56 protein-coding genes, 2 pseudogenes and 1 riboswitch (2 of these 59 running past the window's edge) are annotated in these 56,101 nt (G+C 71.8%); of the genes and pseudogenes, 35 read left to right on the top strand and 23 right to left on the bottom strand.

Going from position 1 to position 56,101, the window contains the following annotated elements:
• The 3 genes from RCR19_RS26075 to RCR19_RS26065 all read left to right on the top strand — a co-directional run.
• On the top strand, positions 1-788 hold the 3' portion of the coding sequence (locus RCR19_RS26075; RefSeq protein WP_331267326.1) for an N-acetylmuramoyl-L-alanine amidase. It extends 157 nt beyond the left edge of the window; the window shows 788 of its 945 coding nt (coding positions 158-945); its start codon lies off the left edge, out of view; its stop codon occupies positions 786-788.
• A gap of 191 nt (positions 789-979) precedes the next feature.
• The gene (locus RCR19_RS26070; protein ID WP_331267325.1) at positions 980-1,708 is read left to right on the top strand and encodes a hypothetical protein; all 729 of its coding nucleotides are present in this window, start codon (positions 980-982) and stop codon (positions 1,706-1,708) included.
• Positions 1,709-1,821: 113 nt separating this feature from the next.
• Complete coding sequence (locus RCR19_RS26065) at positions 1,822-2,832, top strand: LLM class F420-dependent oxidoreductase (RefSeq protein WP_331267324.1); 1,011 nt, start codon at positions 1,822-1,824, stop codon at positions 2,830-2,832.
• Between the two features lie 26 nt (positions 2,833-2,858).
• Here the strand turns inward: RCR19_RS26065 and RCR19_RS26060 are convergent, their stop codons facing one another.
• Positions 2,859-3,413, bottom strand: a complete 555-nt coding sequence (locus RCR19_RS26060) for a hypothetical protein (RefSeq protein ID WP_331267323.1) — start codon at positions 3,411-3,413, stop codon at positions 2,859-2,861.
• Positions 3,414-3,600: 187 nt separating this feature from the next.
• Here RCR19_RS26060 and RCR19_RS26055 point away from each other — a divergent pair, with 187 nt between their 5' ends.
• Positions 3,601-3,894 carry a hypothetical protein gene (locus RCR19_RS26055; RefSeq protein ID WP_331267322.1) on the top strand — a complete coding sequence of 98 codons (294 nt, stop codon included), beginning with the start codon at positions 3,601-3,603 and terminating at the stop codon, positions 3,892-3,894.
• A gap of 88 nt (positions 3,895-3,982) precedes the next feature.
• Here RCR19_RS26055 and RCR19_RS26050 read toward each other — a convergent pair whose 3' ends face one another.
• Genes RCR19_RS26050 through RCR19_RS26040 form a run of 3 tightly spaced genes read right to left on the bottom strand, consistent with a single transcriptional unit; the run spans position 3,983 to position 7,235 of the window.
• Positions 3,983-5,053, bottom strand: a complete 1,071-nt coding sequence (locus RCR19_RS26050) for a prenyltransferase (RefSeq protein WP_331267321.1) — start codon at positions 5,051-5,053, stop codon at positions 3,983-3,985.
• Positions 5,050-5,802: a class I SAM-dependent methyltransferase gene (locus RCR19_RS26045; protein WP_331267320.1), complete on the bottom strand. Its 753-nt coding sequence runs from the start codon at positions 5,800-5,802 to the stop codon at positions 5,050-5,052. The genes RCR19_RS26050 and RCR19_RS26045 overlap by 4 nt, the downstream gene beginning before the upstream one ends.
• Positions 5,796-7,235, bottom strand: coding sequence for a glycosyltransferase family 4 protein (locus RCR19_RS26040; protein WP_331267319.1), 1,440 nt, complete (start codon positions 7,233-7,235; stop codon positions 5,796-5,798). The genes RCR19_RS26045 and RCR19_RS26040 overlap by 7 nt, the downstream gene beginning before the upstream one ends.
• Positions 7,236-7,440: 205 nt before the next feature.
• Here RCR19_RS26040 and RCR19_RS26035 point away from each other — a divergent pair, with 205 nt between their 5' ends.
• Positions 7,441-8,157 carry a TetR family transcriptional regulator gene (locus RCR19_RS26035; RefSeq protein ID WP_331267318.1) on the top strand — a complete coding sequence of 239 codons (717 nt, stop codon included), beginning with the start codon at positions 7,441-7,443 and terminating at the stop codon, positions 8,155-8,157.
• A 204-nt stretch (positions 8,158-8,361) separates the two neighbouring features.
• Here the strand turns inward: RCR19_RS26035 and RCR19_RS26030 are convergent, their stop codons facing one another.
• Complete coding sequence (locus RCR19_RS26030; protein ID WP_331267317.1) at positions 8,362-8,595, bottom strand: ferredoxin; 234 nt, start codon at positions 8,593-8,595, stop codon at positions 8,362-8,364.
• A gap of 3 nt (positions 8,596-8,598) precedes the next feature.
• Entirely contained in the window at positions 8,599-10,059 is a 1,461-nt protein-coding gene (locus tag RCR19_RS26025; RefSeq protein ID WP_331267316.1) for an aldehyde dehydrogenase, read from the bottom strand.
• A gap of 169 nt (positions 10,060-10,228) precedes the next feature.
• Here RCR19_RS26025 and RCR19_RS26020 point away from each other — a divergent pair, with 169 nt between their 5' ends.
• Positions 10,229-11,257 carry an MBL fold metallo-hydrolase gene (locus RCR19_RS26020; protein ID WP_331267315.1) on the top strand — a complete coding sequence of 343 codons (1,029 nt, stop codon included), beginning with the start codon at positions 10,229-10,231 and terminating at the stop codon, positions 11,255-11,257.
• Positions 11,258-11,298: 41 nt separating this feature from the next.
• Positions 11,299-11,745 carry a nuclear transport factor 2 family protein gene (locus tag RCR19_RS26015; RefSeq protein WP_331267314.1) on the top strand — a complete coding sequence of 149 codons (447 nt, stop codon included), beginning with the start codon at positions 11,299-11,301 and terminating at the stop codon, positions 11,743-11,745.
• 67 nt (positions 11,746-11,812) lie between these two features.
• Here the strand turns inward: RCR19_RS26015 and RCR19_RS26010 are convergent, their stop codons facing one another.
• Complete coding sequence (locus tag RCR19_RS26010; protein WP_331267313.1) at positions 11,813-12,055, bottom strand: hypothetical protein; 243 nt, start codon at positions 12,053-12,055, stop codon at positions 11,813-11,815.
• A 2-nt stretch (positions 12,056-12,057) separates the two neighbouring features.
• The gene (locus RCR19_RS26005) at positions 12,058-12,447 is read right to left on the bottom strand and encodes a hypothetical protein (RefSeq protein ID WP_331267312.1); all 390 of its coding nucleotides are present in this window, start codon (positions 12,445-12,447) and stop codon (positions 12,058-12,060) included.
• A 48-nt stretch (positions 12,448-12,495) separates the two neighbouring features.
• Positions 12,496-12,623, top strand: a riboswitch (cobalamin riboswitch).
• Between the two features lie 104 nt (positions 12,624-12,727).
• Between RCR19_RS26005 and RCR19_RS26000 the strand changes: the two genes are divergently transcribed.
• The 6 genes from RCR19_RS26000 to RCR19_RS25975 all read left to right on the top strand — a co-directional run bounded on the left by RCR19_RS26000 (position 12,728) and on the right by RCR19_RS25975 (position 19,114).
• Positions 12,728-13,969, top strand: coding sequence for a prenyltransferase/squalene oxidase repeat-containing protein (locus RCR19_RS26000; RefSeq protein ID WP_331267311.1), 1,242 nt, complete (start codon positions 12,728-12,730; stop codon positions 13,967-13,969).
• Positions 13,966-14,595, top strand: a complete 630-nt coding sequence (locus RCR19_RS25995; RefSeq protein WP_348541438.1) for an SCO2322 family protein — start codon at positions 13,966-13,968, stop codon at positions 14,593-14,595. The genes RCR19_RS26000 and RCR19_RS25995 overlap by 4 nt, the downstream gene beginning before the upstream one ends.
• A gap of 2 nt (positions 14,596-14,597) precedes the next feature.
• The gene (locus RCR19_RS25990) at positions 14,598-15,686 is read left to right on the top strand and encodes a CbiQ family ECF transporter T component (protein ID WP_331267310.1); all 1,089 of its coding nucleotides are present in this window, start codon (positions 14,598-14,600) and stop codon (positions 15,684-15,686) included.
• Entirely contained in the window at positions 15,683-17,371 is a 1,689-nt protein-coding gene (locus RCR19_RS25985; RefSeq protein WP_331267309.1) for an ATP-binding cassette domain-containing protein, read from the top strand. Before RCR19_RS25990 ends, RCR19_RS25985 begins: the two co-directional genes overlap by 4 nt.
• Positions 17,368-18,204 carry an ECF transporter S component gene (locus RCR19_RS25980; protein WP_331267308.1) on the top strand — a complete coding sequence of 279 codons (837 nt, stop codon included), beginning with the start codon at positions 17,368-17,370 and terminating at the stop codon, positions 18,202-18,204. The genes RCR19_RS25985 and RCR19_RS25980 overlap by 4 nt, the downstream gene beginning before the upstream one ends.
• 496 nt (positions 18,205-18,700) lie before the next feature.
• On the top strand, positions 18,701-19,114 hold the full coding sequence (locus RCR19_RS25975; protein ID WP_059125912.1) for a transglycosylase SLT domain-containing protein: 414 nt from the start codon (positions 18,701-18,703) through the stop codon (positions 19,112-19,114).
• 101 nt (positions 19,115-19,215) lie between these two features.
• Here the strand turns inward: RCR19_RS25975 and RCR19_RS25970 are convergent, their stop codons facing one another.
• Positions 19,216-19,581, bottom strand: a complete 366-nt coding sequence (locus RCR19_RS25970; RefSeq protein WP_331269559.1) for an ATP-binding protein — start codon at positions 19,579-19,581, stop codon at positions 19,216-19,218.
• 146 nt (positions 19,582-19,727) lie between these two features.
• Between RCR19_RS25970 and RCR19_RS25965 the strand changes: the two genes are divergently transcribed.
• Both RCR19_RS25965 and RCR19_RS25960 read left to right on the top strand, forming a co-directional pair.
• A complete protein-coding gene (locus RCR19_RS25965) occupies positions 19,728-20,576 on the top strand; it encodes a helix-turn-helix transcriptional regulator (RefSeq protein ID WP_331267307.1) in 849 nt (282 codons plus the stop codon).
• Positions 20,536-20,742: a DUF397 domain-containing protein gene (locus RCR19_RS25960; protein ID WP_331267306.1), complete on the top strand. Its 207-nt coding sequence runs from the start codon at positions 20,536-20,538 to the stop codon at positions 20,740-20,742. Before RCR19_RS25965 ends, RCR19_RS25960 begins: the two co-directional genes overlap by 41 nt.
• On the opposite strand, the gene RCR19_RS25955 is transcribed toward RCR19_RS25960, so the two are convergent.
• Positions 20,726-21,895 carry a steroid 3-ketoacyl-CoA thiolase gene (locus RCR19_RS25955; RefSeq protein WP_331267305.1) on the bottom strand — a complete coding sequence of 390 codons (1,170 nt, stop codon included), beginning with the start codon at positions 21,893-21,895 and terminating at the stop codon, positions 20,726-20,728. The two genes, RCR19_RS25960 and RCR19_RS25955, sit on opposite strands and share 17 nt — an antisense overlap.
• Positions 21,896-22,154: 259 nt before the next feature.
• Here RCR19_RS25955 and RCR19_RS25950 point away from each other — a divergent pair.
• Together RCR19_RS25950 and RCR19_RS25945 are read left to right on the top strand one after the other, a co-directional pair.
• Positions 22,155-23,421, top strand: a pseudogene (locus RCR19_RS25950) (cytochrome P450).
• Between the two features lie 201 nt (positions 23,422-23,622).
• Positions 23,623-25,251, top strand: coding sequence for a hypothetical protein (locus tag RCR19_RS25945; protein ID WP_331267304.1), 1,629 nt, complete (start codon positions 23,623-23,625; stop codon positions 25,249-25,251).
• Here the strand turns inward: RCR19_RS25945 and RCR19_RS25940 are convergent.
• Positions 25,208-27,250, bottom strand: coding sequence for a bifunctional glycosyltransferase 87/phosphatase PAP2 family protein (locus RCR19_RS25940; protein ID WP_331267303.1), 2,043 nt, complete (start codon positions 27,248-27,250; stop codon positions 25,208-25,210). The genes RCR19_RS25945 and RCR19_RS25940 overlap by 44 nt on opposite strands.
• A 411-nt stretch (positions 27,251-27,661) precedes the next feature.
• On the opposite strand from RCR19_RS25940, the gene proP reads away from it, so the two are divergent.
• Positions 27,662-29,032, top strand: coding sequence for a glycine betaine/L-proline transporter ProP (proP, locus tag RCR19_RS25935; RefSeq protein WP_331269558.1), 1,371 nt, complete (start codon positions 27,662-27,664; stop codon positions 29,030-29,032).
• Positions 29,033-29,192: 160 nt separating this feature from the next.
• Positions 29,193-29,867, top strand: coding sequence for an O-methyltransferase (locus tag RCR19_RS25930; protein WP_331267302.1), 675 nt, complete (start codon positions 29,193-29,195; stop codon positions 29,865-29,867).
• A 15-nt stretch (positions 29,868-29,882) separates the two neighbouring features.
• On the opposite strand, the gene RCR19_RS25925 is transcribed toward RCR19_RS25930, so the two are convergent.
• Entirely contained in the window at positions 29,883-30,278 is a 396-nt protein-coding gene (locus RCR19_RS25925; RefSeq protein WP_331267301.1) for a hypothetical protein, read from the bottom strand.
• A 118-nt stretch (positions 30,279-30,396) separates the two neighbouring features.
• Here RCR19_RS25925 and RCR19_RS25920 point away from each other — a divergent pair, with 118 nt between their 5' ends.
• Positions 30,397-30,816 carry a DUF1992 domain-containing protein gene (locus RCR19_RS25920; protein ID WP_331267300.1) on the top strand — a complete coding sequence of 140 codons (420 nt, stop codon included), beginning with the start codon at positions 30,397-30,399 and terminating at the stop codon, positions 30,814-30,816.
• A 70-nt stretch (positions 30,817-30,886) separates the two neighbouring features.
• On the opposite strand, the gene RCR19_RS25915 is transcribed toward RCR19_RS25920, so the two are convergent.
• The gene (locus RCR19_RS25915; protein ID WP_331267299.1) at positions 30,887-31,549 is read right to left on the bottom strand and encodes a hypothetical protein; all 663 of its coding nucleotides are present in this window, start codon (positions 31,547-31,549) and stop codon (positions 30,887-30,889) included.
• A 5-nt stretch (positions 31,550-31,554) separates the two neighbouring features.
• The gene (locus tag RCR19_RS25910) at positions 31,555-32,232 is read right to left on the bottom strand and encodes a hypothetical protein (RefSeq protein WP_331267298.1); all 678 of its coding nucleotides are present in this window, start codon (positions 32,230-32,232) and stop codon (positions 31,555-31,557) included.
• Positions 32,233-32,434: 202 nt separating this feature from the next.
• On the opposite strand from RCR19_RS25910, the gene RCR19_RS25905 reads away from it, so the two are divergent.
• Positions 32,435-32,926: a GNAT family N-acetyltransferase gene (locus RCR19_RS25905; RefSeq protein ID WP_331267297.1), complete on the top strand. Its 492-nt coding sequence runs from the start codon at positions 32,435-32,437 to the stop codon at positions 32,924-32,926.
• Here RCR19_RS25905 and RCR19_RS25900 read toward each other — a convergent pair.
• Complete coding sequence (locus RCR19_RS25900) at positions 32,923-34,920, bottom strand: MFS transporter (protein ID WP_331269557.1); 1,998 nt, start codon at positions 34,918-34,920, stop codon at positions 32,923-32,925. The two genes, RCR19_RS25905 and RCR19_RS25900, sit on opposite strands and share 4 nt — an antisense overlap.
• Positions 34,921-35,250: 330 nt before the next feature.
• Here RCR19_RS25900 and RCR19_RS25895 point away from each other — a divergent pair, with 330 nt between their 5' ends.
• Positions 35,251-36,348 carry a peptidoglycan-binding protein gene (locus RCR19_RS25895; protein ID WP_331267296.1) on the top strand — a complete coding sequence of 366 codons (1,098 nt, stop codon included), beginning with the start codon at positions 35,251-35,253 and terminating at the stop codon, positions 36,346-36,348.
• A gap of 23 nt (positions 36,349-36,371) precedes the next feature.
• Here the strand turns inward: RCR19_RS25895 and RCR19_RS25890 are convergent, their stop codons facing one another.
• The gene (locus RCR19_RS25890; protein WP_059125899.1) at positions 36,372-37,037 is read right to left on the bottom strand and encodes an HAD-IA family hydrolase; all 666 of its coding nucleotides are present in this window, start codon (positions 37,035-37,037) and stop codon (positions 36,372-36,374) included.
• A 276-nt stretch (positions 37,038-37,313) separates the two neighbouring features.
• The gene (locus tag RCR19_RS25885; protein WP_059125898.1) at positions 37,314-37,895 is read right to left on the bottom strand and encodes a TMEM165/GDT1 family protein; all 582 of its coding nucleotides are present in this window, start codon (positions 37,893-37,895) and stop codon (positions 37,314-37,316) included.
• Between the two features lie 396 nt (positions 37,896-38,291).
• Here RCR19_RS25885 and RCR19_RS25880 point away from each other — a divergent pair, with 396 nt between their 5' ends.
• The 5 genes from RCR19_RS25880 to RCR19_RS25860 all read left to right on the top strand — a co-directional run bounded on the left by RCR19_RS25880 (position 38,292) and on the right by RCR19_RS25860 (position 43,827).
• Positions 38,292-38,936, top strand: a complete 645-nt coding sequence (locus tag RCR19_RS25880; protein WP_331267295.1) for an HNH endonuclease family protein — start codon at positions 38,292-38,294, stop codon at positions 38,934-38,936.
• Positions 38,937-39,003: 67 nt separating this feature from the next.
• The gene (locus tag RCR19_RS25875) at positions 39,004-40,641 is read left to right on the top strand and encodes an alkaline phosphatase D family protein (protein WP_331267294.1); all 1,638 of its coding nucleotides are present in this window, start codon (positions 39,004-39,006) and stop codon (positions 40,639-40,641) included.
• Positions 40,642-40,794: 153 nt separating this feature from the next.
• Entirely contained in the window at positions 40,795-42,729 is a 1,935-nt protein-coding gene (locus RCR19_RS25870; RefSeq protein ID WP_331267293.1) for an FAD/NAD(P)-binding protein, read from the top strand.
• 54 nt (positions 42,730-42,783) lie between these two features.
• Positions 42,784-42,924, top strand: a complete 141-nt coding sequence (locus tag RCR19_RS25865) for a transposase (RefSeq protein WP_331267292.1) — start codon at positions 42,784-42,786, stop codon at positions 42,922-42,924.
• Between the two features lie 303 nt (positions 42,925-43,227).
• Entirely contained in the window at positions 43,228-43,827 is a 600-nt protein-coding gene (locus RCR19_RS25860) for a VTT domain-containing protein (protein WP_059125894.1), read from the top strand.
• On the opposite strand, the gene RCR19_RS25855 is transcribed toward RCR19_RS25860, so the two are convergent.
• Positions 43,799-44,047, bottom strand: a complete 249-nt coding sequence (locus tag RCR19_RS25855; protein WP_059125893.1) for a DUF2277 domain-containing protein — start codon at positions 44,045-44,047, stop codon at positions 43,799-43,801. The two genes, RCR19_RS25860 and RCR19_RS25855, sit on opposite strands and share 29 nt — an antisense overlap.
• Before the next feature lie 99 nt (positions 44,048-44,146).
• Here RCR19_RS25855 and RCR19_RS25850 point away from each other — a divergent pair, with 99 nt between their 5' ends.
• Positions 44,147-44,908 carry an MBL fold metallo-hydrolase gene (locus RCR19_RS25850; protein ID WP_331269556.1) on the top strand — a complete coding sequence of 254 codons (762 nt, stop codon included), beginning with the start codon at positions 44,147-44,149 and terminating at the stop codon, positions 44,906-44,908.
• 126 nt (positions 44,909-45,034) lie between these two features.
• On the top strand, positions 45,035-45,946 hold the full coding sequence (locus tag RCR19_RS25845; protein WP_331267291.1) for a 2-dehydropantoate 2-reductase: 912 nt from the start codon (positions 45,035-45,037) through the stop codon (positions 45,944-45,946).
• Positions 45,947-46,014: 68 nt separating this feature from the next.
• Here the strand turns inward: RCR19_RS25845 and RCR19_RS25840 are convergent, their stop codons facing one another.
• From RCR19_RS25840 to RCR19_RS25830, 3 genes are all read right to left on the bottom strand, one after another.
• Positions 46,015-46,908, bottom strand: a complete 894-nt coding sequence (locus tag RCR19_RS25840) for a LysR family transcriptional regulator (RefSeq protein WP_331267290.1) — start codon at positions 46,906-46,908, stop codon at positions 46,015-46,017.
• Positions 46,909-46,961: 53 nt separating this feature from the next.
• Positions 46,962-47,549: a hydrolase gene (locus RCR19_RS25835; RefSeq protein WP_331269555.1), complete on the bottom strand. Its 588-nt coding sequence runs from the start codon at positions 47,547-47,549 to the stop codon at positions 46,962-46,964.
• 320 nt (positions 47,550-47,869) lie between these two features.
• Positions 47,870-48,319 (bottom strand): MarR family transcriptional regulator, encoded by a 450-nt coding sequence (locus RCR19_RS25830; protein WP_220294267.1) that lies wholly within the window; start codon positions 48,317-48,319, stop codon positions 47,870-47,872.
• A 215-nt stretch (positions 48,320-48,534) separates the two neighbouring features.
• Here RCR19_RS25830 and RCR19_RS25825 point away from each other — a divergent pair, with 215 nt between their 5' ends.
• The 4 genes and pseudogenes from RCR19_RS25825 (at position 48,535) to RCR19_RS25810 (ending at position 51,199) form a co-directional block, all read left to right on the top strand.
• Positions 48,535-48,876: a hypothetical protein gene (locus tag RCR19_RS25825; protein WP_331267289.1), complete on the top strand. Its 342-nt coding sequence runs from the start codon at positions 48,535-48,537 to the stop codon at positions 48,874-48,876.
• Positions 48,877-48,948: 72 nt separating this feature from the next.
• Positions 48,949-49,128: pseudogene (locus tag RCR19_RS25820) on the top strand (helix-turn-helix domain-containing protein); the annotation flags it as partial.
• A gap of 193 nt (positions 49,129-49,321) precedes the next feature.
• Positions 49,322-50,293 carry an alpha/beta hydrolase gene (locus RCR19_RS25815; RefSeq protein WP_331267288.1) on the top strand — a complete coding sequence of 324 codons (972 nt, stop codon included), beginning with the start codon at positions 49,322-49,324 and terminating at the stop codon, positions 50,291-50,293.
• Positions 50,294-50,653: 360 nt separating this feature from the next.
• Positions 50,654-51,199 carry a hypothetical protein gene (locus RCR19_RS25810; RefSeq protein ID WP_331267287.1) on the top strand — a complete coding sequence of 182 codons (546 nt, stop codon included), beginning with the start codon at positions 50,654-50,656 and terminating at the stop codon, positions 51,197-51,199.
• A 987-nt stretch (positions 51,200-52,186) separates the two neighbouring features.
• On the opposite strand, the gene RCR19_RS25805 is transcribed toward RCR19_RS25810, so the two are convergent.
• On the bottom strand, positions 52,187-52,762 hold the full coding sequence (locus RCR19_RS25805; RefSeq protein WP_331267286.1) for a TetR family transcriptional regulator: 576 nt from the start codon (positions 52,760-52,762) through the stop codon (positions 52,187-52,189).
• Positions 52,763-53,090: 328 nt separating this feature from the next.
• Here RCR19_RS25805 and RCR19_RS25800 point away from each other — a divergent pair, with 328 nt between their 5' ends.
• A complete protein-coding gene (locus tag RCR19_RS25800; RefSeq protein WP_331267285.1) occupies positions 53,091-54,482 on the top strand; it encodes a carboxypeptidase regulatory-like domain-containing protein in 1,392 nt (463 codons plus the stop codon).
• 191 nt (positions 54,483-54,673) lie between these two features.
• Here the strand turns inward: RCR19_RS25800 and RCR19_RS25795 are convergent, their stop codons facing one another.
• Positions 54,674-55,273 (bottom strand): TetR/AcrR family transcriptional regulator, encoded by a 600-nt coding sequence (locus RCR19_RS25795; RefSeq protein WP_331267284.1) that lies wholly within the window; start codon positions 55,271-55,273, stop codon positions 54,674-54,676.
• Positions 55,274-55,416: 143 nt separating this feature from the next.
• Here RCR19_RS25795 and RCR19_RS25790 point away from each other — a divergent pair, with 143 nt between their 5' ends.
• On the top strand, positions 55,417-56,101 hold the 5' portion of the coding sequence (locus RCR19_RS25790) for a YbfB/YjiJ family MFS transporter (protein WP_331267283.1). The gene runs 560 nt beyond the window's last position; only the first 685 of its 1,245 coding nucleotides appear in the window; the start codon lies at positions 55,417-55,419; the stop codon falls past the right edge of the window.

Raw genomic sequence — 56,101 nt, 5'->3', positions numbered from 1 at the left:
TGCCCGTGACGGCGTCCTCGGCCACCGGGTCCGCCTCGGCGTCCGCACCGGAGGACGGCAAGCAGAGCGCCGTACCGCCCGGCCGGACTCCGGCCACCGCACGGGCGGGCTCCGGTCCCCTCGCGGGCAAGGTCGTCGTCATCGACCCGGGACACAACCCCAGCAACTTCCGGCACACCTCCGAGATCAACCGCCAGGTGAACATCGGGACGAACCGGAAGGAGTGCGACACCACGGGCACATCCACCAATTCCGGTTACGCGGAGGCCCGGTTCACCCTGGACGTGGCGCGGAGGATGCGCACACTCCTCGAGAAGCAGGGCGCCACGGTGAAGTTCACCCAGGACGGCGACCGTCCCTGGGGTCCGTGTGTGGACGAGCGGGCGCGCATCGGCAACCAGGCGCACGCCGACGCCGCGATCTCCATCCACGCGGACGGCGCACCGGTCGGCGACCGCGGCTTCCACGTCATCGTTCCGGCCGCGGTGCACGCGGGCTCGGCCGACACCCGCAAGATCGCCGCCCCCTCGCGGGACCTCGGCGAGCGCGTCGCGGGCAGTTTCGTCCGCGTCACCGGAAGCGCTCCGTCCAACTACGTCGGCAACGGCACGGGCCTCGTCGTACGGAGCGACCTCGGCGGTCTCAATCTGTCAACGGTTCCCAAGGTGTTCATCGAGTGCGGCAACATGCGCGACAGCAAGGACGCGGCATCGTTGACCAGCGGCGCGTGGAGGCAGAAGGCGGCGCAGGGGATCTCTGAGGGAATCATGAGTTTTCTGCGCGGGTAGTGATCACCGATCCGATCCCGGCGGACACACAGATCGGGCGGACGATAGTGTCATCCCTACGATGAGGGGCCAGCCCTGCGCTTTTCACCGCGGCCCGAGGGCGACAAGGTGACAGCGACGCCTCCACCGACGACGAGACGACAGACGAAGGACCCGAAGTGAATATCCGCTCCCTCACTAGAGGCGACGGCGTGGTGATCGGAGCAGCGGTATTGCTGTTCATCGCGTCGTTTCTCGACTTCTACTCGGCCGCGGGCTTCAGCGGCGCCCCGAACGCCTGGGACTCCCTCGGTGAAGGCCTCGGCCTCTACATGGGCGGGGTCGTCGGCGCCGCTCTGATCGTCATCAACCGCTGCCTGCCCCAGCCCCGCAAGATCGTCGGTCTGGAACTCACCGCGGTCGGCCAGGCGTTCACCATCCTCACCGCATGGATCCTGTTCTGGTTCCTGGTGGACGTCCCGAGCGGGATCGACGCCGGCACCGGCCTGGTCCTCGGCTTCATCGCCGCCCTGCTGCTGGCGGCCGCCGCCGTCGCCACTCCCGTGGTACCGGCGCTGCAGGCCGCTCTCGTCCCCGCTCCCAAGCCGGTCGCGCCCCAGCCCTACGGCGGGCAGCCACAGGGCGGTTACGGCTACCCGGGCGCCCAGCAGCAGTCGTTCGGCGGGCAGCCCCAGCAGGGCCAGCCGTTCGGCGGGCAGCCGCAGCAGCAGGCTCCGGCCGGGGACTTCTCGCCGTTCTGGTTCGCCGTGCCGGTGCCCCGTCCGCTGTACGCGGAGGACGGCTCGCCCACGCCGATCGCCGAACTCGCCCCCGGCACCTGGTACTTGGCGGTCGAGCAGCGCGGCCCCGGCCTGGTCGCCCAGACGCAGGACGGCCGCCGTGGTGTGCTGCAGGACACCAGCGGCATCCAGCGCGGCTGACCCCCTCATCGGCATACGGCCCCTCGCCCTTCCGGGCGGGGGGCCGTTGTCGTACAGTCGCAGCCCTGCGTCACCTTCTGATGACTCGTCAGCTCAGCATGTACGGAGGCGACATGCGGCTCGGACTCGCGCTCGGCTACTGGGGCCGAGGCCCGGCGGCGGACCACGTCTCGCGGGCGCTGGAGGCCGAGCGGCTCGGTTACCACTCGGTGTGGACCGCCGAGTCCTGGGGATCGGACGCCTTCACCCCGCTGACCTGGATCGCCGCGCGGACCTCGAGGATCGGCCTGGGCACGGCCGTCGCCCAGATGGCGGCCCGCTCCCCGACCACGACAGCGATGCACGCACTCACCCTGGACCATCTTTCCGGCGGACGTTTGATGCTCGGCCTCGGGCTGTCGGGGCCCCAGGTCGTCGAGGGCTGGTACGGGCGGCCGTTCCCCGCCTCCCCGCTGACCGCCACCCGGGAGTACGTCGACGTCGTACGCCAGGTCCTGCGGCGCGAGGCCCCGGTCGCACTGGACGGACGCTTCCACCCCCTGCCCTACCCCGGGCCGGACGGCACCGGGCTCGGCAAGACGCTGAAACCGATCACCCACCCCCTGCGCGCCGACCTGCCGATCCTGCTCGGCGCCGAGGGGCCGAAGAACGTGGCGCAGACGACCCGGATCGCCGACGGCTGGCTGCCGCTGTACTGGGCGCCGACCCGTCCCGAGGTCTACGGACCCGCCCTGGCCGAGGTGTCCGAAGGCTTCCTCGTCGCCCCCATGGCACAGGTGCGCGTCTGCGACGACGTCCCGCAGGGGCTGCTGCCGGTCAAGGCCATGCTGGGCTTCTACATCGGCGGCATGGGGCACACGGCACGGAACTTCCACGCCGACCTCATGGCGCGCATGGGGTACGAGGAGGAGGCGCGGCGCATCCAGCGGCTGTTCCTGGAGGGACGCCGGGAGGAGGCGGTGCGGGCCGTGCCCGACGCCTTCGCCGACGAGATCTCGCTCGTCGGTCCGCGCGAACGGATCGCGGAGCGACTGGAGTTGTGGCGCAAGAGCCCGGTGACCGATCTGCTGGCCCTGGACCCCGACCCGCACACGCTGCGGGTGCTGGCCGAACTCAACGCATAGCGCGCACCGCCCCGCGACGTTCCGTCTCAGTCCACCGTGAGCTGTCTGGCCGTCGGGTACTGGTTCCTGACCGAGGCGCCCGCGCTGCGGCTCGCGCTCTTCACCTTGCTGACCACGTCGGCGAAGGAACTCACCGCCGACTCGTCGCCGTTGCTCAGCCGCGTCGGCAGGGTCCTGAGCCCGTCGATGCCCGCGGCGAGCGGCGCGAGGGCCCTGGCGAGCGCCGGATCACCCTGGGCGCTGCGCTGGGCCGCCCTGAGCCGGTTGTACGCGAAGGTACCCGCGAGACCGGCCTTCACCAGGGCCTCCTGCCGCCCCCGTGCGCCGTTCTTGAACCCGCCGGCCTTCCACGGCTTCACGATCCACTGGTACGTGGCCCCGGCCGCGAGCCCCGCGTTCGCCAGGAAGCGGGTCCTGGCCAGCTTCTGCCGCTCGGCCGGGGTGCTCGGCGCGGGCGAGGCGACCACGATGTAGTTGCCGGCGACCTGCTGCACGGCGGTACGACCACCGCAGGCGGTCCCGGCGAACAGGGTGGAGCACGTCGCGAGGGTCACCGCGAGGGCGCGTATCGGTCGGGACACGGGATCCTCCGGCCTTGGCGAGGAACGGTACGTCTCCCGGCCGGGAGACACGGCTCTCAAGGCAGCGTCACACGCCGCGGCCGGGGGCGCCGACCGGGCCGGGCCGATCGGGTGACTCCCTTGTCCCACAAGGGATGTGCGGCGGTCGCGTGCGTTTCAAGCGGGGTCGACGGGCAATCCGAAGGACATGTCTCCTCGATATCGCAACGGTACGAACCAGGCCGGCACGGTCATCGCGATCGTCGCCGACGTCATGGCCTTCATCCTGGGCCTGTGGATCCTGATGTACCTGCTGGACGCCAACCGCGCCAACGACCTGGTGCAGTTCGTCCACAACGCGGCGAACTGGCTCGCGGGCTGGTCGCACGACCTGTTCACCTTCGACGAGGCCTGGGCGCGCGTGGTCGCCGGCTACGGACTGGCCGCCGTGGTCTACCTCTTCGTGGGCCACGCCATCGCCCACCGCATCCACCGGCACTGAGCTGCGCCCGGGGTCCGTCGTTCGGATCAGGTCGGCCGGGAGCGACCGCGCCTTTCGGCCGACGCCGGGATGATCCGGACGACGGGCCCTACGCGCAGCAGTCGGCCTCCAGGCCCCGTGGCAGGCGCTCGCCCCCGAAGACCGCGCACGTCGGCTCGTCCCCGCCGAGCGCGGCCACGGCCAGAAGCAGTGAACCGGCCGTCCAGGTGGTGAGCTCCCTCGGCCAGATCGTGCGGTCCTCGAAGACGTAGCCCGTCCAGTACAGGCCCGTCTCCGGGTCCCGCAGGTGCTGGATCGACTGAAGGATCTCGAGCGCGCGGTCGGACTCGCCCACGGCCCACAGGGCCAGGGCGAGCTCGGCCGACTCGCCGCCGGTCACCCACGGGTTGGGGACGACGCAGCGCACACCGAGGCCGGGCACGACGAAGCGGTGCCAGTCCGCCTCGAGGCGCTCCTTCGCCTCGACGCCCGTCAGTGCGCCCCCCAGGACCGGGTAGTACCAGTCCATCGAGTAGCGGTCCTTGTCGAGGAAGCGCTCGGGGTGCCTGCGTATCGCGTGCCGCAGCGCGCCCACCGCCAACTCCCAGTCGGGCTGGGGCTCTTCACGCTGTTCCGCGATCGCGAGAGCGCACCGCAGCGCATGGTGGATCGAGGAGCAGCCGGTGAGCAGCGCGTCCGTCACGGCCGTTCCGTCGTCCTCGCGCTTCCATCCGATCTGCCCGCCGGGCAGTTGGAGACGCAGCACGAACTCCACGGCCGCGTACACGGTGGGCCACATCCGGTCCAGGAACGTGTCGTCCCCGGTCGCGAGGTAGTGGTGCCACACCCCCACGGCCACATAGGCGACGAAGTTCGTCTCCCGGCCGCGGTCCGTCACGTCCTGCGGGTCCCCGTCGGCGTACGCCGCGTACCAGGAGCCGTCCTCGTTCTGGTGCCGGGCCAGCCACTCGTAGGCGCGTTCGGCCGCCTCGTTCTCGTCGGCCGCGTCCAGTGCCATGGCCGCCTCGACGTGGTCCCACGGGTCGAGATGGTGCCCCCGGTACCACGGGATGGCTCCGTCCTCCCGCTGCACGGCGAGGAGTCCGCCGACGGTCGCGGCGGCCTCCTCGGCGGTGAGGACCCCGGGCAGGACGAGGTGTTCTGTCCGGGGGGTCGTCACTGGCCGGCCGCCTCGGAGGTCCCGGAGAGCCGGGGCAGATGCGGCTTTGTCGCATAGGCGACGAAGCTCTTGCCGATCAGCGGGTTCAGCGCCTGTTCGGCGACCCGGGTGGCGACGGGTTTCTTCATGATGTCCCAGACCAGGAGCTTGTGGTACGCGCGCACCGGCAGCGCCTTGTCGTTGTCGACGCCGAAGGCGCACTTGAGCCACCAGTACGGCGAGTGCAGCGCGTGCGCGTGGTGCGTGCCGTACGGCTTGAGCCCGGCCTGCCGGATCTTCGCGAGGAGCTCGTCCGCGCGGTAGATGCGGATATGACCGCCCTCGACCTCGTGATAGGCGTCGGACAGGGTCCAGCAGACCTTCTCGGGGCCGTAGCGCGGCACGGTGATCGCGATACGTCCGCCCGGCTTGAGCACCCGGACCATCTCGGCGAGCACGCCCTTGTCGTCCGGGATGTGCTCCATGACCTCGGAGATGATCACGACGTCGAAGGACTCGTCGGGGAAGGGGAGCGCAAGGGCGTCCCCCTCCATCGCGGTCGCGGTGGCGCCCTCGGGGGCCTCGCCGGCCTCCTTCATCGCCGCGAACCACTTGGCGACCTCGCGGATCTCCTCGCCGTTGCGGTCGACGGCCACGACCTGGGCTCCGCGCCGGTAGCACTCGAACGCGTGCCGTCCGGCACCGCAGCCGAGGTCCAGGACGCGGTCTCCCGGGGCGAGCGGGAACCGGGAGAAGTCGACGGTCAGCACGTGGCCCTGCTTTCGCGATTGGGTACGACGATCTCTTCGGCGGCGGCCGGTTTCTCGGCCGCGACCGCTTCTTCGGCCGCGCGCGCGGCCCGTGTCGGGGCCGGGGAGCGCCGGGTGTCCGGCCGGACGGAGGCGGCGACGGCCTCGCGGTACCGCGCCACCGTGCCCTCGGCGGCCTTGGCCCAGGTGAAGTGGCGCAGCACGCGCCGGCGTCCGGCCGCTCCCAGCCGTGCCCGCAGCTCCGGGTCCCCGAGCAGCCTGCCGATCGCGGTGGCCAGCGCGCCGGCGTCGGCCGGGGGCACCGCGAGACAGGTCTCGCCGTCCGCTCCCGCGACCTCGGGCACGGCACCACCGGTGGTGGCCACCAGCGGCGTACCCGTCGCCATGGCCTCGGCGGCCGGCAGCGAGAAGCCCTCGTACAGCGAGGGCACGCAGGCCACCTCGGCCGATCGCACCAGATCGACCAGTTCCGCGTCCGAGATGCCCTTGACGAAGTCGACGGCGCCCTCGAGCCCGTACCGCTCGATGGCCTGGGCGACCGGTCCGTCCTGCGCCCGCTTGCCGACCACGACCAGATGCGCCCGCGGATGCTCGGTCCGCAGCTTCGCGAGCGCCTCGATCAGGAAGACCAGGCCCTTGAGCGGCACGTCCGCGCTGGAGGTGGTGACGATCCGGCCGGGCACCTGCGGCACCGAGGGATCCGGCGAGAACAGGTCCGTGTCGGCACCGATGTGCACGACGCGGATGCGGTCCCGGGAGACACCGAGGTGGTCGACGATCTCCTGGCGGGAGGTGCCGGAGACGGTGAGCACCGAGGGCAGCCGGCGGGCCACCCGCCTCTGCATCCGCGCGAACGCGTACCAGCGCCGTACGGAGAGTCTGCGCTGCCAGCCCTCGGCCGCGTCCAGCTCCAACCGGCGGTCCACGGTGATGGGGTGATGGATGGTGGTCACCAGCGGCGCCCCCACCTCACCCAACAGGCCGTAACCGAGTGTCTGGTTGTCGTGCACGACGTCGAAGTCGCCGCGCCGGGCACGCAGATGGCGGCGGGCGCGCAGCGAGAAGGTCAGCGGCTCCGGGAAGCCGCCGGTCCACATCGTCGCCACCTCGAGGCCGTCGATCCAGTCCCGGTACTCCTCGCGCCGCGGGGTACGGAAGGGGTCGGGCTGCCGGTACAGGTCGAGGCTGGGCAGTTCGGTGAGGGTCAGGCCCTGAAGGTCCTCGCCCTCGTCGAGCACGGGGTACGGCTGGGCACCGATCACCTCGACCCGGTGGCCGAGCCGGACCAGTTCGCGCGAGAGGTGCCGCACATAGACACCCTGACCGCCGCAGAACGGGTTTCCCTTGTAGGTGAGGAGCGCGATGCGCAACGGGCTGTCCCCGTCCGCGGCCATGCCCTCCTTGGGACCCGCCTCCCTGGCCTCAGCGGTCACTCTCGGCCCCTTCTCCCTGCCATTTTCCCGCGAGATTACGCCGGGACGGTAATCTAGAACAAGTTTCAGACTTGATCGTAGGGGCTCTGAATCTACCGGCAGGTAGCGCCGCTGTGAGTGGTGGCCCGGGTGATTCGCGCCACGACCGGCACCCTGCCATGCTGTCTGATCGCCCGCCCTCACCGACTGTCACGGAACGGGACCCATGCCTGCGGAAGCCAAGGTGCCAGCCAGTACCGCGCGACCGGCGGTCCAGCCGGCCTCACCGCCGCTCACCGAGCGGCAGGAGGCGCGCCGCCGCAGGATCCTGCACGCGAGCGCGCAGCTGGCCAGCCGGGGCGGTTTCGACGCGGTGCAGATGCGTGAGGTCGCGGAGTCCTCGCAGGTCGCCCTGGGCACGCTCTACCGCTACTTCCCCTCGAAGGTGCATCTGCTCGTCGCCACCATGCAGGACCAGTTGGAGCACATGCACGGCACCCTGCGCAAGAAGCCGCCGTCCGGGGAGACGGCCGCCGAGCGGGTGGCGCAGACCCTGATGCGCGCCTTCCGCGCCCTGCAGCGCGAGCCCCATCTCGCCGACGCCATGGTGCGCGCACTGACCTTCGCGGACCGCAGCGTCTCCCCGGAGGTGGACCAGGTCTCCCGTCAGACGACGGCGATCATCCTGGACGCGATGGGGCTGGACGACCCGACCCCGGAACAGCTCTCCGCGGTCCGGGTGATCGAACACACCTGGCACTCGGCTCTGATCACCTGGCTCTCGGGCCGCGCCTCCATCGCCCAGGTCAAGATCGACATCGAGACGGTGTGCCGGCTCATCGACCTCACCGGCCCTCGCGAGCCGCACTGGGCTCCGGGGCGGGAGGGACCCCACCCATCCGGTCCGCGGGCACGGAAAAACCTACGAGACGGGTCCGGATGACTTTCCGGTCTTTCGACCTTCCAGCCCCTCGGCCGACCGATGTCGGCCCCAGCGGAAACCGAAACCTCACGCCGAAGTCGGCAGCTTCCGGTCGAGTTTCCTCGCTCGCCTCGTAGGCACTTTTCAGCTTAACACCGGCACACCCTGACGGAACCCCCTAAACAATATTTTTCGGGCAATCCGGACTGGCATCCGGTGATCCGCTCATTCCTCCGGACGGAACACCGGCTCCCCGCTCTCCACCAGGGTGATCACGATCGCCTCCACCGGGCAGTTCTCCGCCGCGTCCAGGATCTGCTCGCCCGCGTCGGCGTCCGGATCCACGGGGTGGGACTGCCGTGCGCCGTCGAGGCGGAAGGCGTCGGCCGCGCGGTGGACGCACTGCGCGGACCCGATGCAGACCGAGCGGTCCACCTCGATGTGCCAGCGGTCTCCCATGCGCTACGCCTCCCCGTACCCGGCCGGCAGATGGATCATCTTGTGCTCCAGGAACTCGCCGTACCCCTCGGGCCCGAACTCCCGCCCAAGACCCGAGTTCTTGTAGCCGCCGAATGGACCCAGCATGTCGAGACTGAAGGTGTTCACCGAGTACGTGCCGGTACGCACCTGCCGGGCGACGTCGATACCGCGCTCGACGTCCGCCGTCCAGACGCTGCCGCTGAGGCCGTAGTCGGAGTCGTTCGCGATCTTCACGGCCTCGTCCTCGTCACCGTACGGGAGCAGGCAGACGACCGGCCCGAAGATCTCCTCGCGGGCGATCCGCATGGAGTTGTCGACGTCGCCGAACAGGGTCGGCTCCACGTACCAGCCGCGGGTGAGGCCCGCGGGGCGCCCGCCGCCCGTGAGCACCTTGGCACCCTCCTCCTGGCCGATCCCGATGTAGTCGAGGTTGCGCCGCTGCTGGCGGGCGGCCACCAGCGGACCGACCTGGGTCGCCGGGTCCAGCGGATCGCCCACCACGAGTGCCCCCGCCGCGGCCGCGAGGGCCTCGGCGAACTCGTCGTAGCGTGAGCGCGGCACCAAGATGCGGGTCTGCGCCACACAGGCCTGCCCATTGTTCATCCAGGCGGCCGGGACGATCCCCGCCACCGTCGTGGAGAGGTCCGCGTCCGGCAGCACCACGGCCGCCGACTTCCCGCCGAGCTCCAGGGTCACCCGGGTGAGACGGCGCGAGGCGACCTCCATCACCCGCTTGCCGGCCGCGACCGAACGGGTGAAGGACACCTTGTCGATGCCGGGGTGCCCGACGAGGTATTCGCTGACCTCGCGGTCCGCGGGCAGGATCGACAGCACACCCTCGGGCAGCCCGGCCTCGCGCGCGATCTCACCGAGGATGTACGCGTCCAGCGGCGACTCGGGCGACGGCTTGAGGACGGCGGTGCACCCGGCCAGCAGGGCGGGCGCGAGCTTGGCGGCGGCCACGAACTGCGGCACGTTCCAGGGCACCACGGCCGCCACGACCCCGGCCGGCTCACGGCGCACAAGGATCTTCCCGAGGACACCGTCGCGCCGCTCCTCGTGGGTGAAGTCCCGTGCGACCGTGATCGCCGCGTCCCACACCATCATCGCGCCGAGCGCCTGGGCGAGGACGCTCCACGAGTACGGGGAGCCGTTCTCGCAGGAGATGACCCGGGCGATCTCCTCGTGCCGTACGGCGATCGCATCCTTGATCCTGGACACGGCCGCGATCCGCTCGTCGAGCGTCATCCGCGGCCAGGGCCCCTCGTCGAAGGCCCGGCGGGCGGCGGCGACGGCCCGGTCCACGTCCTCCCGCGAGGCGTGCGGTACGCGCCCGACGACCTTCTCGGTGTGCGGCGAGACCACCTCGATGACGTCCTTGCCCAGGGGATCGGTCAACTCCCCGCCGATGAACAGCTGTCCGTGTTCCACGAGCTCGGTCATGGCCGACTGCCTCCCCGGGAGCATCTTCTGACGATGCATCAGATATCGAACTGATACCAGTTCCGGTCGGCGTAGTCCACGGTCGGGACACCGGGGCCGGAAGGTGACCGCGGCTACCTTCGAAACGTGTTCTAGTTATAGTGGCCGGAAGGCGGCGATTGGGGAATCCATGGCTCGGACGGCCGATCACGGCGGGGGCGTACGGTCGATCAGGGTCCCGATCCCTGACAACCCCCTCGGCCACACGCTGGTGTACGTCGTCGACACCGACGGCGGTCCGGTCCTGGTCGACACGGGCTGGGACGATCCGGACTCCTGGGACGCCCTCGTCGAAGGGCTGACGGCCTGCGGCACATCGATCACGGAGATCACGGGAGTGTTGGTCACCCATCACCACCCCGACCACCACGGTCTGTGCGGGCGGGTCCGCGAGGCGTCGGGGGCGTGGATCGCGATGCACGCGGCGGACTCCGCGATCGTCCGCAGGACCCGCGATACCCGCCCTGAGCGCTGGTTCGTCTATATGGAGGGCAAGCTGGCGGCGGCCGGCGCCCCCGAGGAGCATCTGGCACCTCTGCGCGCCGCGCGAGCCCGCGGCAGCCTGCCCGGCTTCTCCCCCGCGCTCCCCGACCGCGAGATCGTCCCCGGCGACCTCCTCGACCTCCCCGGCCGCCGGCTGCGCGCGATCTGGACCCCGGGACACACACCCGGTCATGTGTGCCTGCACCTGGAGGAGGAGCATCCCGCAGGCCTGCCCGGCCACGGCCGCCTGTTCTCCGGAGACCATCTGCTCCCCGGGATCACCCCGCACATCGGCCTCTACGAGGACCCGGACGACGCCACGTTGACCGACCCCCTCGGCGACTACCTCGACTCCCTCGAACGCATCGGCCGCCTCGCACCCGCCGAGGTGCTCCCGGCCCACCAGCACACCTTCCCGGACGCGCCCGTCCGCGTCCGGGAGTTGCTGGCCCACCACGAGGAGCGGCTGGGCGACCTCCTCGCGCTCCTCGGCACCCCGCTGACCCCCTGGCAGCTCGCCGAGCGCATGGAGTGGAACCGCCCCTGGGAGGAGATCCCCTACGGTTCACGGCACATCGCGGTCTCCGAGGCCGAGGCGCACTTGCGCCGGCTGGTGAAGACGGGCCGCGCGGAGGCGGTGACGGCGAGCGATCCGGTGACGTACGTGGCGGTGTGAAAGCACTCGCACCCCGTGTCCCGCCGCTGATACCAAGCAGTATGGATCCCTGGGAGCGACTCCTCGCCGAACGCGCCTGCGAGCGCCTCGTCCTCGACTTCGTGCACCGGCTCGACCTCGGGGAACCCGCCTCCGTGGCCGAGCTGTTCACGGAGGACGGCGTCTGGCGGTGGCCGGCGGGCGACAGGACCGTGCGGGGCCGGGACGCGCTGCGCCGCTACTTCGGCGGGCGTCCCGCCGACCGGCTCTCACGCCGCCTGATGTCCAACGTCCTCGTCACGGTGACGTCCCCGGACGCGGCCGCCGCCACGTCGTACTTCACGACGTACCGCGTCGACGGGTACGAGGGCGGCCTGGTCCCGGCGGGTCCCCCGACCCAAGTGGGCCACTACCAGGACACCTTCGGCAGGGCGGACTGCATCTGGCTGCTCACCTCCCGCACCGTGCACCTGCCCTTCGGCGGCCCCACGCGCCGGCTCCCCCGCTAGGCGGTCCCCGACGCCGTGCGTCGGATCAACGCCTCGGCCCCGCCGAGAAGTTCGACCTCGCGCTCGCTCATGGGCGGGTTCTCCGCCGGCGGCGCGGAGCCTCCGTCAGGCCCTCCCCGGTCAGAGCCGAGGTGCCCCGGTGCCCCGCCGGCATCGCGGCCGGCAACGCGCGCACGCCGTCCACCCGGGGTTCGCCGACCACGGCCACCTGCGCGAGGACCACCGCGGGCCTGCCCCGGTCGAGCCCCGGGGCGCCCTCCTCGGCGGTCGCCCGGTCGACGACCTTCGAGCCTTCGGCGGTCGTGATCATGTTCAGTGTGTGCAGGTCGAGGTGGAGGACGCGGACGGCCGGGTCCGACGAGTCGCGGGCGGGCAGCGCATGCAGGTCGCGCAGCGGCCGGGCGGCAACTCCCCGGCCTCCTGCGGGCCGAGGCGCCCGTGGGGCATCGCCTCCGGCCTCGCCGGCCCGGACAGTTTCTCCATCACGAGGTCGCCGCGGGTCGCCGTCCGTACGCCGGGCGCGGGGCAAACGCGGCCACGGACGTGGTCCATCACCACGGCCTCGGCCGCCGCGTCGCCCCAGCCGTCCCGGTAGCGCCTCGGCACCCATGCGCCGTCGATCTCGTACACGTCCGCCGTGCGCCCGGAGCCGGGCAGACTCCCCGTCTGCGTGAACGGCCCCCGTCCGGGGCCGGCCCGCACGGTCCCCGCGCCCGCTCCCCTCGCGGGGGGCCCTCGGCTCCCCTCCTACCGGCGGGTACAGTAGCCGGGTCGTTCTCGCACCCGTACGGGGGGAAGCCGGTGGAATTCCGGCGCTGACCCGCAACCGTGAGCCACCCACGTGGCGAGCCGGATCGCCCCGCACGGTTCGTGACCGGCTCACGCACACCCGCGGCCCGCCGGTGTGCGGCACCGTCGAGGTCTACGGAGCCGAGCCGCCCGGAGTGTTCCGTGCTGCCCGGCTCCCCGCAGGGAGAGGCACATGAACCTCCGCCGCAGCGCCGCGGCTCTGGCAGCGGTCGCCGTGATCGGCACGGCCACGCCCGCCGTCGCCGCCGGACCGTCCCCGTCCGCGTCGCCGTCCCCGGTGATACCCGACGGTCTGTACGGCCGCACGGACCCGACGTACGACGGCGTCTGGCGCCAGTCGCTGACCCTCCTCGCCCAGGACACCGTGGGCGTCAAGCCCGCGATCGCGGCGGTGGACTGGCTGACCGGACAGCAGTGCGCGAACGGCGCGTTCGCGGCCTTCCGCGCCGACACAGCCGAGCCCTGCGGCGCCGGACTCGTGGTCGACACCAACAGCACGGCCGCCGCCGTCCAGGCGCTCGCCGCACTCGGCGGCCACGACGCCGCCACCGGCAAGGCGGTCACCTGGCTGAAGTCCGTGCAGAACGCGGACGGCGGCTGGGGGTACACGCCGGGCGGTGCCAGCGACGCGAACTCCACGTCCGTGGTCATCGGCGCCCTCGCCGCCGCGGGCGGGGACCCGAAGGACGTTCGCAAGGGGGGCAGGTCCCCTTATGACGCGCTTCTGAAGCTGGCACTGCCCTGCGACGGCGACGGGGCGGGTGCCTTCGCCTACCAGCCGGACAAGAAGGGCAGGTTGACGGCCAACGCGGACGCGACGGCGGCAGCGGTGCTCGGCGCGCTCGGCAAGGGGCTGGCCGGCGACGACGCCAGGCCCGACGCCGCACCCCCGGCCTGCGGGAGAGCCGACGGTCCCGGACAGGCCGCACACAACGGCGCCGCCTACCTCCGCACGGCCCTGGCCAAGGACAAGCACCTCACCCAGGAGCTGCCCGGCGCCAAGCCGCAACCCGACTACGGCAACACGGCGGACGCGGTCGTCGCGCTCGCCACCGTCGGCCAGGGCGACCGGGCCGCCGATTCGCTGCGCTGGCTGGAGACCCACTACGAGCAGTGGGCGAAGCAGAGCGGACCGGCCGCGTACGCCCAGCTGATCCTCGCCGCGAACGCGGAGGGCTCCGACCCGCGCCACTTCGGCGGCCAGGACCTGGTCCGGCTCATGGACGCGACCGGACCGGCCCCCGCCTCGGTGCCCGACGCCAAGGGCTCCGAGCCGCACGGCTCCGAGGACGCGGCGAAGTCCGACAAGGACGAGGGTCCCCTCCGTGTCGCTTGGATCGTCGGTGCCTGTCTCCTCGCCCTGACCGCCGGCGGCATCCTGTACACCTCCCGGGGCGGGAGGCGTCAGCCGTGAGCCGCCGCGTCTGCGCCCTGCTCCTGGCCCCTCTGCTCCTGCTGCTGGGGGCCGCCGGGCAGGCGCAGGCCGCCGGGTACCGCTACTGGTCCTTCTGGGAGCGCGACGGCGGCCACTGGACGTACGCAACCCAGGGCCCCTCGACCGCCCGCCCGGCCGACGGTGACGTCCAGGGCTTCCGCTTCGCCGTCAGCGAGGACTCCGCGGACGCCACCACACCGCGTGGGGCCGCGGACTTCGGCGCCGTCTGCGACGGGACGCCCGCACGGCCGGGCCAGAAGCGGGTGGCGCTGGTCATCGACTTCGGTACGCCCTCGGACGCCGCCTCGGGCGAGACCCCGCCCGCCGCGCGCACCGCCTGCGCCCGCATACCCGGGGACGCGACGACGGCGGACGCGCTCGCCGCGGTCGCGGGGCCCCTCCGCTACGACACGAACGCCCTGCTGTGCGGGATAGCGGGCTATCCGCGGCAGGGGTGCGGGGAGCAGGTGACCGCGCAGAAGCACGCCGCGCCAGCCGATGACGAGCCGCACCACGGCCCGTCGGTGGGCGTGTTCGCGGGCGTCGCCGCCGTGGTCGTCCTGGGCGGGGCGGCGCTGTGGCAGGCGCGCCGCCGCAGGAGCTGACGATGGCGCCCCCGACCGGCCGCGGCCGACCGGCCGTCCACCCGGGCGCCTGGTGGCTGTGGTCACTGGGGCTCGCCGTCGCGGCCACCCGTACCACCAACCCGCTCGTGCTGGCCCTCCTCGTCGCCGTGTCCGCGTACGTCGTAGCGGCCCGCCGCACACAGGATCCGTGGTCCCGCTCCTACGCGGCCTTCGCCAGACTCGCCCTCGCGGTCCTCGTCATCCGCCTGGTCTTCGCCGTGGTCCTCGGCTCGCCCGTCCCCGGTACCCACACCGTCCTGACCTTGCCCGAAGTCCCCCTGCCGCACTGGGCCCAGGGCATCCGCATCGGTGGCCGGGTCACCGCCGAGGGCCTTGTCTTCGCCCTGTACGACGGCCTCAAACTGGCCACCCTGCTCATCTGCGTCGGTGCCGCCAACGCGCTGGCGAATCCGGCAAGGCTGCTCAAGGCACTCCCGGGTGCCCTGTACGAGACGGGTGTGGCGGTCGTCGTGGCGCTCACCTTCGCCCCGCACCTCGTCGCCGACGTCCGGCGCCTGCGCGCGGCACGCCGGCTGCGCGGCCGGCCCGACCGGGGCCTGCGCGGGCTGCTCCAGGTAGGACTGCCTGTCCTGGAAGGCGCGCTGGAACGCTCCGTCGCCCTCGCCGCCGCCATGGACGCGCGCGGCTTCGGCCGCACCGCCGACGTACCCCCCGCCGTCCGGCGCACCACCGCCGCCCTCACCCTGGGCGGCCTCCTCGGCGTCTGCGCGGGGACGTACGGACTGCTGACGGCCGAAGGGGGCGTCTACGGTCTGCCCGTCCTGCTCGTGGGCCTCGCCGCCGCCCTCGCGGGCCTCCGGCTCGGCGGCCGGCGCTCGCCGCGCACGCGCTACCGGCCGGACGTCTGGGGCGCACGGGCGTGGCTGGTCGCCGGTTCCGGGATCGTGGCGGCGGCGGTGCTGGCCGTCGCCGCCGCCCTGGACCCCTCCGCGCTGCACCCCGGTGTCGTCCCCCTGGCCGCTCCGGCACTGCCCCTGCTGCCCGCCGCGGCCGTCCTGGTCGGTCTGCTGCCCGCGTTCGTCACCCCCGCACCCGAGGAGTCCGCGTGATCCGCTTCGAGGATGTCTCCGTGTGGTACGACGCGGCGGCCGAACCCGCCGTCGAGGGTGTCGACTTCGAGGTCCCGGAGGGCGAACTGACGTTGCTGGTCGGCCCGTCCGGGGTCGGCAAGTCCACGGTGCTGGGCGCGGTGAGCGGGCTGGTCCCGCACTTCACGGGCGGCACCCTGCGCGGCCGTGTCACCGTGGCCGGACGCGACACCCGTACCCACAAGCCGCGTGAACTCGCCGACGTGGTGGGCACGGTGGGGCAGGATCCGCTGTCCCACTTCGTGACGGACACCGTGGAGGACGAACTCGCCTACGGCATGGAGTCATTGGGGCTGGCCCCGGCGGTCATGCGGCGGCGGGTCGAGGAGACCCTGGACCTGCTGGGCCTCGCCGATCTGAGGAACCGGCCGATCACCACCCTGTCGGGCGGCCAGCAGCAGCGCGTCGCGATCGGCTCGGTGCTCACCCCCCACCCGAAGGCCCTCGTCCTCGACGAGCCGACGTCCGCTCTGGACCCCGCGGCGGCCGAAGAGGTTCTCGCCGTCCTGCAGCGGCTCGTCCACGATCTCGGTACGACCGTCCTGCTCGCCGAGCACCGGCTGGAACGGGTCGTCCAGTACGCCGACCGGGTCGTCCTGCTCCCCGGCCCCGGTGCCCGTCCGGTCATCGGCGCCCCGGCCGAGGTCATGGCCCTCTCCCCGGTGTATCCGCCGGTGGTGGACCTGGGCCGGCTGGCGGGCTGGTCGCCCCTGCCCCTCACGGTGCGCGACGCCCGCCGCCGTGCGGACGCCCTGCGCGAACGGCTCGCGGACGCGTCACCCGTGGACGGCCGGGATCCGTCTCCCCGCGCGGCGTCGAACCCCGGTACCGAAGTCCCCGTCCCGCGGCGCTTCCTGCGCCGGCGCAGCGTCCTGGACGCCCCGCAGGCCCAACCCGCGGCCGCCGTCACATCCCTGGCCGTCCGCCGTGGCGCCGTCGAGGCGCTGCACCAGGTCGACCTGACCGTCACCGCCGGTGAGACCGTGGCCCTCATGGGGCGCAACGGAGCCGGGAAGTCCACACTCCTGTCCGCGCTCGTCGGGCTCGTCGAACCGGCCCGTGGTTCGGTACGGACCGGCGGCGTGGTCCCGCACCGCACCGCACCGCGTGACCTGGTACGGCGCGTGGGCCTCGTACCGCAGGAGCCGCGGGACCTGCTGTACGCGGACACGGTGGGCGCCGAGTGCGCCGCCGCGGACCGGGACGCGGACGCCGTCCCCGGCAGCTGCCGGGCACTGGTGACGGAACTGCTGCCCGGCGTCACGGACGACGCGCACCCGAGGGATCTGTCGGAGGGGCAGCGGCTGGCGCTCGCCCTGGCCGTGGTCCTCACGGCACGCCCCCGGCTGCTGCTCCTGGACGAGCCGACACGCGGACTCGACTACGCGGCGAAGGCGCGTCTGGTCGCCGTGCTGCGCGGGCTCGCCGCCGAGGGACACGCCATCGTGCTGGCCACTCATGATGTGGAGCTGGCCGCGGAACTCGCCCACCGGGTGGTGATCCTGGCCGAGGGCGAGGTCGTCGCCGACGGGCCGGCCGCCGAGGTGGTGGTCGCGTCCCCCTCGTTCGCGCCCCAGGTGACGAAGGTCCTCGCCCCACAGCAGTGGCTCACCGTCGCCCAGGTCCGGGAGGCACTGTCGTCATGACACCCCGCACGCCGAGTCCGGCCGCCGCCTCCCGGATCCGTCCCGTCCGCCTCGGCCCCCGGTCCGTCGCCGCTCTCGCCCTGGTGAGCGCGGTCGGTGCCGCGGGGTTCACCTGGCCCCTGTTCGCCGACCCCGCCTCGCAGGTCGGCGCGCACGCCCAGGACGCGCCCTGGCTCTTCGCCGGTCTGCTGGTACTGCTGGTCGCCGTCGTAGCGGCGACGATCTCCGAGTCGGGGCTCGGTCCCAAGGCCGTGGCGATGCTCGGCGTGCTCGCCGCGACCGGTGCCGCCCTGCGGCCCATCGGTGCGGGTACGGCCGGCATCGAGCCGATGTTCTTCCTGATGGTGCTGAGCGGGCGGGTGCTCGGGCCCGGCTTCGGGTTCGTCCTCGGGAACGTGACGATGTTCGCCTCCGCCCTGCTGACGGGCGGGGTGGGACCGTGGCTGCCGTTCCAGATGCTGGCCATGGGCTGGTTCACCCTGGGCGCGGGGCTGCTGCCGGGCTACCGGCTGCGGGGGCGGGGCGAGGCGGCGATGCTCGCCGGATACGGCTTCCTGGCCGCGTTCGCGTACGGCACGGTGATGAACCTCGCCGGCTGGCCCTATATGAACGCACTCGCCTCCGGCATCGCCTTCGACCCGCATGCCGGGCTCGCCGCCAACCTGGCCCGCTTCCTCGCCTACTGCGTGGCCACCTCACTGGGCTGGGACCTCGGGCGGGCCACCGTCACGGTCGTCCTGACCTTCTTCCTCGGTCCGGCCGTGCTCAGGGCACTGCGCCGGGCGACCCGTCGTGCCGCCTTCGAGAGCCCGGTCGCCTTCGAGCCGCGCTGAGACGAGACGCCGGTCACATCCCAACTCCCGGGCATGCGGCGCCGGTCACATTCGGCGGGGCTTCGGAGACCCCTCGCCCGTCCACGGGCCGCGACCTGGGTCACACCGCGGGGCACCCGGCTGCGGCGCGGGTCACACCCTTCGCCTTCGCTCCGTGTCACCTCCTCGACGGTCGGTGACCCAAACCGTGACGAGCCCCACGTGAGCGGGGTCACCTACGGCCCGTGGCCGTAGATCGAGTGAGTGGGCATGTCCGCGGCAATTCGGCCTCCGACCTGCGGATTGAGAGCCAGGTCACACGAGCGCCACATACCTCTGATGCGACCACAACTAGTAAAAAGGGTCATTGCGGACATTCCTTGAGCCTGCTTCTCTGGATGACGTCGCCGGGCGCCGACGGGCCCACACGGGCCACGGCGCCGACGTACGCCCCCACCGCACCCCACGCGGTAACGGCATGCCTGCGACTCCTTGTCCCCGAACGAAAAGGTTCTCTGTGTCCGTCTCCTTCATCCGCCGCGTCGCTTCCCCGAAGAAGGCCTTCGCCACTGCCGCCGTCGCCGCCGCCGCGTCCGGCATGCTGCTCACCTCGGTGCCCGCCCACGCGGCCACCGACTCGGCCTCCAACGCCCGGACGATCGCGCACCAGATGATTCCTGACGCCGCGCAGTACGAAGCGTTCAACAAGATCGTCACCCACGAGAGCGGCTGGAACATGCACGCCACCAACGCCTCGTCCGGTGCCTACGGCCTGGTCCAGGCGCTGCCCGCCTCCAAGATGGCCTCCGCCGGTGCCGACTGGAAGACGAACCCGGCCACCCAGATCAAGTGGGGCCTGGACTACATGAACTCCCGCTACGGCAGCCCCGTCGCCGCGTGGAACTTCTGGTCCACCCACCACTGGTACTGAGCCGGCCGAGCTCACACTGCCGCGAAGGCGGCGGTCCCCCTCCGGGACCGCCGCCTTCGGCGTGTCCGCACACGCCCGCCGCTTGCGCACCGTGTGCGGCCTCAGGGCACCAGGCACTCGAACCACACGGTCTTGCCGTCCGAAGACTCCGGCTCCACACCCCACTTGTCGACGACGGCGTCGACGAGCAGCAGCCCGCGTCCGCCTTCCGCGCCCGGGGGCGGTGCGTGCGTCACCGAGGGAAGCCGGGAGCACCCGTCGGTCACCTTCACCCGGACTCCCGCGGCCTGCCGCAGGACGAGCAGCGTGCAGTGCCGGTCGGGCACATGGCGCACGACGTTGGCGACCAGCTCGGTCACGGCCAGTTCCACGGCGTCCGCCAAATCCGCCATCTCCCACTCGCGCAGGAGGGAGCGGACGATCCGGCGGACGTGCCGGGCCGAGTGCTCGCCCACGGTCAGGCGCATGCGGTACTGGTTCGCACGGGCGACCAGGAGGGGCGGGGGAATGTAGTCGTTCACCGTACAAGGCTGACCTCGCACGACTACGCTCGGCTACGGATCGAATACAACCGGCCCGGCGGTGGGCCCGGTTGCGCAAGAGGGGGCCGTGCATGACCCACGTCAACGTCCTCGACCCGGGTGCCTCCCCACTCGACTACTACGGCTTCGAGCTGCGCCGTCATCGGGAGGCGGCGGGACTGACGCAGAAACAGCTCGGGGACATCGTCAACTACACGGGTTCGCTGGTCGGGCAGATCGAGACGGCACGGAAGCTGCCCACACCCGAGTTCAGCGAGCGGGTGGACGCGGCACTGGGGACGGGTGGGTTGCTCTCGCGGCTCGTCGCACTGGTCATGCGCAGCCAGCTTCCGGCGTGGTTCCAACACGTGGCGGAGTTGGAGGCGCGGGCCACGGAGGTCTGCACGTTTCAGATGGGCATGATCCACGGCCTCCTTCAGACGGAGGCGTACGCACGGGCCACCCTCGGTGCACTGGATCGAACCCGCCTCGACGACCGCACCGCAGTACGCCTGGCCAGGCAGCGCATCCTCGACAAGGAGGAGCCGCCTGTGCTGTGGATGGTCCTTGGAGAAGCCTCACTGTTCCAAGAGATCGGCGGCCCGGAAACCATGCGAGGACAACTGGCCCATCTGTTGTCCTTCGAAACCACACCCGCGGTCAACGTCCAAGTATTGCCGTTCTCGGCTGGAGCCCACGCGGGACTAACAGGCTCGTTCACGATCTTCCGCTTCGCGAGCGATCCGGACATCGTTTATACCGAGGGCTACGGCAGCGGGCATCCGACCGCTGATCCGGACACCATCAAGAACTGCTCGCTCCGTTACGATCATCTACAGGCCGCCGCGCTGTCCCTCCGGGACTCGGCGGAACTGATCCGGCGCGTGATGGAGGAACGGTATGGAGGACAACTCGATCCCGGCCGCGACGCGGTGGCGTAAGTCCAGCTACAGCAGCGACCAGGGTGGCGAATGCCTCGAATTCGCCGAACTCCCGGACGCCGCCGTGGCCGTACGCGACTCCAAGACCCCCGCCGGGCCGGTGCTCACCCTCGGGCCCGCCGCCTACGCGGCGTTCGTCTCCTGGGCGTCTACAACCGCTGAATGATCGTGCCGGTGGCCAGTCCGCCACCCGCGCACATGGTGATGAGCGCGAACTCCTTGTCGGTGCGCTCCAGTTCGTGCAGTGCCGTGGTGATCAGCCGTGCCCCGGTCGCACCCACCGGGTGCCCCAGCGCGATCGCGCCGCCGTTCACGTTCACCTTCTCCAGATCCTGCCCGAAGACCTGGGCCCAGCTCAGTACCACCGATGCGAACGCCTCGTTGATCTCGACCAGGTCGACGTCCTTCAGGGACATCCCGGCCTTGCCCAATACGGCCTTCGTGGCGTCGATCGGGCCGTCGAGATGGAAGTGCGGGTCGGAACCCACCAGCGCCTGGGCCACGATGCGCGCCCTCGGCCGCAGCTTCAGCGCCCGCGCCGTCCGTTTGGACACCCACATGATCGCCGCCGCACCGTCGGAGATGTGCGACGAGTTGCCGGCCGTGTGCACCGCCGTCGGCATGATCGGCTTGAGCCCCGCCAGCGCCTCCATGGACGTGTCCCGCAGCCCCTCGTCCCGGTCGACCAGCCGCCACATGCCCTGACCGGCCCGCTGCTCCTCCTCCGTGGTCGGGACCTGCACGGCGAACGTCTCGCGCTTGAACCGCTCCTCGGACCAGGCGATCGCGGCCCGCTCCTGCGAGATGAGTCCGAGCGAGTCGACGTTCTCGCGGGTCAGCCCCCGGTGTCTGGCGATGCGCTCCGCCGCCTCGAACTGGTTCGGCAGGTCCACGTTCCACTCGTCGGGGAAGGGCTTGCCGGGACCGTGCTTGGAACCCGAGCCGAGCGGCACCCGCGACATGGCCTCCACACCGCAGCTGATCCCGACGTCGATGACGCCCGCCGCCACCATGTTGGCCACCATGTGCGAGGCCTGCTGCGAAGAGCCGCACTGGCAGTCCACGGTCGTGGCGGCGGTCTCGTACGGCAGGCCCATCGTCAGCCACGCCGTACGCGCGGGGTTCATCGACTGCTCGCCCGCGTGCGTCACCGTGCCGCCCACGATCTGCTCGACGCAGTCGGCGTGGATGCCGGTGCGGCCGAGGAGTTCGCGATAGGTCTCGCCCAGAAGGTAGGCGGGGTGCAGCTGGGCGAGCGCGCCGCCGCGCCTGCCGATGGGGGTGCGTACGGCTTCGACGATCACGGGTTCCGCGGCCATGGGGGGCTCGTCCTCTCCTCGGTCACCCGCGCGGCGCGGGCGTCCCGGCCCACCCGCCACGCAGAACTAGTACGCGTTCTAGTTCTGCATGCAGTCTGCTGACAGCGGGACCACAGTGGCAAGGGTCTTGCAGCCTCCGAAGTCGCGATCTGCACGAATCCCGCACGCAATTGGAGTGGCCGCGCCTCTTGCGACTTGTAGAACCCGTTACTACCTTCACCGCCATTCCTGATGGACCGTCAGAATACTGGGGGTCGCCATGCCCTGTCCCGCGCTGCCCGACGGGTTCGACTTCACCGACCCCGACGTACTGCACCATCACGTCCCACTATCGGAGTTCGCCGAACTGCGCCTGGCCGAGCCGGTGCGCTGGATACCCCAGGCGGGCAACGTGGCCGGCCTGGATACCCCAGGCGGGCAACGTGGCCGGCTTCCAGGACGAGGGGTACTGGGCCGTCACCCGGCACGCGGACGTCAAGTACGTGTCCACGCATCCGGAGATCTTCTCCTCGTCGCTGAACACCGCGATCATCCGGTTCAACCAGCACATCGAGCGCGACGCGATCGACGCCCAGCGGCTGATCATGCTCAACATGGACCCGCCGGAGCACACCCGGGTCCGTCAGATCGTCCAGCGCGGCTTCACCCCGCGCGCCATCCGTGCCCTGGAGGAGCGGCTGCGCGCCCGTGCGCACGCCATCGTCCAGAGCGCCCTCGATCGGCGGGGCCCGTTCGACTTCGTCACCGAGATCGCGTGCGAACTGCCCCTCCAGGCCATCGCCGAGCTGATCGGCGTCCCGCAGGACGACCGAGCCAAGATCTTCGACTGGTCCAACAAGATGATCGCGTACGACGACTCGGAGTACGCCATCACCGAGGAGGTCGGCGCCGAGGCGGCCACCGAGATCATCACCTACGCGATGAACATGGCCGCCGACCGCAAGCAGTGCCCGGCCAAGGACATCGTCACCACGCTGGTGGCCGCCGAAGGCGAAGGCAACCTGTCCTACGACGAGTTCGGGTTCTTCGTGCTGATGCTGTCCGTCGCGGGCAACGAGACGACGCGCAACGCCATCACGCACGGCATGCACGCCTTCCTCACCCACCCCGACCAGTGGGACCTCTACAAGCGGCAGCGACCGTCCACGGCTGCGGAGGAGATCGTCCGCTGGGCGACGCCGGTGGTCGCCTTCCAGCGCACGGCCACCCAGGACACCGAACTCGGCGGCAGGCGGATCACCAAGGGGCAGCGGGTCGGCCTCTTCTACTCGTCCGCGAACAACGACCCCGAGGCCTTCGAACGCCCGGAGGTCTTCGACGTCACCCGCGACCCCAATCCACACCTCGGCTTCGGTGGCGGCGGCCCGCACTACTGCCTCGGCAAGTCCCTGGCGGTGCTGGAGATCGATCTCATCTTCCATGCGATCGCCGATGCCATGCCGAACCTGCGGCTGGTCGACGACCCGCGCCGGCTTCGCTCGGCCTGGATCAACGGCGTGAAGGAACTCCAGGTCAGCGCGGAGTGACCGACGCGGGCCGTCGGCCTCCCGGCGCCGCCGGCCCGTCCCGAGGGAGGCAGGGGCATCCCCCCGCGCCCCGCCCCTGCCTCCCCCGAGAATTCCGCCGACGCGTCCCGCGGCCGGGTGAACGTCCTTCTTCCGTTTCACGTCTACCAGGGGGCACAGTCGTCCCACACCGCCGAAGACGTCGAACGGAAGCGCGTACCTGTGGTCCCTGCCGACCTCGCCCTCACCCGGCCCGAGCACCCGGCCGCTGTACGGCACCGTCCTCTCCGGGCGTTCCGGGACCGCCATCGGGTCCCTCTTCTCGCCACGCTCCCCACACTGCCGCTGTACGCCGTGTGGTGGTTCCTCCTCGCCACGGGCGGAGGTGATCTCGCCGCCCAGGAGGCGTGGGCCCAATTCACGGCCCGCAACGGCGGATCGGCGTACGGCCTCTTCTGGTACGGCGGCATGCACACCGCCAACTACAGCCTGCTCTCCCCGTATCTGATGGCCGCGCTCGGCGTGCGCACGGTCACCGTGGTCTCCGGTGTCACCGCCGCCTGGCTGGCCGCCGTGCTGATCGCGCGTGCCGGGGTCCCGCACCCGCTCGGCCCCGCGCTGCTGGCCTCACTGGCACTGTGGTGCAACGTGGCCTCCGGGCGCACGACCTTCGCGCTGGGCATGGCGTTCGCCCTCGCGGGCTGTGTGCTGCTGGTGGGGAGGGAGCGGCGACCGCTGCCGGCGGCCGCGTACGCGACCCTCGCGACCATGGCCAGCCCGGTGGCCGGGCTGTTCCTGGCCGTGGTGGGGGCCGGCTTCCTGCTCGTACGGGACCGGCGACGGGCCCTCGTCCTGCTGCTGCCGCCGTTCGCGATGGTCGCCACCACCACGGTGCTGTTCCCTTTCACCGGCGAGCAGTTGATGCCGGCCGACCGCATCTGGCAACCCGTGGTGCTGGGACTGGCCGTCACGCTCCTGGCCCCACCGCACTGGCGGGTCGCACGGTGGAGCGGGGTGGTGTACGCGGCCGGGACAGTCCTCGCGTATCTGATCCCCTCGCCCGTCGGCACGAACGTCGAGCGTTTCGCCGAGCTGTTCGCGCCCGCGGTGCTGCTCGCGGCGCTGCTCGGGCAGCCCCGGCTGCGCGTGCTGCGGCGCAATCTGCTGATCGTCGCGCTCGTCTTCTCCGTCGTGTGGGTGGGTCGCAAGACCGTCGACGACCTCCGGGTCTCCACCGCGGTGCCGGCCTGGGCCGCCGACACCGGCGGGGTTCTCCGGGCGTTGCGGGGGCTCGGCGCCGACCGTACCCGCGTCGAGGTCGTCCCCGCGCGCAACCACCGGGAGGCGACCGCGCTCGCCCCGCACATGAACCTGGCCCGCGGCTGGAACCGCCAGCTCGACATGGAGCGGGGCCGTCTCTTCTACGACGGCACGTTCTCGGCGGCGGCCTACCGCCGCTGGCTCGACCACTGGGCGGTCGGCCTGGTCGTCCTGCCGCTGGGCAAGCCCGACGGGTACGCCGAGCAGGAGGCACGGCTGGTCCGGGAGCACCGGCCGGGCTGGCTCGAACCGGTGTGGCAGGACGCGCACTGGCGGGTGTACCGGGTGCGTGACGCCGTGCCGCTCGTCTCGGCACCCGCCACCGTGGTGCGCACGACGAGCGCCGAGGTGGACGTACGCGTCCCGCGCCCCGGCTCGGTGACGGTGCGGGTCGCCCACTCGCCGTGGCTGCACACCGACGGCGGCTGCCTGGGCCCGCAGGGCGAGTTCACCCGGCTGACGGTCAGCGCGCCTGGCACGTACCGGATCAGCTCGGAGTACGGGCCGCCTCCGGCGCCGGGGCACTGCTGACCGCGGCCGCGGTCACCCGGGCCCGCGGTCCCTGGAACAGCTGGGCCAGCCCGAAGCCGACGCCGACGACGGCGGCTCCGCCGGCCGCGTCCAGCACCCAGTGGTTGCCCGTCGCCACGATCGCCGAGACCGTGAAGAGGGGATGGAGCAGGCCGAGCACCTTCATCCACCACTTGGGCGCGAGGATCGCGATGGTGAGACCGCACCACAGGGACCAGCCGAAGTGCAGGGACGGCATCGCCGCGTACTGGTTGGTGAGCGCGGTGAGCGTGCCGTAGTCCGGCTTGGAGAAGTCCTGCACCCCGTGCACGGTGTCGATGATCCCGAGATGCGGCATCAGGCGCGGCGGAGCCAGCGGGTAGAGCCAGAAGCCGATCAGCGCCGCGAAGGTGGTGAAGCCGAGCACCGAGCGCGCCCAGCGGTAGTCGACCGGGCGGCGCCAGTAGAGCACGCCCAGGACGGCCAGCGGGAACACGAAGTGGAAGGACTCGTAGTAGAAGTCGAAGAAGCCCCGCAGCCAGCCGACCCCGGCGACGGCGTGGTTGACCCAGCGCTCGACGTCGATGTGGAGAAGGCGCTCGACCGCGAGGATCTGGTCGCCGTGGTGCTCGGCGCTGACCCGGCCCGCCGTGCTGCTGTCGCCGGTCGCGGCGAGCCGGACCTGGGCGTAGGCGGCGTAGGTGACCCGGATGAGCAGCAGTTCGAGCAGCAGGTTCGGGCGGGTGAGGACCCTGCGCAGGAACGGCAGGAGCGGGACGTGCTTCCATCGGGTGGGCACCGGCCGTGCGTACTCGGTGGGAATCGGGGCCCGGTAGTAGGGGGAGGTGCGGGACAGGAACGGCACGCAGATGGCGGCGCCGAGGGCGGCCAGGAGCACCAGGTTGTCGCGGAGCGGCTCGAGCGCCCCCATGTTGGGCAGCATCATCCTCGCGGGCAGCGTCATCAGCAGGACGACGGCGACCGGCCACACATACCGGTCCGAGGCCCTTCTGCCGACCCGGCCGACCACCGCGAGCAGCACCCACAGCAGCTGGTGCTGCCAGCTCGTCGGCGAGACGGCGACGGCGACGCACCCCGTGACCGCAACGGCGAGCAGGAGTTGGCCGTCGTGCGCGTACCGGATCGCTCGGCGCAGCCCGAGGACCGCGACGGCGGTGCCCAGCACGAAGAACAGTCCGATCTCCAGCGGCCCGGACAGTCCCAGCCTGAGCAGGGCGCCGTGCAGGGACTGGTTCGCGTGGTCGTCGGCCTTGCCCCCGAGCCCGGTGCCGGCCAGGTGGTGCACCCAGTAGGTGTACGAGTCGTGCGGCATCGCGGCCCAGGCGAGCGCGGTGCACACGGCGAAGGTGCCGGCCGTGGAGACCGCGGCACGGCGGCGGCCGGTGAACCACAGCAGGGGCGCGAACAGCAGCAGGGTCGGCTGAAGCGCGGCGCCCAGGCCGATCAGTGCTCCGCTGGTGCGTTCCCCGCGCACGGCGAAGCAGCCGAGCAGGACAAGCAGCACCGGGATGATGCTGGTCTGGCCGAGATACAGGGTGTTGCGCACCGGCAGCGACAGCATCAGCAGGCTGATCGCGACGGGCGCCGCCAGCAGCGAACTGCGCCGGGTCACCGGCTTGGGCAGGGCGCGGGCGGCGATCAGGCCGAGGGCGACGACCAGCAGCAGCGTGCCGAAGGTCCAGCTCCAGCCGAGGGCCTGTTGTGCCGCGCGGGTGAGCGGCTTGAGGACGAGTCCGGCGAACGGGGTGCCGGTGAACCGCGTCGAGTCGTACAGCGACCCGTTCACGTGCAGGACGCCGTTGGTCCCGACCCAGGTCTCGAGGTCCGTCAGCCGCTCCCCCCGGGGTGTGCCGAGGACGACGGCGACCTGGCGTACCGCCAGGACGGCGGCGACCGTCCAGAGCCCGACGCGGGCCACCTTCAGTCGTGCCTTCGCCTCGTGTGTGGTCCCCGCCCCGAAGGCACCGCTCATCTGCCCGCCGTGCTCCACGTTCGCCACGCCCCGTCGGCCCTCCCGCCCCGTTCGTCCCGTGCGTCCCGTGTGTTGCCCCGTGTCCGAACCCTATGAGGTTCCCGGCCCCCCACGGTGAGACGCAGGCAACCCCCTCTTCACCTGAGGTCCGCCCACCTTTTGTCCGGACGACGATAGCCGCGGGCCGTTCCGGTTCCACCCCCGCTGCGCGAGAAGGATCACAAACCGGACGACGGGCGCCGCACTCCGGTCCACCCATCGCCCCTGCTCGGGCCACATTTAGGTGCAGAATGCATCGATTCACTCACGGTCCGTGAGAGCGGTAACTGCACCTATGGTCGCCTTTCGGCCACCCTCCGGGGCGGCCCATCGGCCCGCCGCCCGACGGCGGGCCCCGTCCTTGTCCCCGTCGAAAGGCAGGCGAGCGGAATCTTGTCGATCGTCGCTCCACCCCAGACCCACGCCGTATCCGGGGCACCCGCCCGCGCGGACGCCACCGTCACCGACCCGGCGCTGGTCAGGCGCGCCGTGAAGGCCGCAGCCCTCGGCAACGCGATGGAGTGGTTCGACTTCGGCGTCTACAGCTACATCGCCGTGACGCTGGGCAAGGTCTTCTTCCCGTCCGGCAGCCCCACCGCACAGCTGCTGTCCACCTTCGGCGCCTTCGCCGCGGCCTTCCTGGTCCGCCCGCTCGGCGGCACCGTCTTCGGACCGCTCGGCGACCGCGTCGGGCGACAGAAGGTGCTCGCGCTGACCATGATCATGATGGCCGCGGGCACGTTCGCGATCGGCCTGATTCCGTCGTACGCGACGATCGGCGTCGGCGCACCGGTACTGCTGCTCGCCGCCCGCCTGGTGCAGGGCTTCTCGACCGGCGGCGAGTACGCGGGCGCGTCCACGTTCATCGCGGAGTACGCCCCGGACAAGAGGCGTGGGTTCTTCGGCAGCTGGCTGGAGTTCGGCACCCTCGCCGGCTACATCGGCGGTGCGGGCCTGGTCACCCTGCTGACCGCGCTGCTGTCCTCCGACGACCTGATGGCGTGGGGCTGGCGGATCCCGTTCCTGATCGCGGGTCCGATGGGCATCATCGGCCTGTATCTGCGGATGCGCCTGGAGGAGACACCGGCGTTCGCCGCGGAGGTGGAGAAGGCGGAGGCCGCCCGCCCCAGGGTGCCGCTGCGCGAGATGATCAGCGGCCAGTGGAAGGCCCTGCTGCTGTGCATGGGCCTGGTGCTCGTCTTCAACGTCACCGACTACATGCTGCTGTCGTACATGCCGAGCTATCTGACCAGCGAGCTGAAGTACGACGAGACCCACGGCCTGCTGGTGGTGCTCGGCGTGATGGCGCTGATGATGGTCGTGCAGCCGTTCGCGGGCGCCCTCACCGACCGGATCGGCCGCCGCCCGCTGATCGCGGCAGGCTGTGCCGGTTTCCTGTTCCTGTCGGTTCCGGCGGTGCTGCTGATCCGCCAGGGCGGACTGCTCGCGGTGGCGCTCGGCATGGGCGCGCTGGGACTGCTGCTGGTCTGCTTCACCGCGGCGATGCCGGCCGCGCTGCCCGCCCTCTTCCCGACCCGGGTCCGCTACGGCTCGCTGTCGATCGGATTCAACGTCTCCGTGTCGCTGTTCGGCGGCACCACACCGCTGGTGGTCACGGCGCTGATCGGGGCGACCGGGAACATGATGATGCCCGCCTACTACATGATGGCGGCGGCCGTGATCGGTGGCGCCGCGGTGTGGTTCATGGCGGAGTCGGCGGGACGCCCGCTGCCGGGTTCCGCGCCGTCGGTCGAGCCCGCACGCAACTGACACGCGGACGGGGGACGGCGCTCGATCCGGGACCGGCTCCCTCGAACGGCTGATATCGCGCCTCACCACCGCCCATTCGCTGACACGGTCCTCCGCTCCGGCTATATTCCTTAGCAAGACTAGTTAGCTCATCTAACTAGATACAGGAAAGGCTTGGTGCATGACCACAGCGCAAGAGCTCTGGGACGACGTCGACGCGTACTTCACCACCCTCCTCTCCCCCACCGACGAGGTGCTCGCAGCGGCCCTACGGGACAGCGAGGCGGCCGGACTCCCACCCATCAACGTCGCGCCGAACCAAGGCAAGCTGCTCCAGCTGCTGGCCCTGATCCAGGGAGCGCGCCGCGTCCTGGAGATCGGGACGCTCGGCGGCTACAGCACCATCTGGCTGGGCCGCGCCCTGCCCGCGGACGGCCGTCTCGTCACCCTGGAGTACGACGCCACCCACGCGGAGGTCGCCCGCCGCAATCTCGCCCGGGCCGGTCTCGACTCGATCGCCGAGGTGCGCGTCGGCCCGGCGCTGGAGTCGCTGCCGAAGCTTGCCGAGGAGCACCCTCCCCCCTTCGACCTGGTGTTCATCGACGCGGACAAGGTCAACAACGCGCACTACGTGAAGTGGGCCCTCGAGCTGACCCGCCCCGGCAGCCTGATCGTGCTCGACAACGTGGTGCGCGGCGGGCGCGTCACCGAGGCGGACAGCGAGGACCCCAGCGTGCTGGGCACCAGGGCCGCGCTGGAGCTGATGGCCTCGCACCCCAGGCTGAGCGGTACCGCGGTACAGACGGTGGGCAGCAAGGGACACGACGGATTCGCGCTGGCACGGGTGACGGGCTGACGGCGTGCCCGCCGCTCAGACCTCGTGGTAGAAGCCCACGTTGACGCTGCGGGGGGCGGTGCGGTCCTGGATGACCAGTTCTCCCGAGCCGCCTTGCGGGAGCCTGGCCGTGCCGCCGTAGGGCAGGGGCTGCACCGGGAGCCCGGGCAGGGTCAGCGCCACCTCGGAGGAGGGCTCGGTGTTCGAGCCGCGCAGCCAGGTGACCTGCCACACGCCGTCCGGCCCGCACAGGAACTCCAGGTGCACCCGCGAGACGAACAGCCAGTCGTCCGGGGTCGCCAGCCGGCACACGGACTTGTCGCGGCCCACCCGCAGCACGGTGCCCGGGTCGCTGGGCGCGTCGGCCATCAGCATTCCGGCCGTCGCCCCGGCGTCCGCCCCGGAGACCGAGGCCATGGTGAGTTCGAGCACGTGCGCTCCTCCTGAGTGCGGCGGTCAAGTGTTCTGCGGGCGAGCCCGGTTGGCCTACCGCTGCGGAATGATAATTCGCCCGATCGACCCTCCGCGTGACGTCCGGCACAATGAACCCATGACCGAGCGCAAGCCGCCTGGTGTCGGCTTCGAGTCCTTCGTCGACAAACAGATTCGCGACGCCGAGGCGCGGGGAGAGTTCGCGCACCTCCCCGGGGCGGGCGAACCGGCACCCGCCGTCACCGAGACCGTGTACGACGAACTGTGGTGGATCAAGCGCAAGATGGCCCGCGAAGGGCTCGCGGTCCTGCCGCCGACGCTGGCCCTGCGCAAGGAGGCGGAGGACACGCTGGCGGCGGCCGCCAAGGCGCCGTCCGAGCGGATGGTGCGCCGACTGGTCGAGGACCTGAACGTGAAGATCCGCGACATGATGTTCAAGCCGCCGCCGGGGCCGCCGCTGGGCCTCAAGCCGTACGACGTCGAGGAGATCGTCCGGGACTGGCACGAGCGCCGGGCCGGGCATCCGCGGGCGGACTGAGCGCGACCACGGGCGGGGCCGCGTCCCGTGGACATCGTCCGGGACGCGGCCCCGCCGGGTGTCGCACGACTCACATGCGCAGCAGCCGCTCGGCCGTGGCCCGGTAGTCACGCAGGGCCAGTCGCAGCTGTTCCGTGTCGGCGGTGGCGTGGGGGCCGTCGCCGGTGTCCTGCCAGGAGGCCTTCAGGGTCCGCCGGCGCGAGGCCAGGGCCTCCGCGAGCCGTGCGGCGGCCTCCTCCATCACATGGTCGGCCTCCTCGACGGCTTCCCTCGGATTGTCGACGAACCCGCCGACCGCGTGCTGCAGGCGCATCCCCAGCTCGTCGCTCGCGTCCCGGGGCAGCAGCGGGGCCTCACGCAGGTCACCGCGCGTCCCCGGTTCCCCGGCCGCGCGCACCCCGGGCCGCGGCGCCACGGCCGCCTCCCCGCGCCCGCCAGGTCCGGACCGCGGGTCGGGCCTCTCCGTACGACCGGCCTCCCGTCGCGTCTCGAGCCCTTCCCGACGGACGACCTGCTCCCGCCCCGTCTCGGACCCTTCCCGACGGACGACCTGCTCCCGCCCCGTCTCGGACCCCTCCCGACGGACGACCCGCTCCCGCCCCGTCTCGGGCCTCTCCGGACGGACGACCTGCTCCCGCCCCGTCTCGGACCCCTCCGGACGGACGACCCGCTCCTGCCGCGCCCCCGCCGCCTCGCGGCGGTCGGCGCCCTCACTCGGTGTCACCTCGGTCATCGCCCTCAACTCCCCTTCGCGTGCTGCCGGTGGAACCTCCACGGGTGGTGGGACCGCCCCTCGGTACGGGCCGAGGCCGGCTCGGGAGCCTTCTCCGCCGGAGCGCTGGCCGGCTGCCGACGCGCCGGCGCCGTGAGCTCCTCGAAGAGGGCACGCGCCTCCAGCAGCGTCTCGCGCAGCTCCTCCGTGCCGGCACCGCCCTGGGAGCCGGTGCCGGGGGCCGGAGCGGCGCGGTGCAGCCGGCGGTAGCCCTGGACATGCGGGGCGTGGTGCACGGACAACGCGTCGAACTGTTCGTCGCGACGGTCGCCGCCGGGGTAGCCCCGGGCGCCCGCCACCTCGGCGAGCAGCCGGTCCGCCTCGGCCACCGCCTCCCCCGGAGAGTCAACGAACCGCTCCTGCGCGGCCGTCCAGAGCGCGGTGTAGCGCTCGCGCTCGGACGGCTCCAGAGGCTGGTCGCGCAGCGAGCCGTAACGCTTCAGCCGCTCGGTGAGTTCACGCTCGGCCGCCTTCGTGTCGCCGTCGTGCCGCGCCACGGTTCGCTCGTACTCGGGCCCGAAGCGGTGTTGCAGACTTCCCCCGCCGAGCGCGCTGCGGGCACGCGGGGACAGGGCGGCGGCGCCCGCGAGGACGGCCGCCGCTATCACGATCACGATCAGAACGATGATCACGCCTGTGGACATGGATGCCTTCCGGTCTGTCGGCCCAGCGGGCCGTCTTTCGCCCGGGTTGCCCGGACGGCCGCCCCCAAACGACCGGTGAACGGCCGCAGACACCCTGCCCGCCGGGCTGTGCCGGGGTGTCGTGTCCGTCCGGTCATCGCGGGGGCCGCGGGGCGCATATTCGGTTGCGGCCCCCGCCCGTCCGCTCCCCACAATGGCGGGCATGACGTGGACCATCACCCCCGAGCGCCCCGACTCGCCCGCGGCCGCCGCGTTGTGGCGGGCGTACTACACCGAGGTCAGCGATCGCTGGTACCAGCTGTACGAGGGGCGCTCGACCGACCCCGACGAGCTGGAGCGGGAGATCGCCGCCGACTCCGGCAGCGATCTGGTTCCACCGAGCGGAAGGCTCCTGGTCGCCAGGTACGAAGGCGAACCGGCGGGGACGGCGGGCGTGCGGCTGATGGACGGCGCCACCGCCGAGCTCAAGCGGGTCTTCGTCCACCGTGGGATGCGCGGCCGGGGCGGCGCCCCGCTCCTCGTGGCCGCCGCCGAGGAAGCAGCCCGCACACTCGGGGCGCGGCGCATCGTCCTCGACACCCGCCACGACCTGGTCGAGGCCCGCGCCCTGTACGCCCGGCTCGGATACCTGGAGACCCCGCCGCACAACGACCGTGCCTACGCGGAGCGCTGGTTCGCCAAGCAGCTGTCCTAGAGGGTGCCGGGCTGCCGCGTGGGCGACCGCTCGTCAGGGCGTTCCGCGTCGCAGCCGCACAGCTCCGCGTTCAGTTCCCGGACCAGCCTGAGCAGGTCCGTCGGGCGGTCCGGGCCCCACCAGTCGCCGAGCAGTTCGGCCAGCGACTCCTCGCGTGCCCGGGCCAGCCGCTCGGCGACCTCACGGCCCTCCTCGGTCAGCATGAGGTCGAGCCCCTCGCGCCGGGCCAGGCGCCGCTCCTCCAGCTGCCGTGCGGAGGCGAGGATGACGGTGAGCGGGACGGTGCTGCGTTCGGCGAGCACCCCCGGCTCGGCCCAGCCGTACTTCTTGATCCGCAGCAGCAGCCAGCTCGCCCCGGGCAGCAGGTCGTACCCGGCCCGCCGGGTGATCTTGTCGTAGACGCTCCGCCGCCCCTCACGGGAGCCGAGCAGGGACAGCGCCCGGCACACCTCGTCGTACGAGGAGCGCTCGACCGGGTTGCTCGCCAGCGTCTCCGTACCGTCCGGAGCCGTCACCGACCCGCGCAGCCTGTCCTCGCGCAGGAACCACCCGAGGACGAACCCGAGGAGCGCGACCGGCGCGGCGTACAGGAAGACGTCGGTGATCGAGCCGGCGAACGCGTGCAGGACCGCGGGCCGTACCGCGGGGGGCAGCCCCGCGATACCGCGCGGATCGGCCGTCAGTGCGTCCGCGCTGACACCGCTCGGCAGCGGACGCCCCGCGAGCGCCTCGCGAAGGCTGCTGCCGAGCCGGCTCGCGAAGATCGTGCCGAAGATGGCCACACCGAACGAGGCGCCGATGGAGCGGAAGAAGGTGGCGCCCGAGGTGGCGACACCGAGGTCCTTGTAGGGGACGGCGTTCTGCACGATGAGCACCAGGACCTGCATGACCAGGCCGAGACCGAGACCGAAGACGAAGAAGTAGACGCTCATCTCCGTGGTGCTGCTGCGCTCGTCGAGCTGGTGGAGCAGGAGCAGCCCGATCGTGGTGATGCCGGTGCCCGCAAGCGGGAACACCTTCCAGCGGCCGGTGCGGCTGACGATCTGGCCGGAGCCGGTGGACGACAGCAGCATGCCCGCCACCATCGGCAGCATGTGCACACCGGACAGGGTCGGTGTGATGCCGTGGACGATCTGCAGGAACGTCGGCAGGTACGTCATCCCGCCGAACATCGCGAAGCCGACGATGAAGCTGATGACAGCCGAGAGCGTGAAGGTGCGGACGCGGAAGAGTTTGAGCGGCAGGACGGGTTCGGCCGCCCGGCGTTCGACGAGGACGAAGGCCGCCAGCAGGACGACACCGAGGACCGCCAGGCCGACGGTCTGTGCCGAGCCCCAGCCCCAGGTGGTACCGCCGAGCGAGGCCACCAGGACCAGACAGGTCGCGACGGCGGCGACGAGGACGGTGCCGAGGTAGTCGATGACGTGCCGCTCGGCCTTCCTCGGGATGCGCAGGACGGTCGCGATCACGGCGAGGGCGACGATGCCCACGGGCAGGTTGACGTAGAACACCCAGCGCCAGCTCAGATGCTGGGTGAACAGGCCGCCGAGGAGCGGCCCGAGCACGCTGGTGGCACCGAAGACGGCGCCGAAGAGTCCCTGGTAGCGGCCCCGCTCGCGGGGCGGGACTATGTCGCCGACGATCGCCATCGACAGCACGATGAGCCCGCCGCCGCCCAGGCCCTGGACCGCGCGGAAGGCGATGAGCTCGAGCATGTTCTGGGACATGCCGCACAGCGCCGACCCGATGAGGAAGATCACGATCGCGGCCTGGAACAGCTTCTTGCGCCCGTACTGGTCACCGAGTTTGCCCCACAGCGGCGTCGCCGCGGTCGAGGCCAGCAGATACGCCGTGACCACCCAGGACAGGTGCTCCAGACCGCCGAGGTCGCTGACGATGGTGGGCAGCGCGGTCGACACGATCGTCTGGTCGAGAGCCGCGAGCAGCATCCCCAGCAGCAGCGCTCCGATGGAGACGAGGACGCTCCCGCCCATGCCCTCGTCGACGGCCCGGCGCCGCCCGGAGAGCGGTCCGCCGCCGACGGCGACGTCCGGCTCCGTCTGTGCTGCCTCTCCCGCCCTGCCCTGAGTGTCGTCGGTCATGAGGCCTCCCGGGGACGTCGTACGACCTCCGTGGACCCCGGGCCCGGGCGCGCGGTCCGCGCAGGCCCGGGGTTCTCGCCGATCGTGCACTCCCATCCTGGTTGGTGTGCCCCGTTATGGCCTGTTGAGTGCCTGAGGGAAGCCCGGATTCCGGGGGCTCCTGGGAGATTGTGTGAGGGAGATCTGCATAATTTCTGGAATTCGTCGGGAGGGGACCCACGCGTGAACGGAACGAACGGACAGGCCTGCCCGGAGTGCGAGGCACCGAGGCGGCCGGACGGCACGCCGTCGTGCGGGTGCACCCGACGGGCGTCCGAGGCGATCCGGGACGCCCGTACCGCGGAGGCGGCAGCGGCGGAGGACTTCGATCCGCTGCGGATCCGGCCGTATGTGGACCTCGGGGTCACCACGAGCGGGGCGCAGGCAGCCGCCGACGAGACCATGCAGCTCGCGGTCGTGCCGGAGGCGGCCGGCGCGCCATCGGAGGGCACGGAGCGGCCGGACACCGCACTGCCCGACGCCTCCGCGACGCCCGCCGCGTCCGGCGCCCCGGACGAGACCATGCAGCTCGCGGCCGTGGCGCAGCACGGTTCCCGGGCCGACGGGACCGGCAGGCCGGACGAGACCATGCAGCTCGGCACCCTGCCCGCCGGGGCCGGCCGGGCCGGGGACCGTCCCGCCGCCCCGCCGGACGCCGCACCGGCGCGCCGCGGGCGCCGGCGGCGCACGGTGGTGCTGGCGGCCGGCGCGGCCGTCGCGACGGTCGTGGCAGCCGCCGGGCTGGCCAGTGGGCTCTTCTCCTACGACTCACCGGAGCGGAACGGCGCGCTGCCCGAGGACGTACGGGCGAGCGTGCCGGAGGATGCCTCGCCGGACTCCGCGTCCGCGTCGGCATCCACGGCGTCCGCGCCCGTCGCCCCGGCGAGCCCGTCGCTCTCGCCGAGCACCGGCACATCGCCCCCGGCCTCGCCCAGCACGACGCCGAGCGCGACCGTCTCCACCACTGCGAGCCCGTCGGCGACGACCGAGCAGGCCTTCGACTCCCCGCCGCCGACGCCCGGCGACGACGGGGACGACGGGGACGACAACCCTTCGCAGGAGTCTCTGCGGCACGGCGACAAAGGTTCGGACGTCACCGAGCTCCAGCTCCGGCTGCGCCAGGTCAATCTCTACTTCGGCCCGGCGAACGGCCGGTACGGCACCCAGGTGGAGAACGCGGTGCGCACGTACCAGTTCATGCGCGGCATCACGCAGGACGAGCACGGTGTGTACGGGCCGGCCACGAGGGCGAAGCTGGAGTCGGAGACGTCCCGGCCCTGACGCGTGCGGCCGGGAGCCCCGGGTCAGCCGATGTGCAGCCGGATCCGGCCGTCCGCCGTCGCCTCGACGCGCACCTGCGTGAGGTCCCGGACCAGCACATCGGGGCCGTGGGCCCCGGCCCGGGGGCCGACGCCGACGACCCGCATCCCGGCGGCGCGCCCCGCGGCGATGCCCGCACCGGAGTCCTCGAAGACGAGGCAGTCCTCGGGGGCGACCCCCAGTTCGGCGGCGCCCTTCAGAAAACCCTCCGGGTCGGGCTTGCTGGCACCCACGCACTCGGCGGTGATCCGCACATCGGGCAGCTTCAGGCCCGCGGCGCCCATGCGCCCGGTGGACAGCGCCACGTCCGCGGACGTCACCAGGGCGTGCGGGAGTCCGTCGAGGGAGGCGAGGAACGCGGCCGCGCCGGGAACCTCGACCACACCGTCCAGGTCGGCGGTCTCCTCCGCGAGCATGCGGGCGTTGTCGGCGAGGTTCTGCTCCATGGGGCGGTCCGGCAGCAGAACGGCCATCGAGGCGTGGCCCTGGCGCCCGTGCACGACCTTCAGCACCTCGTCGCCGTCGAGCCCGTGCCGATCGGCCCAGCGCCGCCAGCACCGCTCCACGACGGCGTCGGAGTTGACGAGGGTGCCGTCCATGTCGAGCAGCAGGGCGCGGGCGGTGAGAACGGTCGTGGCCGTCATCGGCATGTCTCCAGTGCGCGGGGGAAGGGGCCGGCTGGCGACCTCCGGGGACAAGGCGGCCCCGCCCGCCGGTCAGGGGAAGCGGACGGGAGCCACTTTGTTCCTTCACGATACAAAACAGCTCCCCGCCCCGCCACCGCGCCCGACCTGCACCGAAGACACAACGACCCACACGGACACCAGCAGGACATCCGGCGGACACCGCGAGGGCACCGGACGGCCGCACGCCTCGAACGCGCGGATCCGGCCGACACCGTCCCCACACACCCCGCACCGCGACCGTCAGGCCGCCACGACCTCGTACAGGCTCCAGGCCCCGAGGACCAGCATCAACAGCGCCGCGATCTTCGTGATCAGCTTCAGCGGCACCCTCTTCATCAGCGCCTTGCCGCCGACGATACCGAGGCCCGCGACCGCCCACAGGGCGAGGACCGCACCGAGGCCCACCGAGAGCGGGTCGTCGTAGCGGGCCGCGAGGTTGGCCGTCATGATCTGGGTGAGATCACCGAACTCGGCGATCAGGATGAGCATGAAGCCCGCCGTCGACACCTTCCAGAAGCTCTGGTTCTCGGGTCGGCGGATCTCCTCGTCGCCGTCGTCCTTCTTCAGCAGCAGCACGGCGGCGCCACCGAGGAAGAGCAGACCGGTGATCCCGTGCACGATCTGCTGCGGCAGCAGGGTCAGCAGACTGCCCGCCGCCACGGCCAGCACGACGTGCAGCAGGAAGGCGGCGGCGACACCGGCGAACACGTACGAGGCGCGGTAGCGGGTGCCGAGGACGAGCCCGGCAAGGGCCGTCTTGTCCGGCAGTTCGGCCAGGAAGACGACGCCGAAGACGAGCGCCAGGACGGTGATGCTGATCAAGATTCCTCAATCGGTCGGGGCTGCCCCACCGAGAGTGCTGTGACTGCTGGACACCTCGGCACGGCAGCACACGGATCACCCGTGCCGTAGGGCACGGACGTGCACTGCATGCCGAAGGTCTCGCTGGCCGATCCCACGAAAGGATCCGCCTCCGGGCGCCGGCTCAGGCGGGCTGAGCAGTATGTCGACGGTCCGGCGAAGAGCTACTCCCCTTCTGCGCCGTCCATCGTACGCGACCTCGGGGGATCCTCCCCGGGGCCGTAAGTCATGTCACACACCTTGATATGTCATGTACGCGTCACTAACTTCTCACCGAACGCACCCCTGCCCGCAACGACCCCCCACGAGCATTCCTTCGCCCGCACCTCAACGCCCCCACCCCACAAGGGAGTTCGCATGCGTAAGGTCTACGCGCGTCGACACCTCAGCATAGTCGCGGCCCTCACCGGACTCATAGCCTCCGTCGGACTCTTCAACGGTCCGACCGCCTCCGCAGCCCTCCCCACACCCGTCAGCGGCGCCACCGCCCGCAGCTACCTCTCCTCGCTCACCGTGGCGACCGAGAACCGCACGGGCTACAACCGCGATCTGTTCCCGACGTGGATCACGATCAGCGGTGCCTGCAACACCCGCGAGTACATCCTCAAGCGGGACGGCTCCAACGTCGTCACCGACTCCTCCTGCGTCGCCACCAGCGGCAGCTGGTACTCCCCGTACGACGGCGCCACCTGGAGCGCCGCCTCCGACGTCGACATCGACCACCTTGTCCCGCTCGCCGAGGCGTGGGACTCCGGCGCGAGCAAGTGGACGACCGCCCAGCGTCAGGCCTTCGCCAACGACGTCACCCGTCCGCAGCTGCTCGCCGTCACCGACAACGTCAACCAGGCCAAGGGCGACCAGGACCCGGCCACCTGGATGCCGTCCCGCACGGCGTACCGCTGCACGTACGTCCGCGCCTGGGTGCAGGTGAAGTACTACTACAACCTCTCCGTCGACTCCGCAGAGAAGAGCGCGCTCCAGAGCTACCTCTCGGGCTGCTGACGCAGGGCCCCTCCCGGCCCCCCTCCGTCGTTCCGTACCGTACGGGGCGACGGAGGAGGGGATCACCGTGGTGAGACTGTGTCTGGGACCGCTGCTGAGGTACGTGGACGACTCGTCGGCGACCGTCTGGGTCGAGGCCGGCCGTCCGTGCACCGCGCAGGTGCGCTGCCCGTCGGGTGCCGGCGGGAGGGCCCGCACCTTCCAGGTCGCCGGGCACCACTACGCGATCGTGCCGGTCACCGGGCTGACGCCGGGCACGACGGAGACCTACGAGGTGCTGCTGGACGACACACCCGTGTGGCCGCAGCCCGAGTCGCCCTACCCGCCCTCCACCATCCGCACGTCCGACCCCGAGGTCGTCCGTGTCACCTTCGGCTCCTGCCGCCTGGCCGCACCCCCCCAGGGCCGTCGGGACCCGGTGGGTCCCGACGCCCTCGACACGATGGCGGCGCGGCTCGCCGCCGATCCGGACGCCGAACGGCCCGATGTGCTGCTGCTGTTGGGCGACCAGGTGTATGCGGACGAGACGTCCCGCGCGGTCCGTGGCCGGATCGACTCGCGTCGTGGCCTCACCGACCCCCCGGGCGTCCAGGTGGCGGACTACGAGGAGTACACCTGGCTCTACCACGAGTCCTGGCTGGACCCGGAAATCCGCTGGCTGCTGTCGACCGTGCCCAGCTGCATGATCTTCGACGACCACGACATCATCGACGACTGGAACACCAGCGCGTCCTGGGTGGCCGACATGCGCGCCACGGCCTGGTGGCGCGAACGGCTGCTGAGCGGCCTGATGGCGTACTGGGTCCACCAGCACCTGGGCAATCTGTCCCCGGCGGAACTGGCCGCCGACCCGGTCTATGCGGCCGTCCGCGAGACCCCCGACGGCACGGACGTCCTGCGCGCGCACGCCGCCCGGGCCGACGCCCGTCCCGACACGGTCCGCTGGAGCTACCACCGCGACTTCGGCCGAATACGCGTGGTGATGGTGGACACCCGGGCGGCCCGCGTCCTCGACGAGGGCGGCCGGGCGATGCTGGACCCCGCGGAGGCCGACTGGCTGCGCGAGCAGGTGCTCGGTACCCGGGACACCTGCGACCACCTGCTGATCGGCACCTCGCTGCCCTGGTTGCTCCCGCACCTCGTGCACGACGCCGAGGCCTGGAGCGCCGCGCTGTGCCGCGGCGAGCGCGGTGACCGCTGGGCCCGCTTCGGTGAACGGCTGCGCCGGACCGCCGACCTGGAGCACTGGGCGGCGTTCCCGGAGTCGTTCGAAGCACTGGCCGCCCTCGTCGCCGAGGCGGGCAGCGGGCAGGGCGCGCCGGCGAGTGTGTATGTGCTGTCCGGCGACGTGCATCACGCGTATGTGGCCGAACCGGAGTGGCCGGGCGCGGCACCCGACGCCCGGGTCCTGCAACTGACCTGCTCCCCCGTCCACAACTCCGTCCCGCTGTCCATGAAGCTCGGCTTCCGCTTCGGCTGGAGCGGACTCGGACGCGCCCTCGGCCGCCGGGTCGCCCGGCACGGGCGGGGAGCGCGCCCCACTCTCGACTGGCGCCGCGCGGGCGGCCCGTGGTTCGGCAACCAGCTCATGACGCTGACACTGCGCGGCCGTTCCGCCTCGCTGCGGGTGGACCGGGCACGCCCGGACGAGACCGGAAAGGCGCGGCTCACGACCGTGGAGGAGTCATCATTGACCGTCTCATGAGGGACATCCGGGGCGTGTGGGACGCGCGTTGGCTTCCGCGGCCCGCGCAGGCATGATGAGGCGGACCGTCCGCCGCACGCGGGCGGATCTGTCGCCCTGCGCCCCCCACACGCCCGGGAGTCACCCGTTTTGTCTGCCGCGACCGTGGAACCCGTGCCCGTCTCCGTCGCCGTCGTCGGCGCGGGACCACGGGGCACGAGCATTCTGGAACGCCTCTGCGCCTCCGCCCCGGAACTCCTTCCGCCCGGCACGCGGCTGACCGTGCACGTCGTCGACCCCGCGCCGCCGGGGCCGGGCCGGGTCTGGCGCACCGCGCAGTCCCCGGAGCTGCTGATGAACACGGTGGCCTGCCAGGTGACGTTGTTCACCGACGAGAGCGTGGAGTGCGCGGGACCGATCCGGCCCGGGCCGAGCCTGTACGAATGGGCGCGGGACGGAGCGGACGGGCGCGGACGTCCGGGCGACGGCGAAACGGGGTGGGCCGAGAGCGCGTTGGGGCCGGACGACTACCCGACCCGCGCCCGGTACGGGCGTTATCTGGAGTGGGTGTTCGCCCGGGTGGTCCAGGGCGCGCCGGACCCGCTCCGGGTCGAGGTGCACACGGCCCGGGCGACACGCCTCACCGAGTCGCCCGACGGCCACCAGGTCCTCGCCCTGTCCGACGGCCGCACCCTCGCCGGTCTGTCCGCCGTGGTCCTCGCCCAGGGCCACCTCCCCTCGACCGACGGTCCCGACCGCCGCCGGCTCGCCGCGCACGCGGCCCGCTACGGTCTGCGCCACATCCCTCCCGCCAACCCGGCGGACGTCGACCTCTCCCCGCTCGCACCCGGCGAACCGGTTCTGCTGCGCGGTCTGGGTCTCAACTTCTTCGACCACGCCGCCCTGCTGACGACCGGCCGCGGCGGCCGCTTCGTCCGTACTCCCCGAGGGCTGCGCTACCGGCCCTCGGGCCGTGAGCCGCGCCTGTACGCCGGCTCCCGCCGAGGTGTCCCGTACCAGGCGCGCGGCGACAACGCGAAGGGGCCACACGGCCGCCACGCCCCGCTGCTGCTGACCGACGAGGTGATAGCCAGGTTCCGCAAGCGGGCGGACTCCGGGGAGGCACCGGATTTCCGGGCGGAGATATGGCCGTTGGTGGCGAAGGAGGTGGAAACGGTCTACTACGAGGCGCTGTTGGGCCGCAGGCAGACCGAACGCGCCGGTTTCCGGGACCGCTTCCTCGCCACCGGTCCCGACGGGCCCGAGGTGGGCCGTGTCCTGGACGAGTTCGGCATACCGCGTGCCGACCGCTGGTGCTGGGACCGTGTCTCCCGCCCGTACACGGGACGGACCTTCCGCTCCCCCGCCGCCTGGCGCGGCTGGCTGCTCGGCCACCTCCGCGAGGACGCGGCTCAAGCCGCGCTCGGCAATGTCGAGGGCCCGCTCAAGGCCGCCCTGGACGTACTGCGCGACCTGCGCAACGAACTGCGGCTGATCGTCGACCACGCCGGTCTGTCCGGCGACTCCCGCCGGGACGATCTGGACGGCTGGTACACCCCCCTCAACGCGTTCCTGTCCATCGGCCCGCCCCGGCGGCGCATCGAGGAGATGGCGGCGCTGATGGAAGCGGGCGTGCTGGACGTGCTGGGCCCGGGTCTGGAGGTGCGGGCCGAGCCCGGCGCCTGGGTCGCCCGCTCGGCCTCGGTCCCCGGTTCGACCGTATGCGTCCGTACGCTGGTCGAGGCGCGGCTGCCCGAGCCCGATCTGCGGCACACGGCCGACGAACTCCTCGGCGGGCTCTTCCGCGCGGGGGGATGCCGTCCGCACACGGTGGACGGGTACGAGACCGGGGGCGTGGATGTGACACCGCGCCCCTATCACCTGATCGACCGGCAGGGCGCCGCGCATCCACGCCGGTTCGCCTTCGGGGTGCCGACCGAGGGCGTGCACTGGGTGACCGCGGCGGGCGCCCGCCCGGGGGTGGATTCGGTCACCCTGTCCGACGCCGACGCGGTGGCGCGCGCGGTCCTGCGCGCGACGGCACCGATGACGGGCCCACAAGCCGCCCCGGCCACCGGGCCGCACGGCGAACTCGCACGTGTCGACTAGGCCGTGTTCTAGAAGTGGGCGTCGTCGTTTGCCCTGCACCGTGATGATCTCGGTGTGGGGCGAGGGGATCTTTCTGAGGATCAGTGGGCCGTACTGGAGCCGATGCTGCCGGCCGCGATGCGGGGAAGGCCGGCGGTGGGGCGGAGGAGGCTGATCAACGGGATCCGATGGCGGGTTCGTACCGGTGCGCCGTAGAGGGATCTGCCGTCGGAGTACAGGCCGTGCCAAACGGTCTATGAGCTCTTCCGCCGCTGGCAAGACCTGGTCGCCCGCTCGCCCCGCCCCGCGGCGCCGAGTACGCCGGGGCGGCGGCGTGCCGAACCGCTCCGCTCCCGCCCCGTCGCCTCGGGCGGACCGTCGGCCGGCCTCACCAGCCCCCGGTGCATCGGCCGTCACAGCCAGGCGTACGCTGTACGGCTGTCGAAGGCCGCTTCCTGCCGCTCCCCAGCGAGACTGCGGCACGCAGTTGCCTCTGGGGAGTCAGTACGGGGAGTTCGGGTGTTGGAGAGCATGGGGTCGTTGGCCGACAGCCCCTGGATCTATCCAGCGGTGGCCGCGTCGGTCCTGCTGGACGTCTTCGTGCCCCTCCTGCCGAGCGGCGTCCTGGTCATCGCCGCGGCGACCGCCGCCGCGGCCGGATCGGCCGTGGGACACGCACCGGACATCCTGGGTCTCGTCCTGTGCGCGGCGACGGCATCCGTCCTCGGCGACCTGGTCGCCTACCGTCTGGCCTGGCGCGGCGGCGAACGTCTGGACCGTGCCATCGCCCGCTCGCGCCGGCTGACCCGCGCGCAGGAACGTCTTGGAACGGCGCTCGCCCGCGGCGGCGGCGCGCTGGTGATCCTCGCCCGGTTCGCACCCGCCGGCCGCTCGGTCGTCTCCCTCGGCGCGGGAGCGGCCCACCGCCGCGCCCGCGACTTCGTGCCCTGGTCGGCACTCGCCGGTGTCGCCTGGGCCGCCTACAGCGTGGCTCTCGGCTACTTCGGCGGCCAGTGGCTGGGCGCGACCTGGCTGGCGACGGCCGTCTCCGTGGGAGCCCTGTTCGCCGCGGGCGCGGGCGCGGCCTGTCTCATGCGCCGCCCGGCACCTCGGAAGTAGCCTCCCGGGACCGGCCCCGGACCTCCAGTCCGGCGAGCAGTTCCGCGGTGGCCGCGGCGATCACGTCCACCGCGTGGTCGAAGACCTCGCGGTTGTGGGCGGCCGGGGCGCGGAACCCGGAGATCTTGCGCACGAACTGGAGCGCCGCGGCGCGGATCTCCTCCTCCGTGGCGTCCTCGGGGATGGCGGGCGGGCGGAGCGTCTTGATGCTGCGGCACATGGGTCCAGTGTGGCCCCATCGAACGACAGCGTCCCGCCCTCCCGGACACAAGGCGGGAATATCCTCGTCGGCCGCCCGATTGTGCACCGTGTGACCACTGTGGACATCCTCTATGTGGGCGGTCCCACCGCCGTCGTCGAACTGGGCGGTGTACGCCTGCTCACCGATCCCACCTTCGACGCACCGGGCGAGTACCCCATCGGCTCGCGCAGCCTGGTGAAGACGGTCGGTCCCGCAGTCCGGGCCGCGGAGATCGGCCCGGTCGACGCCGTCCTCCTCTCGCACGACCAGCACCCGGACAATCTGGACGCCGCGGGTCGGCGCTACCTGGCCGAGGCACCGCTGACGCTGTCCACGGCGTCGGCGTACGAGCGTGTCGGCGCGCCGGTGCGGGCCCTGTCCTCCTGGGAGCACCTGGAACTCCCCCGCCCCGGTGGCGGGGTGCTGCGTGTGACCGCCGTGCCCGCGCTGCACGGGCCCGAGGGCAGCGAGCCGGTCGTCGGTGAGGTCACCGGCTTCGTACTGTCCGGCGAGGACCTGCCCACGGTGTACGTCAGCGGGGACAACGCCTCCCTCGACGTCGTCCGCGGCATCGCCGACCGCTTCGGCCCTTTCGACGTGGCCGTGCTGTTCGCGGGTGCCGCCCGCACCCCGCTCGTCCCGGACGCGCCGCTCACACTGACCAGCGAGGCGGCCGTGGAGGCGACCCGGATCCTCAGGGCCCGGCAGGTGGTTCCGCTGCACTTCGAGCACTGGGCCCACTTCACCGAGGGCGGCGCCACACTCACCGAGGCGTTCGCGGACGCGGGCCTGTCGGACCGGTTGCACCTGCTGGTACCGGGCTCCTCGGTACGGCTGTGAGCGATCCCCAAGCATTTCCTTGGAGACAGGCAAGTTTCCCCGAGGATTGACTGGATTCCAGGCCCTTGTGATCCTCGCCGAGGGGCCCCGGCCGCGGGGGCACAGGGCGAGGAGCGGGGACGGAACATGGCGAACGACGACCTCACAGTGGCGGTCCTGGGCCCGGGCGGTGTCGGGGGGCTGCTGGCCGCACTGCTGGCTCGCACCGGCCATCGGGTGGTCTGCCTTGCGGGCGACAAGACCGTACAGGCACTGCGCGAGAACGGCATCCGCGTCAGCAGTGGCCGCTACGGCCCGTTCACCGCGCGGGTGGCGGCGGACACGCGGCTGCGGGAGCCCGCCGACGTCGTGTTCGTCACGGTGAAGCACACCGCGCTCGACGTCGCGCTGGAGCGTGTGCCGGCGGACGAGCTCGCCGAGGACGCCCTGGTCGTACCGCTGCTGAACGGTGTGGAACATCCGGCGGTACTGCGCGAGCGCTATGGGGCCGGGCGCCTGGCCCCCGCGGTGATCCGCGTCGAGTCGACGCGGGTCGCGCCCGGGGTGATCGAGCACGACAGCCCGTTCGTGGAGATCGATCTGACCGGCGAGAGCGTGGCCCGGGAACGACTCGACCGGCTGACCGGGGCTTTGGAGTGGGCGGGGGTGCGGGTGCGCGTCCTGGACGGTGAGGCGGCCGCCCTGTGGGCGAAGATGGTCTTCCTCGCACCGTTCGCGCTGCTGACGACGCGTTACGGGGTGCCCCTGGGCGAGGTCCGCACCCGGTACCGCGAGGAGCTGGCAGCGCTGGTGGAGGAGACGACCGCGGTCGCCCTGGCGGCCGGCGCCGCCACGGACCCCGCGGTCGCCCTGGCCCGCTACGACCTGCTCCCGGCGGAGATGAAGTCGTCGATGCAGCGTGACGCCGAGGCCGGCCGGGCACTCGAACTGGACGCGATCGGCGGCGCATTGCTGCGTGCGGCCGAACGGCACGGGGTGGCGGCGCCGGTGGCGACCCGGCTGGTGCGGGAGCTGCGCTGGTCCTTCCTCGACGCGTGAGGCCGGGGTGGAACGGCTGAAGTCCCCGTCCGGGAGCCTCGGTCGGCGTCCCGCCGGCCCAAGTGCCGTCAGAGCACGGTGTTGTGCCGGGTGACGGTGTCGGCGAAGGCGTGGGCCGACGGGGACAGGGTGTCCCACCGGCGGACCGCCCAGCCGACGGTGAGGGGCGGCAGTTCGGGAACCGGGACGAACCTGAGTCTCGGCCGTTCGTCGGCGCGCCAGCCGGGCAGATCGGGCACGACCGCGTGGCCGACGCCGAGTTCGGCGAGCAGGATGGCGGTGTCCCAGTCGGCGACGCTCGTGTCGGAGGAGGCCGCCGGGATCCCCAACTCGGCGCAGGAGGCCTCGAGCTGAGCGCGGGAGGTGGACCCCTCGGGCAGCCCGATCAGCCGCAGTCCGGCCAGATCGACCGCCTCCACCCGCTCCCGCCCGGCGAGTTCGTCGTCCACCGGCACCGCGAGCACCCAGGGAAGCCGGACCACGGGCCGCTGCTCGACGCCGCGCACGGGCGGTCCGAGGGTCACCCAGGCGAGGTCGAGACCGGGCTCGCGGAGCGCGTCGAAGCAGCCGCGGGACGAACTCTCCGTCCGGAACTCCAGGCTGACCCGGGGGTGCAGCCCGCGGAACTCGGCCACCGCGGCCGCCATGAAGTGCCGCACGGTGACACTGCCGGTGGCTATCCGTACGACGCCGCCGTCGCCCCGGGCGATCTCCGCCAGTCTGCGCAGCGCGAGATCGAGGCCGGACATCCCTTCCTCGGCGGCCTGCCGCAGCACACGTCCGGCGCGCGTCGGCACGACTCCGCGCGACTGCCGCTCCACGAGGCCGACCCCCACCTCGCGCTCCAGCCGCCGTACGTGCTGACTGACGGCGGACTGGGTGCACCCCAGTTCCCGGGCCGCGGCGCTGAGGCTTCCGGCCCGGCAGACGGCGACGAAGACACGCAGATCATCGAGGGTCACGGGCATCAAGGTAGCCGCCCGGCGGACTCGACCGCCGGGCGGCTGCCGCCTGGTCAGACCGCGTGGGTCTTGGCCAGCAGCTCCAGGATCTCGGTCGTCGTGCCCGTCTCGCCGAGACGCGGGAAGATCCGCTCGACGCTGCCGCGGTGGGCCTCGGGGTCGGCGTCGGCCATCGCGTCGGTGGCGAGGGTGACGTGGTACCCGTGCTCGTACGCGGCCCGTGCGGTGGACTCGACACCGATGCTGGTGGCGATGCCCGTCAGCACGATCTGGGTGACACCGCGGCGGCGCAGCTGGACGTCGAGACCGGTGCCGTGGAAGGCACCCCAGTTGCGCTTGGTGACCTGGATGTCGCCCGGGTGACCGGACAGTTCGTCGACGACGAGGTCCCAGCCCTCGGGGAAGGAACGCGCGCCGCGCTGCTGCTCGGTGCGGCCGGGGACGGCGTCGGAGCCGTCGGCGGCGAAGGAGACCCGGACGAGGACGACCGGAAGGTCCCGGGCCCGGAAGGCGTCGGCGAGTTCGGCGGTGCGGGCCACCACCTCGGGGCCGCTGTGGGGCTGGACGGGCATGGCCGCGATGCCGTTCTGGAGGTCGATCACGACCAGAGCGGTACGCGGGTCGAGGGTGGTGGGAGCCATGGCGTGGGCCTTTCGGAAGCCGGGGGTGGAGGAGGAGGGGGAACGATCCGGCGGAGCGAGCCGTACGGGCGGTACGGGTTGCTCCGCCGTCGACGGGGCCGGTTCGGGCTGCCCCGCCGTGTCGGCGCCCCGGACGGGGAGCGCCGCGCCGGCGGCGGTGGCGCCCGGGGCTCCGAGGTACATGAGGGTCCGCGGAAACTCGGCGGCGGACATCGGATTCCGTACGGAATCCAGGAGCATCGGGGCGGCCGGGCGACGGGCACGGCGGCCTGCCCGGGCGGCTCGCCGAGAGTCGGCGGCCACGGGGACGAGCTTCGGTATCACGGCCGGGTGAGCCGTTCCATCAGGGCGAGCGCCTCGAGGACCGTCTGGCGCTCCTCCTCCGTGTAACGGTCCTGAAGAGTGCGGGCGAGCCACTCCTGACGGGCCTGGCGGTCGCCCTCGACGCGCTCACGGCCCGCATCGCTGAGGGTGACGAGCTGACGGCGGCCGTCGTCGGGGTCGGGGCTGCGGCGGATCAGGCCGAGCTGTTCGAGGACGGCGAGGGTGGCGGCCATCGACTGGGGACGGACGCCCTCGGCGGAGGCCAGGGCACTGGCCGTGGCGGCACCGCCCTTGCTGATCAGGGTGAGTGCGGACACCTGGGAGGGCGTGAGGCCCTCCTCCCCTGCGACCTCCCGCATGCGCCGGCGCAGTCGGCTGAACACGACCCGCAGGTCACGCGCCGCACGAGCGGCGGACGCGGAGACGCCCTCGATGTTCTGCTCCATGGGCCCTCACGCTAATTCCTTCAGTCACAACTGTCCAGTTCCGCCTGAACAGCCTGCCCTGAGGAACACCGGACGAGAACCCGAACAGGGGGCGCAAGACGCCTGAGGGGCGCTCAAAGAGGGGGTAATCGCAGGTCAGCGCGCTGGCTCAATCGTTCGAGTGAACCGCAGGAAGCGACTCGCATCCCAAAATCGAACAGGCGTAGCATTGCGGCGTGGCTGCGACCTATGACTTTCCGAGTGACCTCCTCGCCGGTCAGGAGGAGCTGCATCAGGTCCGGGCGGAGCTCCTGGCCCTCCTCAAGCGACTTCCCTGGTCGGTGGAGCCACTGGACGGATTCAGCGACGACACCGGCTGGCGCAAGGTGGAGCGCCCCGCCTCCCCGGGCTGGACCGAGGACGAGCAGGCCGAGGTGGAGAAGCTCCGGCAGCGCGAGCGGGAACTCGCGGTCTTCGTCTCCTGCCACCGCTTCTGGGCGGACGTGACCGCCGAGGAGACGGTGGAGGCGCGGATGCGGCTGAAGCACGCGCACGCGGGGCCGTCACGGGAGACCTGACCGCGCCGACACCGAGACCCCGGCCGCGCGCGGCCGGGGTCCTCACACGGAGCGAAGCCGCTCGCCGAGACGGTCATGCGGCTGCGGCTGGATGCGGGGCAGCGACGCCTGACGGCACAACCCCACCTGCCCGTCGCCGCGATCGCGCACGTCTGCGGCTTCACCAGCCCCTCGCACTTCGCACGGCGCATTCGCGAGGCCTTCGGGTGCACACCCGTCCAGTGGCGTCAACGCTCCTGCGCGCACCCCTGACCTGCATCGTGCACGCCCGGACCACATGGCTGCGCACACAGGACATCCATCTTCGTGCCGCCGGTGCGAGAGTCGTTGTCGTCAGCACACAGGTGACACCGGGGCGTCCGGGGTCGGCGGCCCGGCATACAGCCAGAGGCCTCAGGCGATCCCGAGCGCACGGATCGTCACCCGAGAAGAACAGGGAAGACGCATGTCCGAGCAGAACACGCCGACCGCTCCCGTCCTGGAACCGGCCGCCGCGGACTTCGCCGCCGCCACGGCCAACCCGCCCTATCTGTTCGACCTTGGGCCCGTCGAAGGCCGCAAGACCGTTGACGAGGTGCAGTCCGGCGAGATCGAGAAGCCGGTGGTCGACGAGGAGTGGATCACGGTGTCCGGCGGCCCCACGGGCACCGTCCGGGCGCGCATCGTCAAGCCGGCCGGCACCACGGGCACACTGCCGGTCATCGTCTACATCCACGGTGCCGGCTGGGTCTTCGGCAACGCCCACACCCACGACCGCCTGGTCCGTGAACTCGCAGTCGGCGCGAAGGCCGCCGTGGTCTTCCCCGAGTACGACCTCTCGCCCGAGGCCCGCTACCCGGTCGCCATCGAGCAGAACTGGACCGTCGCGAAGTGGGTCGTGGAGCAGGGCGCGACCAAGGACCTGGACGCCACCCGGATCGCGGTGGCCGGTGACTCCGTCGGCGGCAACATGACCGCGGCCCTCACCCTGATGGCGAAGGAGCGTGGCGGCCTCCCGCTGCTCCAGCAGGTGCTGTTCTACCCGGTGACCGACGCGAGCTTCGACACCGGCTCCTACCACCGGTTCGCCGAGGGCTACTTCCTGCGCCGCGACGCCATGCAGTGGTTCTGGGACCAGTACACGACGGACGAGGCCCAGCGCGCGGAGATCACCGCCTCGCCGCTGCGCGCGAGCGTCGAGCAGCTCGGGGGACTGCCGCCGGCCCTGGTCATCACCGGCGAGGCCGACGTCCTGCGCGACGAGGGCGAGGCGTACGCGAACAAGCTCCGCGAGGCCGGTGTCCCGGTCACCGCGGTCCGCTACCAGGGCATCATCCACGACTTCGTCATGCTCAACGCCCTGCGCGGAACGCACGCCGCCGAGGCCGCCATCACCCAGGCCGTCACGGTCCTGCGGCGGGCGCTGAACACCGACTGAGCACCACCCACGGCGGTGGCCGGAGCCCGGTGCACCGAGTTCCGCCATCGCCGTCCGCCGCATCGGCCGGATCACGGCGTGACACGCTGTGCGGCAGCGCACACGTTCCCCGTCCGACCGCGCCGCCGCCGTCCGCGCGACGGTGACCGCTGCCACGACCCCTCAGCGGATCCGCAGCGCGAGGTCCCGAATCGATGGCCCGCGATCGGCGCGGCAGGGCCCGACCGACCGGAGGCGGCCTCGGATCCGGCGACCGCTCTTCTCCGCGGCCCGACTCCATGGACAGCGCGCCCTTGATCCGTCATGCTGCCTCGGCGGTGGGGGCCACCGCGGAGCGCATGGTGCCAGGGGTGGGGATCGATGGGGCAGTCGCAGGTCGCAGCCGTGCCGCCGGAGCGGATCCGTTACCGGTTGACGCCCCTTCAGCGTCTGCTGCCCGTACTGCCGGGCGTCCTCGTCATCATGGGCGCCCCGATCCTGATGTGGTCGGACGGAGGACCGCTCGATCCGGCACTCGTCTCGATGCTGATCGCCTGGGGTGTGCTGGTGCCCCTGCTTCTGATCGCCTCGCGGCCCTTCGGGATCACTCTCACCCCGTCGGCGGCCGTTGTGCACAACCTCCGCCGCCGGACCATCCCCTGGTCGAACGTCCAAGCAATCCAGGTCGATTCGCTCTTCGGGAGCCGGACCGTCGTGCTCTACGAAGCGGGCGGCCGCCGCACCCGCCTGCGGGCGCCGATCACCGGATTCCCCAGCGTGGATCGCAGATTCGAGGAGAAGTTCCACACGATCGGCCGTTGGTGGCTGGATCACCGCGGCCCGGACTGGGTACCGGTCCCGCCGCCGACCGTGCACTGGGGCGGCCCCCCGGCGCCCGACGGGAACCCCTACGCCCCGCCGGCGTAGTCATGGCCGTATCCCAGGCCCCTGTCATTCGACAGGCTCCTTCACACATCCCTGTCACGGGGGCTTCAGGAGAGCGCGTCACGCGCCACAAGATGCGGTCTGTGCTGCATACGCCCGATGCGACGGCATCGCACGTACAAGATGAGGCTCGGCAATCGACGTGATTGCCGAACCCCTTACGGTCACCGGCCGACGGCAAGCGCCCAGCGAACCCGAGACGGTGCGGTCACGCTCACGGTGCCGTGATCACCGGTGCGCTTCAGGGCGAGCTGGTTCAAGATACTGCTGACCTCTCCGTCCACACACTCGAGGGGAAAACTCAAGCCGCCCGGTTCCACGGAAACGGTCAAGGTCCCCTTGCCCTGGCAGTTCACGAGCACGGACAGCGGTCCGGCTCCACCTCGGAACTCCAACTCCTGGTTGCCGACGGCGTTTACGGCCCGGGCTACGACCTTCCCTTCCGGAAGAACCGGCGCTTTGGTCACAGTCTGCCCGGGAGCGGTCTGGGCACGGCCCGACGTTGGCGAGCCGCTCGGAGAAAGTGCTGACGTACGAGGAGAGGGCATGGCCCGGTTCTGGTCGTCGGTGCAGCCCGCCAACACAAGCGCTGCTGCCAGTATCACGACGGCCGCCGATTTCCTCAGCCTTCGCACTGGAGCCAGCCAACTCGGCGGGCCGTTCGGCACATTCGCATGCCCATGGTCCCCTTTTCTCGCCGGCCGCTGGTCAGGCGACCTGATGCCCGGAACGCTACGGTTCGATCATGCGCACCACAAGAACGCGATCTCGGTTCTGAGCGCAACTCAAGCAATCCGATGGGTCTTTGAGCCCGCCTTCGAGGCTCGCGCCACAGCGGCGGCCGAAGCCGCGGAGCCGACCGACCGAAACCGCGGAGCCTGCCACTGGAAACCCCGGAGCCGGCCGCCCCGGTCACGACGCGTTCGGCCGCGTCTCACCCGTCTTCGGACCGGGCACACGCGGCGGGCGTCAGCCGATCGCGGCGACTGCGACTGCGCTCTCGGCGAGGTGGCGCGCGGCCGCGTCGGTACGCGCGACGTCATGGGTCACCAAACGGTCCTGGCACAATCCGCGCAGACCGGAGGCGAGCAGTGTGGCGGCTGCCCGCGCCTGCTGCGGCGGATGCCCCAGCCGGACGTAAGCGGCGGCGATCGGTCGCAACATGGCCTCGATGCTGTCGGCACCGAAGCTCCCGTACTGCTCCGGATCGGTGGCGGCCAGGCTGAGCAGCTGAAGCAGCATGCGGATCACCCCGGACTGCTCCCCGACGGTGATCGCCTCCCACAGGTCGTGAACCGCCTTGCCCAGACCGGCGGGGTCCTGGACGTCGTCGAACATCACGTGGATGTCGGGACGACTGGCGGCCAGCACCTGGGCCAGCAGGTTCTCGCGGCTGCCGAAGTAGTACAGAAGCATGCGCTTGGTGGTGCCGACGGCCTCGGCGAGCGGGCTCAGCGACATCTGCGCGAGACCGTGGTGCTGGAGGTGGCACACAACCTGTTCCAGCAGTTCGGCGCGCTTTTCGGCGTTGACGGGGCGGGGCACGACTTTGACTGTACCGATCGGTACGCGTATGGTCCACCCGACGTAGATGTGCCGATCGGTACATCAACGGAACGCCGCAAGGGCACGTCCACTTGCGAGGATCGGAGAGGGGCACCATGGAGCTCGCCGCACCGCGAGTGACGTTCGCGACACACAGGGTCGAAGGACCGGGTCCCGCGGTCTCTCCGCCGAGGCCCGACAGCCACTCCGAGACCTCCGCCCAAGCCGCGCACGCACCGAGGACCGGCGCCGTGATGGTGCTGCCCGCACACGAACCAGGGGCGACGGCGCGGCGCCCGGCTCACCACGGCGCCCGAGGAGTGGGTCTGTGACACACCGGATCGACCATCCTCAGGGCATACCCCTCGCCAGAACCCTGGCCGAGACCTTGATGTTTCCGGCGCTGCTGTTTCTCGGGCTTCTGTTCTGCTTGGCTCCGGCCCTGCACGCGCCTCAGCCGCACCACGCGAAGGTCGCGGTCGCCGACCCCGCGGTGGAACGCAAGGTCGACGCCGCCCTGCAGAAGCAACATCCCGACGGGTTCGACGTCACCGCCGTGGCGGACGCCCAGGAAGCCCGCCGAGCGGTGCTCGACCGGGACGCCGTGGCGGGCTACGTCGCCGGACGCCGGCAGAGTGTGCTGTACGTGGCCAGGGCCAACGGGATGTCCCTCGAGCAGGCGCTGACCAAGGGCTTCACCGAGCTTGCGGCGCACAACCACCAGAAGCTCACGGTGACGGAGGTGGCTCCCACCGTCGCCAAGGACCAGAACGGCACGACCCTGGTCTACTTCGGCGTCGCCTGGAGCATCCCCGGCTACATACTCGCGACCACGCTGCTGCGGGCGGTGACCTTCAACCGTCGCAGGAAACTGATGACGATCGTGGCCGTCGCCGCCCTCTTCAGCGTCGTGGGCTTCTACGCCGGCGTCGGGCTGGACTACCTGCCCAACGACCCCTGGGTGCTGGCGATCGCCTTCCTGCTCACCACGGCGGTTGCCACGTTCGCCTCCGGTGTGGCGCCTTTCACCAAGCAGTTCTTCCCCCTGGTGGGAATGGGTCTGTACATCGTGCTGAGCGTTCCCAGCAGCGGTGTGTCGCCCGTCCCGTTGCTACCGACGTTCTTCCAGTACCTGCACGCCGTCATGCCACTGGGCACCGCGGTGGACGCCATGAAGGGAATCCTCTACTTCGACGATGCGGGGGTGCTCAAGCCGGTTCTCGTGCTCTGCGCGTGGATCGCGGCGGGTGCGGCCCTGCTGGGCCTCGACGCATGGAGGCACCACCGGGAGGCCGCACGACGGGGCGCGGCGGACGAGCAGGAGGACATCGAGGAGCCGCCGGTGGAGGACCCGTTCGTGAACGCACCCACGCCCACCGCGCTACCGGTCCACCGCCACCACTTCGGCGAGCCCTTGCCGATGCTGGAGGGCGCCGTACGCAACGGCGAGCAGCAGCCCGTCCACCATGCCGCCGTGACCGTCATGGACCCCAGCGGGCGGCAGTTGGTGCGGACCACCACGAACGCCCGGGGCGAGTACGCCGTGACCGGTCTGCCCGAGGGATACATCAGCGTCGTGGCCTCGTTCCCCGGCCGGAATCCGATGGTCCACCAGAAGCTGCTGCAGTCCGGCGTCGCAGTCCGGGCCGACTTCACCATGCACGACCGGTCTTCGCATGACCGGTCCTCCAACGAGACGGCGTCGACTCGGATGCAGTAGGCGCACGACACACGGTTCAGGCGGGCCTGAGCAGTTCCTCTCCCCGCATCCACCGGCCGGTTCGCCTGTTCACTTCGAGGGACGCCCTCAGTTCGGGCGTCCCCCGGCAGTGCTGACACGGCTCTTCATCGCCCACCCGGACGTCGGGTGCTGCGACGTTCGTCAGAGCCCCGGCACCCCGGGCGGGGTGATCATGCGGCGGCCGGTTCCCGGTGTCCGGCGAGGAGCATGGTGATCATGGATCGGGCGGTGGCCCGGAGCCGTTCGGGGTCCTGGTAGACGCGCTCCATGACGACGGTGCCCCGGGTCATGGTGACCAGGACCCGGGCCGCCTCGGCGGGCGGGACGGTGAGGCGGCCGGCGGCGTCCGGCCGGGACAGCCGCTCGATCATGGCGCCCTCGAGGCGGTCGAGCATGCCGCGGATCGCCTTACGGATGGGCTCCGCGTCGGCCTGGGTGTCGGTGGCGGTCTTGGTGGACAGGCAGCCACGGGCCGGGGTGCCGCGGGTCATGGAGTTGATGGTGAAGTCGAAGAAGTCCTCCAGCGCCCGCCGGACGTCCGGCTGGTCCAGCGCGGTACCGGCGTCGGCGACGAAGGCGTCCGCGTAGTCAGCGAAGACGCGCAGGAACAGCGATTCCTTGTCCTGGTAGGCGTTGTAGAGCGAGCCGCGCTGCACGCCGGTGGCCGTCGCCAGGTCCTGCATGGAGGTCGCCCCGTAGCCCTGGTGCCAGAAGACGTCCAGGATCCGGCCCAAGGTGTGCTGCTCATCGAACTGCCGCCGTCCTGCCATGCCCCCACAGTAATTCATTTTTGACGCCATCGTCAAAGTTTGCAACTCTGTCAAACATGACGGGACTGTCAAAGATGGCTCGGGCAGACAGGTCGGGCCATGCCCCGACCCGTCACACCCGGGCGGAAAGCGGACACACGCATATGAACGCCACACCTCCCGGACCCGCTCCCTGGCGCGCCATAGCGGCGGGCGCGAGCGCGAGTTTCGTCGGCATCGGCCTGGCCCGCTTCGCCTACACGCCACTGCTGCCGGAGCTCATCAACGCCCACTGGTTCTCGCCCTCGGCCGTCGCCTACCTGGGCGCGGCGAACCTCGCCGGCTACCTTCTGGGCGCGCTCGCCGCCCGTCGTGTCGCACGGCGACTCGGCGACCGACGGGCACTGCGCTGGATGATGGTGCTCGCCACGGTGGGCCTCCTGGCGTGCAGCGTCCCCGTCTCGGCGGTCTGGTTCTTCGCCTGGCGTCTGGTCTCGGGGGTGGCCGGCGGCGTGATCATGGTGCGGGTCGCCGGGGCCGTGCTGCCCCACCTGCGCGGTGAGCGCCGGGGACTGGCGGGCGGCGCGATCTTCGCGGGCCTGGGACTCGGCATCGCCGCCTCGGGAACGCTGGTGCCACTCCTGCTGACCGCCGGCCTGAGCAGCGCGTGGATCGGCCTGGCGGCCCTGAGCGCACTGCTCACGATCCTGAGCTGGCACGGCTGGCCCACGCCCCGGGCGTCCGCGGCGGCCATGCCGTCCGGTGCCGCGCCCCGGGAAGGCGGGTCGGCCGGGTCGCCGCGACTGGCGCTGCTCCTCCTGCAGTACGCCCTGATCTCCATGGGCCTGG

This window comes from Streptomyces sp. WAC07094, from assembly GCF_036320405.1.
Classification (GTDB): domain Bacteria; phylum Actinomycetota; class Actinomycetes; order Streptomycetales; family Streptomycetaceae; genus Streptomyces; species Streptomyces lannensis.
This window is presented reverse-complemented; position numbering and strand designations above follow the sequence as displayed.

Bases quoted from the DNA above. Each gene is read 5' to 3' on its own strand.
- RCR19_RS25970 (WP_331269559.1), bottom strand. From the start codon at position 19,581: ATGCGCCTGACCGTGGGCGAGCACTCGGCCCGGCACGTCCGCCGGATC.
- RCR19_RS25880 (WP_331267295.1), top strand. From the start codon at position 38,292: ATGCGTAAGGTCTACGCGCGTCGACACCTCAGCATAGTCGCGGCCCTC.
- RCR19_RS25990 (WP_331267310.1), top strand. From the start codon at position 14,598: ATGGCGCCCCCGACCGGCCGCGGCCGACCGGCCGTCCACCCGGGCGCC.
- RCR19_RS25915 (WP_331267299.1), bottom strand. From the start codon at position 31,549: ATGACCGAGGTGACACCGAGTGAGGGCGCCGACCGCCGCGAGGCGGCG.
- RCR19_RS26030 (WP_331267317.1), bottom strand. From the start codon at position 8,595: ATGGGAGACCGCTGGCACATCGAGGTGGACCGCTCGGTCTGCATCGGG.
- RCR19_RS25930 (WP_331267302.1), top strand. From the start codon at position 29,193: ATGACCACAGCGCAAGAGCTCTGGGACGACGTCGACGCGTACTTCACC.
- RCR19_RS26055 (WP_331267322.1), top strand. From the start codon at position 3,601: ATGTCTCCTCGATATCGCAACGGTACGAACCAGGCCGGCACGGTCATC.
- RCR19_RS25910 (WP_331267298.1), bottom strand. From the start codon at position 32,232: ATGTCCACAGGCGTGATCATCGTTCTGATCGTGATCGTGATAGCGGCG.
- RCR19_RS25855 (WP_059125893.1), bottom strand. From the start codon at position 44,047: ATGTGCCGCAGCATCAAGACGCTCCGCCCGCCCGCCATCCCCGAGGAC.
- RCR19_RS26020 (WP_331267315.1), top strand. From the start codon at position 10,229: ATGGCTCGGACGGCCGATCACGGCGGGGGCGTACGGTCGATCAGGGTC.
- RCR19_RS25810 (WP_331267287.1), top strand. From the start codon at position 50,654: ATGGGGCAGTCGCAGGTCGCAGCCGTGCCGCCGGAGCGGATCCGTTAC.
- RCR19_RS26000 (WP_331267311.1), top strand. From the start codon at position 12,728: ATGAACCTCCGCCGCAGCGCCGCGGCTCTGGCAGCGGTCGCCGTGATC.
- RCR19_RS25890 (WP_059125899.1), bottom strand. From the start codon at position 37,037: ATGCCGATGACGGCCACGACCGTTCTCACCGCCCGCGCCCTGCTGCTC.
- RCR19_RS25900 (WP_331269557.1), bottom strand. From the start codon at position 34,920: ATGGGCGGGAGCGTCCTCGTCTCCATCGGAGCGCTGCTGCTGGGGATG.
- RCR19_RS26025 (WP_331267316.1), bottom strand. From the start codon at position 10,059: ATGACCGAGCTCGTGGAACACGGACAGCTGTTCATCGGCGGGGAGTTG.
- RCR19_RS26065 (WP_331267324.1), top strand. From the start codon at position 1,822: ATGCGGCTCGGACTCGCGCTCGGCTACTGGGGCCGAGGCCCGGCGGCG.
- RCR19_RS26035 (WP_331267318.1), top strand. From the start codon at position 7,441: ATGCCTGCGGAAGCCAAGGTGCCAGCCAGTACCGCGCGACCGGCGGTC.
- RCR19_RS25835 (WP_331269555.1), bottom strand. From the start codon at position 47,549: ATGGCTCCCACCACCCTCGACCCGCGTACCGCTCTGGTCGTGATCGAC.
- RCR19_RS26010 (WP_331267313.1), bottom strand. From the start codon at position 12,055: ATGATCACGACCGCCGAAGGCTCGAAGGTCGTCGACCGGGCGACCGCC.
- RCR19_RS25920 (WP_331267300.1), top strand. From the start codon at position 30,397: ATGACCGAGCGCAAGCCGCCTGGTGTCGGCTTCGAGTCCTTCGTCGAC.
- RCR19_RS25845 (WP_331267291.1), top strand. From the start codon at position 45,035: ATGGCGAACGACGACCTCACAGTGGCGGTCCTGGGCCCGGGCGGTGTC.
- RCR19_RS25965 (WP_331267307.1), top strand. From the start codon at position 19,728: ATGACCCACGTCAACGTCCTCGACCCGGGTGCCTCCCCACTCGACTAC.
- RCR19_RS25815 (WP_331267288.1), top strand. From the start codon at position 49,322: ATGTCCGAGCAGAACACGCCGACCGCTCCCGTCCTGGAACCGGCCGCC.
- RCR19_RS26015 (WP_331267314.1), top strand. From the start codon at position 11,299: ATGGATCCCTGGGAGCGACTCCTCGCCGAACGCGCCTGCGAGCGCCTC.
- RCR19_RS25795 (WP_331267284.1), bottom strand. From the start codon at position 55,273: ATGGCAGGACGGCGGCAGTTCGATGAGCAGCACACCTTGGGCCGGATC.
- RCR19_RS25905 (WP_331267297.1), top strand. From the start codon at position 32,435: ATGACGTGGACCATCACCCCCGAGCGCCCCGACTCGCCCGCGGCCGCC.
- RCR19_RS25980 (WP_331267308.1), top strand. From the start codon at position 17,368: ATGACACCCCGCACGCCGAGTCCGGCCGCCGCCTCCCGGATCCGTCCC.
- RCR19_RS25830 (WP_220294267.1), bottom strand. From the start codon at position 48,319: ATGGAGCAGAACATCGAGGGCGTCTCCGCGTCCGCCGCTCGTGCGGCG.
- RCR19_RS25960 (WP_331267306.1), top strand. From the start codon at position 20,536: ATGGAGGACAACTCGATCCCGGCCGCGACGCGGTGGCGTAAGTCCAGC.
- RCR19_RS25955 (WP_331267305.1), bottom strand. From the start codon at position 21,895: ATGGCCGCGGAACCCGTGATCGTCGAAGCCGTACGCACCCCCATCGGC.